This is a genomic window from Nocardioides sp. REDSEA-S30_B4, from assembly GCF_001627265.1.
In the GTDB taxonomy this organism is placed as follows: Bacteria; Actinomycetota; Actinomycetes; order Propionibacteriales; family Nocardioidaceae; genus Nocardioides.
On record NZ_LUPI01000098.1, the window covers coordinates 1 to 56,386 of the forward strand.

Annotated in this window: 56 protein-coding genes and 3 pseudogenes (1 of these 59 cut by a window edge); 25 read left to right on the forward strand and 34 right to left on the reverse strand. The window is 69.2% G+C overall.

Going from position 1 to position 56,386, the window contains the following annotated elements; translation table 11 throughout:
- The 4 genes from A6R01_RS16635 to A6R01_RS16650 all read left to right on the forward strand — a co-directional run.
- On the forward strand, nt 1-442 hold a 442-nt coding region (locus A6R01_RS16635), incomplete at its 5' end, for a DUF6153 family protein (RefSeq protein ID WP_292608286.1).
- 86 nt (nt 443-528) lie between these two features.
- The gene (locus A6R01_RS16640; RefSeq protein ID WP_292608288.1) at nt 529-1,095 is read left to right on the forward strand and encodes a DUF305 domain-containing protein; all 567 of its coding nucleotides are present in this window, start codon (nt 529-531) and stop codon (nt 1,093-1,095) included.
- Between the two features lie 75 nt (nt 1,096-1,170).
- Nucleotides 1,171-2,010, forward strand: coding sequence for a F510_1955 family glycosylhydrolase (locus A6R01_RS16645; protein ID WP_292608290.1), 840 nt, complete (start codon nt 1,171-1,173; stop codon nt 2,008-2,010).
- 132 nt (nt 2,011-2,142) lie between these two features.
- Nucleotides 2,143-2,865, forward strand: a complete 723-nt coding sequence (locus A6R01_RS16650; RefSeq protein ID WP_292608478.1) for a DUF3152 domain-containing protein — start codon at nt 2,143-2,145, stop codon at nt 2,863-2,865.
- A gap of 321 nt (nt 2,866-3,186) precedes the next feature.
- Here A6R01_RS16650 and A6R01_RS16655 read toward each other — a convergent pair whose 3' ends face one another.
- Both A6R01_RS16655 and A6R01_RS16660 read right to left on the reverse strand, forming a co-directional pair.
- Nucleotides 3,187-3,966: a DUF305 domain-containing protein gene (locus A6R01_RS16655; RefSeq protein ID WP_292608293.1), complete on the reverse strand. Its 780-nt coding sequence runs from the start codon at nt 3,964-3,966 to the stop codon at nt 3,187-3,189.
- A 36-nt stretch (nt 3,967-4,002) separates the two neighbouring features.
- Entirely contained in the window at nt 4,003-4,404 is a 402-nt protein-coding gene (locus A6R01_RS16660) for a DUF302 domain-containing protein (protein WP_292608296.1), read from the reverse strand.
- A 752-nt stretch (nt 4,405-5,156) separates the two neighbouring features.
- Here A6R01_RS16660 and A6R01_RS18370 point away from each other — a divergent pair.
- Nucleotides 5,157-5,411, forward strand: a pseudogene (locus A6R01_RS18370) (transposase); the annotation flags it as partial.
- A 65-nt stretch (nt 5,412-5,476) separates the two neighbouring features.
- Here the strand turns inward: A6R01_RS18370 and A6R01_RS16665 are convergent.
- The 7 genes from A6R01_RS16665 to A6R01_RS16695 are packed head-to-tail and all read right to left on the reverse strand — an operon-like array spanning nt 5,477 to nt 12,929.
- Nucleotides 5,477-6,895, reverse strand: coding sequence for an NADH-quinone oxidoreductase subunit N (locus A6R01_RS16665; RefSeq protein WP_292608299.1), 1,419 nt, complete (start codon nt 6,893-6,895; stop codon nt 5,477-5,479).
- A gap of 4 nt (nt 6,896-6,899) precedes the next feature.
- Nucleotides 6,900-8,390 carry a NuoM family protein gene (locus tag A6R01_RS16670; RefSeq protein WP_292608302.1) on the reverse strand — a complete coding sequence of 497 codons (1,491 nt, stop codon included), beginning with the start codon at nt 8,388-8,390 and terminating at the stop codon, nt 6,900-6,902.
- Between the two features lie 2 nt (nt 8,391-8,392).
- The gene (locus tag A6R01_RS16675; protein WP_292608305.1) at nt 8,393-10,318 is read right to left on the reverse strand and encodes a proton-conducting transporter membrane subunit; all 1,926 of its coding nucleotides are present in this window, start codon (nt 10,316-10,318) and stop codon (nt 8,393-8,395) included.
- Between the two features lie 8 nt (nt 10,319-10,326).
- Entirely contained in the window at nt 10,327-10,629 is a 303-nt protein-coding gene (locus A6R01_RS16680) for an NADH-quinone oxidoreductase subunit K (RefSeq protein ID WP_292608308.1), read from the reverse strand.
- A complete protein-coding gene (locus tag A6R01_RS16685; RefSeq protein ID WP_292608310.1) occupies nt 10,626-11,195 on the reverse strand; it encodes an NADH-quinone oxidoreductase subunit J in 570 nt (189 codons plus the stop codon). Before A6R01_RS16685 ends, A6R01_RS16680 begins: the two co-directional genes overlap by 4 nt.
- Nucleotides 11,192-12,157, reverse strand: a complete 966-nt coding sequence (locus tag A6R01_RS16690; RefSeq protein ID WP_292608315.1) for an NADH-quinone oxidoreductase subunit H — start codon at nt 12,155-12,157, stop codon at nt 11,192-11,194. The genes A6R01_RS16685 and A6R01_RS16690 overlap by 4 nt, the downstream gene beginning before the upstream one ends.
- On the reverse strand, nt 12,150-12,929 hold the full coding sequence (locus A6R01_RS16695) for a hypothetical protein (protein WP_292608318.1): 780 nt from the start codon (nt 12,927-12,929) through the stop codon (nt 12,150-12,152). Before A6R01_RS16695 ends, A6R01_RS16690 begins: the two co-directional genes overlap by 8 nt.
- 302 nt (nt 12,930-13,231) lie before the next feature.
- Between A6R01_RS16695 and A6R01_RS16700 the strand changes: the two genes are divergently transcribed.
- On the forward strand, nt 13,232-13,498 hold the full coding sequence (locus A6R01_RS16700) for a hypothetical protein (protein ID WP_292608321.1): 267 nt from the start codon (nt 13,232-13,234) through the stop codon (nt 13,496-13,498).
- A gap of 125 nt (nt 13,499-13,623) precedes the next feature.
- Here the strand turns inward: A6R01_RS16700 and A6R01_RS16705 are convergent, their stop codons facing one another.
- From A6R01_RS16705 to A6R01_RS16735, 7 genes are all read right to left on the reverse strand, one after another.
- Nucleotides 13,624-13,968, reverse strand: coding sequence for an NADH-quinone oxidoreductase subunit A (locus A6R01_RS16705; protein ID WP_292608324.1), 345 nt, complete (start codon nt 13,966-13,968; stop codon nt 13,624-13,626).
- A 58-nt stretch (nt 13,969-14,026) separates the two neighbouring features.
- Nucleotides 14,027-14,602: a DUF305 domain-containing protein gene (locus A6R01_RS16710; protein ID WP_292608326.1), complete on the reverse strand. Its 576-nt coding sequence runs from the start codon at nt 14,600-14,602 to the stop codon at nt 14,027-14,029.
- Between the two features lie 95 nt (nt 14,603-14,697).
- Nucleotides 14,698-14,961 carry an SHOCT domain-containing protein gene (locus tag A6R01_RS16715; protein ID WP_292608329.1) on the reverse strand — a complete coding sequence of 88 codons (264 nt, stop codon included), beginning with the start codon at nt 14,959-14,961 and terminating at the stop codon, nt 14,698-14,700.
- 87 nt (nt 14,962-15,048) lie between these two features.
- The gene (locus A6R01_RS16720; RefSeq protein WP_289089440.1) at nt 15,049-16,515 is read right to left on the reverse strand and encodes a multicopper oxidase family protein; all 1,467 of its coding nucleotides are present in this window, start codon (nt 16,513-16,515) and stop codon (nt 15,049-15,051) included.
- Nucleotides 16,512-16,739: an SHOCT domain-containing protein gene (locus A6R01_RS16725; protein WP_193667658.1), complete on the reverse strand. Its 228-nt coding sequence runs from the start codon at nt 16,737-16,739 to the stop codon at nt 16,512-16,514. Before A6R01_RS16725 ends, A6R01_RS16720 begins: the two co-directional genes overlap by 4 nt.
- Nucleotides 16,736-17,608: a F510_1955 family glycosylhydrolase gene (locus A6R01_RS16730; protein WP_292608332.1), complete on the reverse strand. Its 873-nt coding sequence runs from the start codon at nt 17,606-17,608 to the stop codon at nt 16,736-16,738. The genes A6R01_RS16725 and A6R01_RS16730 overlap by 4 nt, the downstream gene beginning before the upstream one ends.
- 79 nt (nt 17,609-17,687) lie before the next feature.
- Entirely contained in the window at nt 17,688-18,116 is a 429-nt protein-coding gene (locus A6R01_RS16735; RefSeq protein WP_292608334.1) for a hypothetical protein, read from the reverse strand.
- Nucleotides 18,117-19,174: 1,058 nt separating this feature from the next.
- Here A6R01_RS16735 and A6R01_RS16740 point away from each other — a divergent pair.
- The 6 genes from A6R01_RS16740 (at nt 19,175) to A6R01_RS16765 (ending at nt 23,633) form a co-directional block, all read left to right on the forward strand.
- Complete coding sequence (locus A6R01_RS16740; RefSeq protein WP_292608337.1) at nt 19,175-19,390, forward strand: hypothetical protein; 216 nt, start codon at nt 19,175-19,177, stop codon at nt 19,388-19,390.
- Between the two features lie 86 nt (nt 19,391-19,476).
- Nucleotides 19,477-20,043: a DUF305 domain-containing protein gene (locus tag A6R01_RS16745; RefSeq protein WP_292608340.1), complete on the forward strand. Its 567-nt coding sequence runs from the start codon at nt 19,477-19,479 to the stop codon at nt 20,041-20,043.
- Between the two features lie 73 nt (nt 20,044-20,116).
- Nucleotides 20,117-20,956 carry a F510_1955 family glycosylhydrolase gene (locus A6R01_RS16750; protein ID WP_292608343.1) on the forward strand — a complete coding sequence of 280 codons (840 nt, stop codon included), beginning with the start codon at nt 20,117-20,119 and terminating at the stop codon, nt 20,954-20,956.
- Nucleotides 20,957-21,077: 121 nt separating this feature from the next.
- Entirely contained in the window at nt 21,078-21,788 is a 711-nt protein-coding gene (locus A6R01_RS16755; protein WP_179530461.1) for a DUF3152 domain-containing protein, read from the forward strand.
- A gap of 630 nt (nt 21,789-22,418) precedes the next feature.
- Nucleotides 22,419-22,826: a four-helix bundle copper-binding protein gene (locus tag A6R01_RS16760; RefSeq protein WP_292608346.1), complete on the forward strand. Its 408-nt coding sequence runs from the start codon at nt 22,419-22,421 to the stop codon at nt 22,824-22,826.
- A gap of 72 nt (nt 22,827-22,898) precedes the next feature.
- The gene (locus A6R01_RS16765; RefSeq protein ID WP_292608349.1) at nt 22,899-23,633 is read left to right on the forward strand and encodes a DUF305 domain-containing protein; all 735 of its coding nucleotides are present in this window, start codon (nt 22,899-22,901) and stop codon (nt 23,631-23,633) included.
- 56 nt (nt 23,634-23,689) lie between these two features.
- Here the strand turns inward: A6R01_RS16765 and A6R01_RS16770 are convergent, their stop codons facing one another.
- The 5 genes from A6R01_RS16770 to A6R01_RS16790 all read right to left on the reverse strand — a co-directional run bounded on the left by A6R01_RS16770 (nt 23,690) and on the right by A6R01_RS16790 (nt 30,091).
- Nucleotides 23,690-26,173 carry a heavy metal translocating P-type ATPase gene (locus A6R01_RS16770; RefSeq protein ID WP_292608352.1) on the reverse strand — a complete coding sequence of 828 codons (2,484 nt, stop codon included), beginning with the start codon at nt 26,171-26,173 and terminating at the stop codon, nt 23,690-23,692.
- Nucleotides 26,170-28,515, reverse strand: a complete 2,346-nt coding sequence (locus A6R01_RS16775) for a cation-translocating P-type ATPase (protein ID WP_292608357.1) — start codon at nt 28,513-28,515, stop codon at nt 26,170-26,172. Before A6R01_RS16775 ends, A6R01_RS16770 begins: the two co-directional genes overlap by 4 nt.
- A gap of 53 nt (nt 28,516-28,568) precedes the next feature.
- Entirely contained in the window at nt 28,569-28,784 is a 216-nt protein-coding gene (locus tag A6R01_RS16780) for a heavy-metal-associated domain-containing protein (protein WP_030485937.1), read from the reverse strand.
- 191 nt (nt 28,785-28,975) lie between these two features.
- A complete protein-coding gene (locus tag A6R01_RS16785) occupies nt 28,976-29,260 on the reverse strand; it encodes a metal-sensitive transcriptional regulator (protein ID WP_292608360.1) in 285 nt (94 codons plus the stop codon).
- A 135-nt stretch (nt 29,261-29,395) separates the two neighbouring features.
- Entirely contained in the window at nt 29,396-30,091 is a 696-nt protein-coding gene (locus A6R01_RS16790; RefSeq protein ID WP_218842301.1) for a hypothetical protein, read from the reverse strand.
- Between the two features lie 74 nt (nt 30,092-30,165).
- Between A6R01_RS16790 and A6R01_RS16795 the strand changes: the two genes are divergently transcribed.
- The 4 genes from A6R01_RS16795 to A6R01_RS16810 all read left to right on the forward strand — a co-directional run bounded on the left by A6R01_RS16795 (nt 30,166) and on the right by A6R01_RS16810 (nt 33,836).
- Complete coding sequence (locus A6R01_RS16795) at nt 30,166-30,567, forward strand: metalloregulator ArsR/SmtB family transcription factor (RefSeq protein WP_218842299.1); 402 nt, start codon at nt 30,166-30,168, stop codon at nt 30,565-30,567.
- Nucleotides 30,564-32,537 carry a cation-translocating P-type ATPase gene (locus A6R01_RS16800; protein ID WP_292608363.1) on the forward strand — a complete coding sequence of 658 codons (1,974 nt, stop codon included), beginning with the start codon at nt 30,564-30,566 and terminating at the stop codon, nt 32,535-32,537. The genes A6R01_RS16795 and A6R01_RS16800 overlap by 4 nt, the downstream gene beginning before the upstream one ends.
- Before the next feature lie 44 nt (nt 32,538-32,581).
- Nucleotides 32,582-33,073 carry a signal peptidase II gene (lspA, locus tag A6R01_RS16805; RefSeq protein WP_292608365.1) on the forward strand — a complete coding sequence of 164 codons (492 nt, stop codon included), beginning with the start codon at nt 32,582-32,584 and terminating at the stop codon, nt 33,071-33,073.
- 169 nt (nt 33,074-33,242) lie between these two features.
- Nucleotides 33,243-33,836, forward strand: coding sequence for a cadmium resistance transporter (locus A6R01_RS16810; protein WP_218842297.1), 594 nt, complete (start codon nt 33,243-33,245; stop codon nt 33,834-33,836).
- A gap of 165 nt (nt 33,837-34,001) precedes the next feature.
- Here the strand turns inward: A6R01_RS16810 and lnt (A6R01_RS16815) are convergent.
- Both lnt (A6R01_RS16815) and A6R01_RS18375 read right to left on the reverse strand, forming a co-directional pair.
- Nucleotides 34,002-35,603 (reverse strand): annotated as a pseudogene (gene lnt, locus A6R01_RS16815) (apolipoprotein N-acyltransferase).
- Nucleotides 35,604-35,779: 176 nt separating this feature from the next.
- A complete protein-coding gene (locus A6R01_RS18375; protein ID WP_179530453.1) occupies nt 35,780-36,079 on the reverse strand; it encodes a transposase in 300 nt (99 codons plus the stop codon).
- Nucleotides 36,080-36,220: 141 nt separating this feature from the next.
- Between A6R01_RS18375 and A6R01_RS16820 the strand changes: the two genes are divergently transcribed.
- Nucleotides 36,221-36,460 carry a helix-turn-helix domain-containing protein gene (locus A6R01_RS16820; protein ID WP_179530452.1) on the forward strand — a complete coding sequence of 80 codons (240 nt, stop codon included), beginning with the start codon at nt 36,221-36,223 and terminating at the stop codon, nt 36,458-36,460.
- Between the two features lie 20 nt (nt 36,461-36,480).
- On the opposite strand, the gene A6R01_RS16825 is transcribed toward A6R01_RS16820, so the two are convergent.
- The 4 genes from A6R01_RS16825 to lnt (A6R01_RS16840) form a co-directional block, all read right to left on the reverse strand.
- Nucleotides 36,481-37,482: a cytochrome d ubiquinol oxidase subunit II gene (locus tag A6R01_RS16825; protein ID WP_179530451.1), complete on the reverse strand. Its 1,002-nt coding sequence runs from the start codon at nt 37,480-37,482 to the stop codon at nt 36,481-36,483.
- On the reverse strand, nt 37,479-38,879 hold the full coding sequence (locus tag A6R01_RS16830) for a cytochrome ubiquinol oxidase subunit I (protein WP_292608368.1): 1,401 nt from the start codon (nt 38,877-38,879) through the stop codon (nt 37,479-37,481). Before A6R01_RS16830 ends, A6R01_RS16825 begins: the two co-directional genes overlap by 4 nt.
- Nucleotides 38,880-39,128: 249 nt before the next feature.
- Nucleotides 39,129-40,484, reverse strand: coding sequence for a hypothetical protein (locus tag A6R01_RS16835; RefSeq protein ID WP_292608371.1), 1,356 nt, complete (start codon nt 40,482-40,484; stop codon nt 39,129-39,131).
- The gene (gene lnt / locus A6R01_RS16840; protein ID WP_292608374.1) at nt 40,481-42,064 is read right to left on the reverse strand and encodes an apolipoprotein N-acyltransferase; all 1,584 of its coding nucleotides are present in this window, start codon (nt 42,062-42,064) and stop codon (nt 40,481-40,483) included. The genes A6R01_RS16835 and lnt (A6R01_RS16840) overlap by 4 nt, the downstream gene beginning before the upstream one ends.
- Nucleotides 42,065-42,113: 49 nt before the next feature.
- Between lnt (A6R01_RS16840) and A6R01_RS16845 the strand changes: the two genes are divergently transcribed.
- From A6R01_RS16845 to A6R01_RS16870, 6 genes are all read left to right on the forward strand, one after another.
- Complete coding sequence (locus tag A6R01_RS16845) at nt 42,114-43,715, forward strand: cytochrome c biogenesis protein ResB (RefSeq protein ID WP_292608377.1); 1,602 nt, start codon at nt 42,114-42,116, stop codon at nt 43,713-43,715.
- 254 nt (nt 43,716-43,969) lie between these two features.
- Entirely contained in the window at nt 43,970-44,626 is a 657-nt protein-coding gene (gene ccsA, locus A6R01_RS16850) for a cytochrome c biogenesis protein CcsA (RefSeq protein ID WP_292608380.1), read from the forward strand.
- Nucleotides 44,627-44,805: 179 nt separating this feature from the next.
- Nucleotides 44,806-45,342 carry a copper resistance protein CopC gene (locus tag A6R01_RS16855; RefSeq protein WP_292608382.1) on the forward strand — a complete coding sequence of 179 codons (537 nt, stop codon included), beginning with the start codon at nt 44,806-44,808 and terminating at the stop codon, nt 45,340-45,342.
- A gap of 146 nt (nt 45,343-45,488) precedes the next feature.
- A complete protein-coding gene (locus tag A6R01_RS16860; RefSeq protein WP_292608385.1) occupies nt 45,489-47,378 on the forward strand; it encodes a cytochrome c oxidase assembly protein in 1,890 nt (629 codons plus the stop codon).
- Complete coding sequence (locus A6R01_RS16865) at nt 47,375-47,737, forward strand: BlaI/MecI/CopY family transcriptional regulator (RefSeq protein WP_292608388.1); 363 nt, start codon at nt 47,375-47,377, stop codon at nt 47,735-47,737. The genes A6R01_RS16860 and A6R01_RS16865 overlap by 4 nt, the downstream gene beginning before the upstream one ends.
- Nucleotides 47,734-48,696 (forward strand): M56 family metallopeptidase, encoded by a 963-nt coding sequence (locus tag A6R01_RS16870; RefSeq protein ID WP_179530446.1) that lies wholly within the window; start codon nt 47,734-47,736, stop codon nt 48,694-48,696. Before A6R01_RS16865 ends, A6R01_RS16870 begins: the two co-directional genes overlap by 4 nt.
- Nucleotides 48,697-48,708: 12 nt before the next feature.
- Here the strand turns inward: A6R01_RS16870 and A6R01_RS16875 are convergent, their stop codons facing one another.
- The 5 genes from A6R01_RS16875 to A6R01_RS16895 all read right to left on the reverse strand — a co-directional run bounded on the left by A6R01_RS16875 (nt 48,709) and on the right by A6R01_RS16895 (nt 52,151).
- Nucleotides 48,709-49,353 carry a DUF3152 domain-containing protein gene (locus tag A6R01_RS16875; protein ID WP_292608390.1) on the reverse strand — a complete coding sequence of 215 codons (645 nt, stop codon included), beginning with the start codon at nt 49,351-49,353 and terminating at the stop codon, nt 48,709-48,711.
- A 177-nt stretch (nt 49,354-49,530) separates the two neighbouring features.
- Complete coding sequence (locus A6R01_RS16880; RefSeq protein ID WP_292608392.1) at nt 49,531-50,091, reverse strand: TlpA disulfide reductase family protein; 561 nt, start codon at nt 50,089-50,091, stop codon at nt 49,531-49,533.
- A gap of 17 nt (nt 50,092-50,108) precedes the next feature.
- On the reverse strand, nt 50,109-50,885 hold the full coding sequence (locus A6R01_RS16885; RefSeq protein ID WP_292608395.1) for a cytochrome c biogenesis protein CcdA: 777 nt from the start codon (nt 50,883-50,885) through the stop codon (nt 50,109-50,111).
- 22 nt (nt 50,886-50,907) lie between these two features.
- Complete coding sequence (locus A6R01_RS16890; RefSeq protein ID WP_179530442.1) at nt 50,908-51,489, reverse strand: vitamin K epoxide reductase family protein; 582 nt, start codon at nt 51,487-51,489, stop codon at nt 50,908-50,910.
- Nucleotides 51,486-52,151 (reverse strand): thioredoxin domain-containing protein, encoded by a 666-nt coding sequence (locus A6R01_RS16895; RefSeq protein WP_292608398.1) that lies wholly within the window; start codon nt 52,149-52,151, stop codon nt 51,486-51,488. The genes A6R01_RS16890 and A6R01_RS16895 overlap by 4 nt, the downstream gene beginning before the upstream one ends.
- A gap of 68 nt (nt 52,152-52,219) precedes the next feature.
- On the opposite strand from A6R01_RS16895, the gene A6R01_RS16900 reads away from it, so the two are divergent.
- Together A6R01_RS16900 and A6R01_RS16905 are read left to right on the forward strand one after the other, a co-directional pair.
- Entirely contained in the window at nt 52,220-53,119 is a 900-nt protein-coding gene (locus A6R01_RS16900; RefSeq protein WP_179530440.1) for a cation diffusion facilitator family transporter, read from the forward strand.
- 159 nt (nt 53,120-53,278) lie between these two features.
- Nucleotides 53,279-53,719, forward strand: coding sequence for a flagellar basal body-associated protein FliL (locus tag A6R01_RS16905; RefSeq protein ID WP_292608401.1), 441 nt, complete (start codon nt 53,279-53,281; stop codon nt 53,717-53,719).
- Nucleotides 53,720-54,132: 413 nt separating this feature from the next.
- Here the strand turns inward: A6R01_RS16905 and A6R01_RS16910 are convergent.
- Both A6R01_RS16910 and A6R01_RS16915 read right to left on the reverse strand, forming a co-directional pair.
- Nucleotides 54,133-55,249, reverse strand: a pseudogene (locus tag A6R01_RS16910) (IS256 family transposase); the annotation flags it as partial.
- A 1,045-nt stretch (nt 55,250-56,294) separates the two neighbouring features.
- Nucleotides 56,295-56,386: the 3' portion of a hypothetical protein gene (locus A6R01_RS16915; protein ID WP_257424473.1), read on the reverse strand. 64 nt of this gene lie beyond the right edge of the window; only the last 92 of its 156 coding nucleotides appear in the window; its start codon lies beyond the right edge, outside the window; the stop codon is at nt 56,295-56,297.

Here is a 56,386-nt window from a genome sequence, read left to right on the forward strand (position 1 = left end):
ACGCGGCGCGCGCTACGCGCTGGCCGCCGTGGCCGTCGCGCTGTTCGGTCTTCTGTCGATGCATGGTTGGGGATCTCACACCGGCGCCCACACCATGGGAGCAACCCCCCCGAGCGCGAATATCGCGATCGCCGCGAGCGGCCCCATCAGTCATGACCACTCAGGGCCAGCGGCCAGTGATCCGGTCACCTCCGAACCGATCGTCGCGGGTCATCCAGCGAGAATGAGTTCCGAGGAGCCCGTCGGCGAGAACGGTGCAGGGCTTCTTGGCCTCTGCCTAGCCGTGCTGGCCGGCCTCCTGCTGCTGGGGATCGCTCTGCTGCTCGCACGTCGGGGCGTCCGCATCCCCCGCACTCTGCTGCCAGCGTGGCAGCTTCCGCAGTTCATCGCGCGAGACCGTGACCCGCCGAGCCTCCGCATGCTCTGTGTGATCCGCTGCTGACAGGCGTCCGCCACGAGCGTCCGACCCGGGCGACTCGGGGCTTTCGCCTCTCCCCAGACACTGATCACACAGATGGAGAAACACTCATGCGCAAATCGCTGATCACTGCCGTCGTGACAGCCTCGCTGTTCACCCTCGCCGCCTGCGGCAACGAGGACGACACTGGCACCGCTGGCGGGCACAACGAGGCCGACGTCACCTTCGCCCAGGAGATGATCCCCCACCACCAGCAGGCCATCGAGATGGCCGACCTCGCCGAATCACGCGCTGAAAGCCAGGAGGTCAAGGACCTCGCCACCGACATCGAGGCAGCCCAAGGCCCCGAGATCGAAACTCTGACCGGCTGGCTGGAGTCATGGGGCGAGGACGTCCCGGATGAGGGCATGTCGGGCATGGATCACGGCGACATGTCCTCCGACGACATGGGCGGAATGATGACCGCGGACGAGATGGCCGACCTCGACGCGGCCTCCGGCGCGGAGTTCGACCAGATTTTCCTCACAATGATGATCGAGCACCACGAGGGTGCGATCGAGATGGCCAAGACCGAGCAGTCCGAGGGCGAGTTCCCCGAGGCCCTCGACATGGCTAAGGAGATCGAGACGACCCAGGCGGAGGAGATCCAGACGATGCAGAACCTGCTGAAGTCCTGATCTCGTCCCTGGTGCCGGGCAGAACGGAGCTAGTGCGCCTGCTCGGCACCCATCCTCACCTCGGAGCCCGCCCTCATGTACCGACCCCACATCGCCCTCACAGGCATCCTCCTCGGCGCCGCTCTCCTCTCGGGCGGCTGCGCCAAGGACACCCCAGCGACACCACCGCCCGCTGATGAGGACGCGAGTGTCGGCCACATCCACGGTCTCGGTGTCGATCCGGCCACCGACAGCCTCTACGTCGCCACCCACTTCGGCCTGTTCCACGTCGACCAGAGCGGCCAGCCGAGCCGCGTAGCAGACCGGTATCAGGACACGATGGCGTTCACCGTCGTCGGCCCTGGCCACTTCCTGGGAAGCGGCCACCCGGACCTCCGCGAGGACCTGCCCGCTCACCTCGGCCTGATCGAGTCCACCGATGCCGGAGAGACCTGGACGGCCCTCGCCCTCCAGGGCGAGGCGGACTTCCACATCCTCGAACCCGCCGGCGACGCCCTCTACGCATACGACGCGACCTCTGGCCGTCTGCTGCGGAGCGAGGACCGGAAGAGCTTCGACGAGGTGTTCCGCGGTCCGCTGACCAGCGTCGCGGCGGCCGACGACAGCGTCCCGCTGATCGCGACCGACGGCAACGGCCAGCTCGTCAGTATCGACGCCATATCCGGGGAGACCCGTGAGCTCGGCGGTCCGACCATGATGTACCTCGACACCACTCCGGACGGGACCCTGGCCGGTGTCGACCCCGACGGCGTCGTTCGGGTCAGCACCGACACCGGTCGAGCCTGGCGCGAGGTCGGCTCGATCGATGGCCAACCGGCCGCATTCACCATCAGCGCCCAGGGTTGGTACGTCGCGACCGAGACGGCCGTCTACCGGTCCACCGATGACGGCGACACATGGTCCCGCGTACTGTGACGATGCAGGGACGATGAGTAAGCGCAGAGCCACGCATCGACACTTGGGCTCACATCGCGCTCACATCGCGGGCCGCGTCGGCGTGCCACGAGAGGGCTCACCGGCTTGGCGGTGCTGGCAACCACCGCCGCCGTGGCTGGACCCGTCGCGTTCCTCATCCCCGGAGCAACGGACACCGGGGAGGCGGGCCGCCGCACTGCAGTTGCTGCCTCCCCTTCCGCGCCCTTCCCTGACCCGACTCTCAAAGGCGAGCGACCAGACGGTGAGGTCGCGGTCGGTCGAGATCGTGACCCAGATCCCAAGCGGCCGCCCTCCCCCGCCACTCGCATCCCGGAGCGCGGCCCAGGCACGTTCGAAGTCGCCGCCGCATCATCGCTCGGGTCGCAGGCCGGGGTGACTTACCGGGTCGAGGTCGCGCAGGGCCTGCCCTTCAGCACCATGGATGTGGCGCGCTTGGTCGAAGTAACCCTGGCCGACCAGCGCGGCTGGGCGACGCGACACACGCTCGTCCGCGTCGAGGGTCACGCAGACCTCCGCATCATCCTGGCCACCCCCGAGACCGCCGACGACCTGTGTGCGCCGCTCGACACGGACGGCCGGCTGTCGTGCCGCAACGGGGGCAACGTCGTTCTCAATGCCTGGCGGTGGCAGTTCGGCACAGACGGCTACGCCGGGGAGCTTGCGGCATATCGCCGCTACGTCATCAACCACGAGACGGGCCACGCCTTGGGCTATCCCCACGTCGGCTGTCCCGGCCCGGGCGAGATCGCGCCGGTGATGCTGCAACAGACCAAGGGCCTGGAGGGCTGCAAGCCGAACCCGTGGCCGTCGCGGGTAGATCTCCTCACCCACTGACGCCACCGTGGATCGGTCGTGCACCCCGACGTGTGGTCCAGAGCGCCCACCGGCTTGCGTTGGACTCCCGTGCTCTCACGCATGGTGGCGGAGGCGAGGCAGATGGACGGGTTGAATCTGCGACCCCTTTGACGTTGAGCAGGCACTCAGCCCAGTCTTGCGTTTCGTCGCGGAAGTTCACGCTGACCTGCAGAAACACCGCCAGGGGAACGTGCGTGACCTTGCGCGGTGTAGCGCCTTTCGGCCAGGTTCTGCCGGGGTTTACGACTAGTAATGGACCACCACATTCGAGCTCGGTGCTCCTACCCCCGACTGTGGACCCTAGGACTCAAAATGCTGGCGCATCTGGGTGATCTCGGCCTGCTGATCGCTGATGATCTTCTCCGCCAGGGCCACGGCGTCCGGGTCCTCGCCGTCTTCGACCTCCACCTGGGCCATCTCGACGGCGCCCTGATGGTGCTCGATGATCATCTCGATGAACATCCGGTCCCAGCTGGCACCCGAGGCCGCCATCAGGTCGTTCATATCGTCCTCGTCCATCATGCCCGGCATCTCGCTGCTGGAACCGTGGCCCATGTCCCCATGGTCCATCCCGTCGGTCTCGTGGGAGGTCCCTTCCTCACCCCATACCTCGAGCCAGCCCTGGAGTGTGTTGATCTCGGGGTCGAGGGACGCATCGGGGAACGGCAGGCGAGCAGCATCGCCCGTACGCAGATCGGCCTCAACCCCCAGCTCGGAAGCGTGCTTCTTGGCGAGGGCGAGCATATCGGGGCTCAAGTCGACGCCCGTGACAGTTACCCCATTGTCGTCGTGCGCGAGGTTCCGTCCGGTACCGATGGCGACCTCGGGCACTCGCCTGGGGGCTCGCGCGCCGATCCACTCGCGGCCGCCGCCGAACCAGGTCCTCTCGAAGAACGCGATCTGCTTGTCGTAGCCGCGCGCGGCCTTGTCCCAGACGCGGTGTTGCTTCGCTGTCGGCGCCCCCGCGCCATGGCAGTGGTTCCACTCACTGCCTCGTCCTTCCTGCGTGGGCCACCCAGACAGCAGTGAGCGAGAACGAGCTGATTCAGGACGATAGGAGTCTTGTTCGAACTCGCTCATTCGAGTCGACGCAGTCCTTGGCAACCAGCAGAGAATTCACTGTGGTTCGTTGAGTGCCGCGAATGCCGCGCCTAAGCGCTGCTTTGCGTCGCTTGCGATCCTCCTGAGCGCTGGGTTGTCGGCGAGACCCATCATTGCGTCGGGGTCGAAAGCCTCGACCAGCGTCGTGTCGTGGTCCAGCGCGCGCACCACCACGTTGCAGGGAAGCACCGCTGCGATGGAGGGCTCGGCCTGAATGGCTTCGTAGGCCAGCGGCGGCCGGCAGGCACCGAGGATGACTTGCGGGGCGACGTCGACGTCGAGCTTCTCCTTTAGGGAGGCCTTGAGGTCAATCTCGGTCAGCACTCCGAAACCCTGGTCGCCCAAGGCTTCGCGGACCGCCGCGACAGCGTCGTCGTAGGGCTGGTTGATCGTGGTGGTGATCGTGTAGTTGCTCATGGGGCCTTCCTCGTCTGCTTTGCTCGGGTGCTGTCGGCACCGTCGTGCTCACGTGTGGGCTGCGTGATCTCGGGTCCGGACGTACCGTTGGTGCGCTGGGCTCGCGTCGCCCGCCGTGCCGGGCGCATCGTCCACCGGGCCAAGGCGACAAGGACCAGCAAGATCACGATCGCGATGATCCAGGACTTGTAACCGGCGATCCCGAGGCTGCCGCCAAGACCTCCGACGCCAAGTCGCACTAGTTGACTGCTCTGTTCCAACATATTGACTCGGTTCTCCTCACTGCTGGTGTGACTTTCCCCCTGACCATGATCAGGTCAGGGGACCTCGGTCTTGACGATCAAGGGTCAACGCGCGCCCGCACTGAGAGCGGACTTACGCCCGCCGTAGTCCTCGCGGCCGATCTCCCCAGAAGATCATCATCGCCGCGATCATGAAGACCCAGCCTGCCGCGCCCATGTCGTTGTCATACCAGCCCATCATCGTGAACGACTCCTCTGCTTGTCTCGAGCCTCCACCATGACTCGAGCGTGCCTCTGGTCTGTCGCGGTTGGGTGAAGGTTCGTTGAAGAAGCCCCGCAGGACTCGCTTCGTACGCATTCCCCAAGGTTCACGCCCGTCATTGTCTGGCTCGCCGTTGAACCCATGGCGTCGACGCGTACCGAGTCCGACGTGTTGGCCGCACTGTCGGAGCGGCCGAGGATTGTCTTCACCCCTGCCAGCTCATCGACCACGTCGGGGAACCCGCGTGGCTGGGCGATGATGCCTGCTCGAGGTTCGCATCGGGTGTCTACTACACGGACCGCAAGGGCTTCGCGAAAGCGCTCAGACCGACCTTCTACACCGCCGCGGACGCGGCCGCCGCGCATGCCGAGTTCGACACCTTTCGTGACTCGGTCTGGGGCATGAAGCATCCCCACGCGGTCGCGACCTGGCAAGCTGCGTGGGAACGGATCATCCCCCACCTGGCGTTCCCGCGCGGGCTCCGGCGGGGACTCGACAGCCGGCGGCTGGGATCGACCCTCCCACCACTGCGCGTCGGCCGCCGTCGCGCCCACGTGCCAGATGAAACTCAGACCGAGAGGACACTCCAGAGGGCGCCGGCTCCGATGCCGAGCGCGAGACTGAGAGCCGAGGTCACCATCGCCGTCGTCGCCGACCAAACACGAGGAACTAACGCTCCTGGCACGGTCCCCGCGTGGGGTTCCCCTCGGCCGTAGATGGGCGCGATCCACCGAAGGTAGTAGAAGAGACTGACCACGGTGTTGACGAACACCAGCACGGCCAGCCACGCAAGCCCGCCGTCCCAGGCGGCCGCAGTGGTGGTGAGCTTGCCGGCGAAGACGACCGTCGGCGGGGTGCCGACGAGGCCGAGCAGCGCCACCACGAGGGATGCGCCGAGCCACGGCCGGGCTCGGCCCATGCCGCGGTAGGAGTCGAGGTCGCGCCGGTCGGGGAAGGCGGTCGTCACTGCGAATGCCGCGAGGTTGGTGACGGTGTAGCCGGCGAGGTAGAGCAGCAGGGCGGGCAGGGCCAGGTCGCTGCGCCCGGCGACCGCGACCGGCACGAGCAGGTAGCCGACCTGGCTGACCGTGGACCAGCCGAGCAGGCGCCGGGGGTCGCTCTGCCAGTAGGCGGCGAAGTTGCCGAGCGTCATGCTGGCGACCGCGAGGACGGCGACCAGCAGCGGCCAGGCGAGGGTGTCGGGGAGCATGGCGATGAGTCGGTAAGCGGCGACCATCGCGCCGATCTTGGGCACGGTGGTGAGGAAGGCCGCGACCGCCCCGCCCGCACCCTCGGCGGCATCGGGGACCCAGAAGTGCCCCGGGACGCCGCCGGCCTTGAACATCAAGCCACCCAGCACCGCCACGACGCTCGCCGCGACCACGCCCTGTGGCGCCTCGGCAAGTCGGTCGGTGAGGTCTGCGTACGACGTGGTCGCGGAGACTCCGTAGAGCAGCGTGACCCCGAGCAGCAGGAGGATGCCGAACAGGGCACCTAACAGGTAGGTCTTCATGGCCGCCTCGGCTCCGCGGGGCGTGCGCGCGATGCCGATCAGGCCGTAGAGCGGGATGCTCGCGAGCAGGAACCCGACCACTACGACGAGCAGGTCGTCGGCGCCGGCGAGGACGAGCGTGCCGGTGGTCGAGAACAGGAAGAGTGCGTAGGTCTCGCTCTCCCGTGGCGAGCCGGCGATCTCGTCGGAGGCCAGCGCGAGGACGATCAGCGTCCCGAGGGCGGCGACGATCCGCGCCACTCCGGTGGCGGTGTCGACGGTGAAGGTGCCCTCCATCGCCGGCTGGGCCGGGCCGGCGAGGTCGACCGCGGCCAGGATGGCGGCGGCGACCAGCGCGGCCGCGGCGATGACGCGGGTGACCCCCTGGCGGGTCCGCGGGAGGAAGGACCCGCTGACCAGGACCGCGAGCCCGCCGAGGAACAGCACGATCTCCGGCAGCAGCAGGAGCGGCCGCATGGCCATGTCGGAGCCCACGGGCCTACCTTCCGACGAGCTCGACGGCGACCTCGGCCGCGGGCTCGATCACGGCGAGCAGTGGTCGGGGGAACACTCCGATGAGCAGGGAGAGCACCAGCAGCGGGCCGACCGACCAGACCTCGGCGGCGCGCAGGTCGGTGAAGCCGACCGAGCGGCCGCGGGTCTCGCCGGTGAAGATCCGCTGCAGCGCGCGGAGGAACAGCGCCGCGGTGAGGAGGATGCCCACGAGCGCGATCGCCGTGACGGGGGCGGCGGCGATGCTGCCGGTGAAGATCTGGAACTCCGCGATGAAGCCGGACAGCCCGGGAAGGCCCAGGGAGGCGAATGCGCCTACGGCGAAGAACGCGGCGAACCGGGGCGCGGGTCCGGCCAGGCCGCCGTAGGAGTCCATGTCGTAGGTCGCTGCCCGGTCCTGGAGGACGCTGGCGAGGAGGAACAGCGCACCGGTGATCAGGCCGTGGCTGACCATCTGCGTGACGGCACCGGTGACCGCGACGGATCGGGCCTGCGTCGTGTCGTCGGCGACGAGCCCCGCGGCGCCGACGGCGAGGACGATGTAGCCCATGTGGTTCACCGACGTGTAGGCGACCATCCGCTTGAAGTTCGTCTGGGCCAGGGCCACCAGGGCGCCGTACACGACGGAGACGATGCCGACGACGATGATCACCCACGCCCAGTCCCGCCACGCCTCGGGCAGCATCGGCATCGCGATCCGCACGAACCCGTAGGTGCCCATCTTCAGCAGCACGCCCGCCAGGACCGCCGAGCCGATCGCCGGCGCGTCCGTGTGGGCCGGCGGCAGCCAGGTGTGGAACGGCACGGTCGGGGTCTTCACCGCCAGTCCGATCAGGATCGCGGCCAGCACCAGCCCACCGGCCAGCGACGACCCGGCGAGCGGGGTCTGCTCGGCCAGCTCGACCATGTCGAAGGTGTGCGGGTCGGCGGCGATGTAGAGGCCGATGAACCCGACGAGCAGGGCCAGGGAGCCCAGGAACGTGTAGAGGAAGAACTTCATCGCCGACCGGGCGGCGTTGCCGTGCCCCCAGCCGGCGATCACGAAGTACATGCCGACGATCGAGAGGTCGAAGAAGACGAAGAAGAGGATCAGGTCGGCGGCGACGAACAGGCCCATGCTCATGCTCTGCAGGAAGAGGAACAGCGCCGCTTGGAGACGCGCGCGGTCGGTCTCGCGCAGCGCGAAGATCGCGCACGCGAGGAAGATGACCGCGGTCATTGCGATCAGCGGCAGGGAGAGCCCGTCGACGCCGAGGTGGTAGCTGCTGTTCACGCCGGGGATCCACTCGGCCTGCTCCTCGAAGGCGAGTCGTCCGGCCGTGGGCGTCTCGTAGCGCAGCCACGCCGCGATCACGAGGGCGAGGTCGGCGGCTGCGACCGCGACCCATGCCCACCGTGCGGCCGTGTCGCCGAGCCGCGGAAGCGCGAGCAGGGCCAGAGCGGCAGCCAGGGGCAGGAAGACGATCAGACTGAGCACGTTCACCTCACCGTGACAAGGAGCAGGACGCCGATCGCGAGCACCGCGACGGCCTGGATGTAGTACTGGTGCAGCTGGCCGGTCTGCGGACGACGTGCGAGCCGGCCGAGGCGGCGCAGCTGCGCAGCGAGCCCCTCGACCGCCCCATCGAACCACCGGTCGTCGTCCCGTGCCGCGCGAGCCGCGGTCCACAGCGACGCCCGGGACGTTGTCTCGACCGCCCCGTCGAGCACCCGGTCGTCGAAGGTCGCTGCCCGACGCGCCAGACCGAGCGCGGCCGCGGCGGACCCGGCCACGCCCCGGTCCAGGACGCGGTCGTCGAAGCGCGCCAGCGCCTCTGCCAGCGCGAGGGTCGGGCGTACGACGAGGGCCTGTGTTGCGCGCTCGAGGCCCAGCCAGGCCAGGGCCCAGCCCGGCTCCGGCACCGGACGCCACCACACCAGCGCCAGCACCCCCAGTGCGACCACGACCGACGCGGCCATCTCCAGCGGCGTCGGGTGGAGCGGCTCCTCGCCGAGAGCGCGGGCGACCGTGTCGCCGAACGGCGGCAGCGCGAGCACGCCGAGGACCACTGCGCCGAGAGCGAGGGCGACCAGCGGCGTCTGCTCCAGCATGCCGACGTGGCGGGTGCCCCGCTGCTCCTCGTCGAGGTGTGCCTCGACCTGGGCGTGTTCCCGCTCGGGCAGCTGTCGCCACAGGATCACCAGGATCTTGCCGGCGTAGGCCGCCGAGAGCGCGGCCGCGGCGAGGCCGACGGCGTAGAGCCACGGTGACTCTGCCAGGGCCGCGGCGAGGACCGCGTCCTTGGTCGCCCACAGCGCCAGCGGGGCGACGCCCGCGAGGGACAGCGCACCCGCGGTGGCGGCCCAGCCGACCAGCCGCCACCTCCGAGCCACGCCGCGCAGGCCGGCGAGCTGCTTGGTGCCGAGCGCGGTGAGCCAGGCCCCGGCGGCGAGGAAGAGCAGCGCCTTGGTCGAGGCGTGTGCGACGAGGTGTGCCGCTCCCCCGCTCACCGAGGCCAGCCCGGCGCCCATGACCACGAACCCGAGCTGGGCGGAGGTGGAGGCGGCGAGGAGCTGTTTGAGGTCCTGCTGTGCCACGGCGACGGCGCCGAGCAGCAGCGCGGTGAGTGCGCCCACCCAGGCAGCAGCCGGCGCGGCCCAGCTCGTCGAGGCCAACAGTGGCTCGGTGCGCAGCAGCAGGTAGCCACCCATGGCGACCATGGCGGCGGAGTGCAACAGTGCACTGACCGGGCTCGGTCCCTCCATCGCGCCCGACAGCCAGAACGAGAACGGGAGCTGGGCCGCCTTGCCGAGGGCTGCGACCAGGACACCCGCCGCGACCACGTGGCGCCACCCCTCGCTGGCTGCGGGCAGGTCGGCCAGTGACAGGCCGGCTCCACCGGCGAGCGCTGCCCCGGCCGCGACGTACAGCCCGACGTCCGCCGTGCGCGTGGTCACGAACGCCGTGATGCCGGCGGAGACCCGGTGGTCGTCGCGCCACCAGAACCCGATCAGCGCGAAGGACGTCGCGCCCATCACCTCCCAGGCGAACAGCAGCGCGGGCAGCGTCTCAGCAGTCGCCGTCAGGAGCGCGGCGGAGGCGAAGAGCAGCATGAGCCCGTGAAACCGGGCCTGTGACTCCCGGATCTCGCCGGCCGAGAACACGAGCACGAGCAGGCTCACGACCGCCACGGTCGGTGCGACCAAGGCCGACAGCGCATCGACCCCGAGGGCGAGATCGCTGCCGGCCATGAACGGGACCGACACCCTCGGCCGTTCGAGGGCAACCACCACCGACAGTGCGGCTGTGGTGAAGGCCGTGGCCAGCGACACGGCGGCCGCCGCCCGCTCGAGGCGGGAGAGGGCGAGGCCGCCTCCCACCACGGCGGGCAGCAGCACGAGCAGCCAGAGAGCAGTCTCGGACATGGACATGGTCACCCCGACAGGTCCGTGGCCATGTCGGTCATGTCGGCACCACGCTCACGATGCAGCAGCGTGGCGACCGCGAAGCCCATCGCCATCTCAACCGTCATCGCGGCGATGATCACCATGAGGAGGACCTGCCCGGTCGGGTCGGGAGCGAGGAACCACCAGACGCCGGCAGCGGCGAGGATGACAGCGTTGATCATGAGCTCCAGACCCATCATCACCATCACCACGACCTGCTGGGAGATCGCGCCGTACAGCCCGACGCTGAAGATCGCCGCGGCGAGGAGCAGGGTCGCCTCCAAGGTCATCTGCCGACACCTCCGGGCTGGGGGTCGTCTGCGGGGCGCTGCTTCAGGTCATCGCCGAACCGGTCGTAGCGGGTGCGGTGCGCCGCGAGCACCACCCCGGCCACGATGGTGGCCACCATGACCGGACTGATCACGGCCATCACCAGCATCTTCGGGCCCATCAACGACTCCCCCAGCGCCATGGTGACGTCCGGCGGTGGACTGCCCCGGCGGGTGGGCCAGTCGACCATCAGGACGCCCGTCGCGAGCGCCAGGAACGTGGTCAGGGCGACGGCGATGGCGGTCTTGTTGCTGTGCACCATGCTCATCGGCATCAGAGCGGGGTTCATCCCCATGAACATGACCATGTAGACGGCCATGATCGCCATCTCCATGACCATCATCAGGATCGTCACCACGCCGACGTAGTTCTGCTGCAGGAAGAGCACCTGCATGCCGACCGCGACGAAGGACAGGGCGAGGGCGTATGTCGCTCGAGCCATCGAATCGACGTAGAAGACCGCGGCGCCGCCGAGCACCGCGACGAGCCCGATCCCCCAGAAGGCGATGTCGGTGAGCACGTTCACGACCTCCAGACGGCGATGACGGCGACGACCAGGTCCTGCAGCAGCACGGCCGGGAGCAGCAGCATCCAGCCCACCTCCATGAACTTGTCGGGGCGGAAGGCCGGCAGCCGCCGCCGCAGCCAGACCAGGACCGCGAGCAGGGCAACGGTCTTCACCAACACCCAGGCCCAGCCCGGCAGCAGCGGACCGGCGCCGCCGCCGAGGAACATCGGAACCGCGAACGCGGCGCCGGCGGCCAGCAGCGCGTATCGCCCCGCCTCGAACACCAACCGGTCCACGCCCGACAGTTCCGCCCGTGCGCCACCGGAGACGTCCGTGCCGATCGCCGGGGCGAAAGGCCCCCACACGGAGAAGGCCGCGACCCCGAGCAGGTAGACCAGGAACGCCACCGGCATCCAGACAGCGAACCAGAGGCCCTCCTGGGCCGCCGCAACCGCGCCCACGTTCAGGGTCTCCGCGGCGATCGCCGGAGCGACCAGGGCGAACATCAACGGAAGCTCGTAGCCCAGTCCGTGCGCCAGGAACCGGTAGCCGCCGACCAGCGAGTGTGCCGAGTTCGCACCCCACCCGGTCAACCACACCAGCGCCCAGACCATCACGTCCATGGCGTTGAACCACATGACGCCCACGTCGAGGTCGAAGATGGTCCACTCCCCCAACGGCACGACCGTCACCATCAGCGCCGCCGTCACCAGCAGCCCGGCCCCCCCGATGCGCCACAGCAGGCGGTCGGCTTCGACGGTGGTACGACGTCGCTGCCGCATCAGCCGGGCCGCCTCACCGAACGGCCGGACCGGCCCGCCCATCTTCCCGCCCGGGCCGCCCCGCGCACGCGCGGCGAGGGCACCGTCCAGCACGGCAGCGGTCACGGCCAGCGCGCCCAGGATCCCCAACGCGACGATCGCCCAGCCGGGTGCAACGGTGGTGATCGGCGAGTCGGTCATCGAGGTCGGGTCATCCATGGGACACCTCGTGCTCCGCCTGTCCGGCGAGCAGCTCGTGGATGTCGAGGCTGGCGAGGACCAGTCGCGCCGTGGCGAGATCAAGACCCATGACCAGATGTGCCAGGTGGTCGGTCGAGAGTGTGCGGCCGGCGTCGTTCGTCCGAGTGCCGGTGTCACCGGCGGCGGTCGCGGCAACACCGGCGACCGCCCGGTCCAACATGCCCATCAGCCGGTCGTAGGTGTCACCGACCGCGTCGGCCGGCAACCTCCGGGCGTGGGCCTCCTTGTCGCTCAGCCGCCTGACGCCTCGCAGCGACCAGCGCAACGTCCACGAACGACGGACCCTCCGGCGCAGACGCTCGAGCTCCGACCCCGCCGCCCCCTCTCCGGACTCCAGGGCGGTGTCGCGGATCCTTCGGGCCTCTGCCGCGGCGTCGTCCCACCCCGCCAACGCCAGCAGCGAGGCGATGTTGTCGATGCCGCGGGCCGGCCCGACAACGTCGTCATCCTGGCGGGCACGCCCGTCGACGAGCTCGGCCTGTGCCTCGACAATGACATCGCCCTGAAGCGAGCAGTGCAACACCAAACCGGCCGGCCAGTCCCGCAGCACAGGCCCGAGACGCACCTGTAAGACGTCCATCTCGAGCCCATCTCGGTCCTCGCCGCCCTCCGCGAGAGGGATGCCTCCCGGTGACATCTCCATGTCGCCGTGGTCCATGCCCTCGTGGCCGCCGTGGTCCATGCCCTCATGGCTGCCGTGCTCCATGCCCTCATGGCTGCCGTGGTCCATGCCCTCGTGGCCCTCGTGGCCCTCGTGGCCCTCGTGGCCCTCGTGACCCTCGTGACCCTCGTGGCCCTCGTGGCCCTCGTGGCCCTCGTAACCCTCGTAACCCTCGTAACCCTCGTGGTCCATGCCCTCGTGGCCGCCGTGGTCCATGCCCTCGTGGCCTGGTCCATGCCCTCGTGGCCGCCGTGGTCCATGCCCTCGTGGCCCTCGTGGTCCATGCCCTCGTGGCCGCCGTGGTCCATGCCCTCGTGGCCCTCGTGGTCCATGCCTTCGTGGCCGCCGGCTGAACCGTGGTCCGTGTCTCCATGGCCACCATGACTCTCGGCTCGAGATCCGGCCTGCTCGGCGAGGAGTTCGGAGGCGGTGGGTCGCTGCTGCGCGTCACGGCGGTGGCGGTCGGTGTCGAGCAGGCCGGTGTGTGCTTCGTCCAGTCGAGCACCCACCTCGTCGCCCGCGTGCACGTGAACGCGCACCCGAGGTCCCGGCATCTGGGGCCAAATGCCTTCGATCGCCTCCGCGAGCCCCGGCCCGGGTTCGCCGCACACGACGAGTACGTCGGCGTCCGCGGGTGAGATGGCGAGGTGCCATCCACGGGCGGCCACGTTGCGCTCCGCCGCCACTCGCGTGCGCCACGAGCCCGGCACCTCGACGACCAGAGCGTGAGCGTGCCGGAAAGCGCTCCGTGCGATCGCGTCACTCAGACCCAACGCAGTGCCCCCTCCCGCCATGCCCAGAGCACGGCGACGAACAAAGCAGCCAAGAAGAGGAACATCTCGACGACCGCGGTCGCGCCGACCTGTGCGACGACGACCGCCCAGGGATACATGAACAGCATCTCGACGTCGAAGGCGAGGAAGAGCAGCGTCGCGAGGTACCAGCGCACGTGGTATCGCGACAGTGCGTGCTGCTCGGGGGCCCACCCCGACTCGAACGGAAGCACGATTAGCGAGTCCGGCGCTACGGCGGTGAGCCTGTGCAGCGCGTACAGCCCGAGCACGAGCACCCCGACCGCGCTCGCCATCACGACAACCCCTGCGTACATGACTCTCCTCTCGCGTTCAGATCCTCGCCACTGGCTGGCTATGGACGGGGATCCGTGCTCAGGGGCTCGCCTCGAAGTCCGGGACGGGGCGCTGCTTGGCCTCTTCCTCGGTGGTGGCGGCACCGTTCTTCTCGATGTCCCCGATCAGCCACTTCATCTCGGCGATCTCGATGCGCTGAGCCTTGATGATCTCGTCGGCCAGCTTGCGCACACGCACGTCGTCGATCTCGGACCGCTCGCTGGTGAGGATCGCGATCGAGTGGTGCGGGATCATGCCCTTCATGTAGGCCTCGTCCTGCACGAAGGTCTGCGACCGGGACAGCCACAACGCGGAGCCCCCGACGACGAGCGCGGCCACGATGATGGCGACGTTGACCTTGACGTTCTTGTACATCATCCCCCACATGAAGCCGAGCATGATGATCGCCATCGCCGACCCCATGAGGATGGCCATGTAGACCCGCTCCTCGCTGAACGTCATGTGCGACCAGGTGAACGCGTTGGTGTAGGTGAGTAGGAACATCGTCACCGTCGACGTGGTGATCATGGCCGCGAAGATGAGGTACATCTTGCGCTCGTGCTTCGTGTGCTGCTCGTGCTCGGAGGACTGGTTCTTCTCGGACTTCGTGGTCATGCTGGGACTCCTCTCATCCGGGGTACGCATCCACATCGCCGGTTGTGGCACCAGTGCTTGTCGTCGGTGATCCGGCGGAGTGGTTCCGTCTGTGCCTACTGGTCGGTGTCGCCTCGGAGCTGACTGAGACGGTCCTGGTACTCCTCGTCGGTGAGCTCGCCCCGGGCGTAGCGCTCGTCGAGGATCTCTTGCGCTCGAGTTCTCCCGGTCCCCGGTCCAGGCGGTGGCGCGCTGCCACTGCCGCGGTTCGTGCCTCCGCCGCTGCCGCGAATCAGCATCACGAGGACGAGGACGATGACCAGGATCATGATCGGCCAGGTGAACCACATCCAGCCCATGCCCCCTCCGTTGCCATACATGGGTCTCACCTCTCTTCCATTCCTGGAGCCCCGAGGGCTCCGCTGTGTTTGTCAGTCGGCCGGCTCGGGGCAGTGACCGCCTCGAGGTCAACTGGCCAGAACGGTGCCCATCATTCCCCGGTCCTCATGGTCGAGGATGTGGCAGTGGTAGACGGTCCGACCGCCGAAGTCCTCGAACGCGACCCGGACCTTGACCTGGCTGCGGGCGGGAACGTTCACGACGTCGAGCCAGACCGGCTCAGACAGCTGTTGCCCATCGACCTCCAGCAGCTGCATCGGCCACACGTGCAGATGGAAGGGATGATCCATCGGGCTGTCATTGCCGATGGTCCACTCCTCCACCGTGTCCATCCCCACCTGCTGGTCGATCCGGTCGGCGTCGAACTCCTCACCGTCGAAGGTGAAGCTCATCGGACCGTCGCCGCCGCCCATCATCCCGCCCATGCCCATCTGGAAGGTGATCGACCGACGACCATCGACGTCAGCGTCACGCAGGTCACGGACAGCCGTGCCCGCGGGGATCTCACCCACGGCTCGGTTGCCGCTCGCGGAAACGCTCAAGCGGGCGAGGGTCACCGGACCGCCACCCCCTGGCCTCGGACCCCCGCCCATCATCTGGCCCATCATGCCGCCGCGGTCGACCGGCATCGCGATGAGCTCGCTGCCTCCCTCGGAAAGATCGACCACCAGGTCGAGCCGGTTCCCGGGGGCGAGCACGACGTCCTCCAACGCCATGTCCCGGGGCAGCCGACCCACGTCGCGGCCAACAACCCGGGCGCGCTGTTCTGGCAGTCTCAGCGCGAGGTAGCGGGCGGTGCAGGCGTTGATGATCCGCCACCGTTCACGCTCTCCCGAGCGGCCCTTGAGGTCCGGCTTGGCGGCACCGTTGACCAGGACCAGCTCACCCTCGCGGCCCATCATCCGCTCCATGGTGGACGGGCTGACCAGCGACCCGCCGGAGTCCAGGGTGATGTCGGAGACGACCATGACCCGTTCCCGGTCGACGGGGATCTCCTCGTCGTCCTCCACGATGATGGCGCCGTAGAGTCCGCCGAACACCTGGTCCGCGACCGTGCCGTGGTGGTGCGGGTGGTACCAGTACACGCCTGGTGGATGGTTGTCGGGCAACCGATACTCGTAGCGATGCGCCCGGCCCGGATCGACAGCGACGAACACGTTGTCGCCGTTGCCCTCGGGGGACACGTGCAGCCCGTGCACGTGCAGGTTAGTGACCCGATCGAGCCGGTTCACCAGCTCCACCCGCAACGTGTCGCCCGGTCGCAGCCGCAACGTGGGACCCGGCACGCCGCCGTTGTAGCCCAGGGTCGTCGCTTCGCGTCCGGCGACCTCGTGCTTGCCCAGCGCAGCCTCCAGTCGCACCTCCAGTAGACCCCCGGTGCTCCGGAGAACCTCGGGCTCGGTGAACAGTTCCCCGGCGACGGGGTCCAGGACCGAGGTGGACAGCTCGCGCCACAGGCCCGTGCCACCGACGACGGTGCCCACCAGGCCGGCACCGCCCATCGTCAGAGCCGTGCGTCGGCTGATCGGATTCACGACTTCCCCTCCCTCAGGACGCGCGACCGGTGCTGGTACTCCTCCGTGCTCAGCTCGCCCGCCGCGTACCGCTCCTCGAGGATCTGTCGGGCACCACCCGTCCCGCTCGGCCGACCGGGCCGGCCCGAACCGGCTTCGAGGCCTCCGGCCAGCACCCGCACCGCCGTCACCACCAGCATCACGACGCCGAGGACCAGCAGCACTCCGTAGAACAACGCGATCATGGCTGATCGATCTCGGACCACGTCGCACCAGCATCGGTGGACACGAGGACGCCGCCCTCCGTGGCGGCATACCACCGCGACTCGGTGGCGGTCAGCGCGCGAGGCACGTCCGGGAGTGATCCCACCTCCCGCCAGGAGTCCCCACCGTCGTCGCTGCGGTAGACCGACCCCTCGGGGCCGGCCCCGACCAGCAGGTCCTCGCTGTCCCAGTCCAGGAGCAACAACCGCGGCGCGGACTCCACGAGCTCGGGAGACCCGGAGACCTGGAGCCGGACGAGCGAACCGCTGCCATCGGTCAGCAGCACAAGATCGGGGTTGCCTGGATGGGCGGCCACGTCGGCGGCGGGCAACTGGCCCAGGTCGCGCCACCGCCTGCCGTCCTCGGTCAACATGAGGCGCCCGCTCTGGGAGTCGACCCCGTACACGCGCTCACCCGACGCCTCGAGCGCATGGAAGTCCGCCTCCCCTTCCAACGAGAGCGACCTCCACGTCCGACCGGAGTCTGTCGACTCGGAGAGTCCCAAGTGCGCGGGTCCCCCGGCGCCCGGCTCTGGGTGACCACTCATCAGGAAGCGGTCCGCGTCGGCGATGGTGAACGACATCGCATCGAAACGCTCCTCCCCCACACGCTCGAAGCCGTCGGCACCGAGGGCGAACACCCCGTGATGACTCGCGACGTAGAGCGTGTCGTCCGCGGGGTTCACGTCGAGAGAGTGGATATGGCCGAACTCCTCCCCGGCCGCAGCGGCGTCCGAGGCGGTTTGGTTCCACGTAGAGCTACAGCTGGCGAGCAGGGCCACGGCCATGGAGAGGCCGACGACCAGAGGGAGACCAGAAGACAGACTCAGCGATTTGCGCGTCGCGCACATGCGCATACTCCAAATGAGATCGAATGACGGGCAGGACGGACGCACCGGACCCATGCGGGTGGTGCGCCGGTGTGCCTGATCAGATCCGGAGTACGGTCAGCTGTCGTTCGAACGGCGGTGGCAGCCCCGCCACGTCGAGCGCGGCGACGACCCACGGCACCAGACGCGGCAGACGCCATCCCCCGCCACGTGCCGCAATAGCGAGCAGCCACAAGCCCAGCGCCAAACCGGGCGTGAGCATCATCAGGCACAGCGCGAGCAACCCCCCGTCATCCGCCGGCGGGGCCTCGTCCCCGGCAACGACGCCGAGGGATGCGACCACGCCCACCGTGGTGTCGGTGGTCATGATGATCGTCGGGGCGGCGTGGTGCCCGATGTGCTCGCCGGAGTCCGGCCCGGACGCCAGCCCGTGCATGCCAACGATTCCGAGCGCGACTGCGCACAGGAGGACGACCAGCGGAAGCCGCGTCCTCACGGCTCCCGGGAAGGTGCGGTCGGCAAGAGTCATCGCATCCTGAGTTTAGGCACAGCCACACCCGGCCGCCAGCCAGGCACCTTGATCCTGCCGCTGTGAGGGCAGGCAGCGCCGCCGGACCCGAGGAGCGATCACGTGCCATCGGCACTCGTCAAGAAGGAAGACCGCCTTTGACGTCGGCTGCGAACGCTTCACAACGATCCCGAGTTCCAACGAGCCGTGTCCGCAGCGCGACAACGTCGCGCGTCATAGTCCAGGACGGCCCTTTTCACAGGTCGACGACATCGAGCTCATATGCCCGATTCGCTCTGGCCCGAGCTCATCAACCCCATCCTCGCCGCCGTCCTCCTCGGCGCCCGAAACCAGACACAGCCGAAGGCCACCGCAGCCGATCGGCGACGTCGGCCGCACCGCGATGATCACCAAGGTCGCCGACCACCCAGGCTGAATCCAGGTGGCGAACCCGGCACCGGACCCGCTGCAGAGGGGGTTTTCGGGTCACAAAGCGCGACACAAGCCAGAATGGCTCAAATGACAAATGGCCCGTGTCCTGCATTTCCGCAGGCCACGGGCCACTTTTCAGTAGCGGGGGCAGGATTTGAACCTGCGACCTCTGGACCTCCAGCGCGTGTGCGTTCCGCCGCTGGCGCTTTTGACCCCACTTGCCGATGTGTGCTCTGACCTGCACAGATGCGCACAACCCGCCGTGTCGGCTCCAGATCATCTTGACGTTTTCTGCTCGGATCAGCCGGCTTGTGCTGGCGTTTTCGGGACATAAGCGCGGCGTGACTCGAATCGCAGTCGGCTCGGAGGATGAGCCACGATTCGTGCCTGTTCGTGCCCAACTAGGATCGGCGGCATGCGGGACCTCCGAGCACCGGCCGGGACACGCGGCGCGCGCTACGCGCTGGCCGCCGTGGCCGTCGCGCTGTTCGGTCTTCTGTCGATCCGGCGCCCACACCATGGGGGCAACATCCCCGAGTGCGAATGTCCTGATCGCCGCAAGCGGCCCCCTCAGTCATGACCACTCCGGGCCAGCGGCCAGTGAGCCGGATACCTCCGAACCGATCGTCGCGGGTCATCCAGTGGGAATGAGCTCTGAGGAGCCCATCGGCGAGAACGGTGCGGGGCTTCTTGGCCTCTGCCTAGCCGTGCTGGCCGGCCTGGTGCTCGGGATCGCACTCCTGCTGGTGCGTCGGGGTGTCCGCATCCCCCGGACCCTGCTGCCGGCATGGCAGCCCCGACTGTTCATCGGGCGTGACCGGGACCCGCCCAGCCTCGGCATGCTCTGTGTGATCCGCTGCTGACAGGCATTCGTCACGAGGCGCCCACGTTTGGGCGGCTCGTGGTTTCGCCTGCCCAGACACCTGATCACACAGATGGAGAAACACTCATGCGCAAGTCGCTGATCACCGCCGTTGTGGCGGCCTCGCTGTTCACCCTTGCCGCCTGCAGCAACGACGACGACACTGACACCGCGGCCAGCCATAACGAGGCCGACGTCACCTTCGCCCAGGAGATGATCCCCCACCACCAGCAGGCCATCGAGATGGCCGACCTCGCCGAGTCACGAGCTGAAAGCCAGGAGGTCAAGGACCTCGCCACCGACATCGAGGCAGCCCAAGGCCCCGAGATCGAGACACTGACCGGCTGGTTGGAGTCATGGGGCGAGGACGTCCCGGATGAGGGCATGTCGGGCATGGATCACGGCGACATGTCCTCCGACGACATGGGCGGAATGATGACCGAGAACGAGATGGCCGACCTCGAGTCGGCGTCCGGCGCGGAGTTCGACCAGATGTTTCTCACCATGATGATCGAGCACCACGAGGGTGCGATCGAGATGGCGAAGACCGAGCAGTCCGAGGGCGAGTTCCCCGAGGCTGTCGACATGGCCAAGGAGATCGAGACGACACAGGCGGAGGAGATCCAGACGATGCAGGACCTGCTGAAGTCCTGATCTCGTCCCTGGTGCCGGGCAGGACGGAGCTACTCCGCCAGCCCGGCGCCATCCTCACCTCGGAGCCACTGTTATGTACCGACCCCATGTCGCCCTCACAGGCATCCTCCTCGGTGCCGTCCTCGTCTCGGGCGGTTGCGCCAAGGACACCCCAGCGACAGCGCCGCCCGCCGATGAGGACACGAGCGTCGGCCACATCCACGGTCTCGGCGTCGATCCGGCCGACGACAGCCTCTACGTCGCCACCCACTTCGGCCTCTTCCACGTCGACGAGAGCGGCCGGCCGAGCCGCGTCGCAGACCGGTATCAGGACACGATGGCGTTCACCGTTGTCGGCCCTGGCCACTTCCTGGGAAGCGGGCACCCGGACCTCCGCGAGGACCTGCCCGCCCACCTGGGCCTGATCGAATCCACCGACGCCGGAGAGACCTGGACCCCCCTCGCCCTCCAGGGTGAGGCGGACTTCCACATCCTCGAGCCCGCCGGCGACGCCCTCTACGCATACGACGCCACGTCCGGAAGCCTGCTGCGCACCGAGGACCGGAAGAGCTTCGACGAGACATACCGAGGTCCGCTGATCAGCGTTGCGGCGGTCGATGACAACGACTCGCTGATCGCTACCGACGCCAACGGCCAGCTCGTCAGCATCAACACCAGGTCCGGCGAGACCCGTGAGCTCGGCGGCCCGAACATGATGTACCTCGACACCACTCCCGACGGGACCCTGGCCGGTGTCGACCCCGACGGCGTCGTTCGGGTCAGCACCGACACCGGTCGAACCTGGCGCGAGGTCGGCTCGATCGATGGCCAACCGGCCGCATTCACCATCAGCGCCCAGCGCTGGTTCGCCGCGACCGAGACCACCGTCTACCAGTCCACCGATGGCGGCGACACCTGGTCCCGCGTGCTGTGACGGTGCCGGGACGATGAGTAGGCGCAAAGCCACGCATCGACGAGCGGGTTCCCATCGCGCGCCACGTCGGCGTGCCACGGCAGGGCTCACCGGCCTGGCGGCGCTGGCGACGACTGCCGCCGTGGCTGGACCCGTCGCGTTTCTCATCCCCCGCCCGACGGACACCGAAGACGCGGGCGGCCGCACTGCAATTGCCGCATCTCCTTCCGCTGAACAGGCTGTCAGGCGCGAGCGGACCGACGGCGAGGTGGAGGTCCGTCGAGATCGTGACCCAGATCCGAGTGGGCCCCCCTCCCCCGCCACTCGCATTCCGGAGCGCGGCGCAGGCACCTTTGAAGTCGCCGCCGCCGCGCCGCGCGGCTCGCAGAACGGGGTGACGTACCGGGTCGAGGTCGAGCAGGGCCTGCCCTTCAACACGGCGGATGTGGCGCGGCTGGTCGAAGAGACCCTGTCTGATCAGCGGGGCTGGGCGACGCGACACACGCTCGTCCGCGTCGATGGCCATGCCGACCTCCGGATCGTCCTGGCCACCCCAGAGACGGCCGATGAACTCTGCGCACCGCTCGACACGGGCGGTCGGCTGTCGTGCCGCAACGGCGACGACGTCGTTCTCAATGCCTGGCGCTGGCAGTTCGGCGCATACGGATACGCCGGTGACCTGCGGGCATACCGGCGCTACGTCGTCAACCACGAGACTGGCCACGCCCTGGGCTATCCCCACGTCGGGTGTCCCGGTCCGGGAAGGCTCGCGCCAGTGATGTTGCAGCAGACCAAGGGCTTGGCCGGTTGTCGGCCGAACCCGTGGCCGTCGCGAGTAGATCTCGTCCACTGACGGCACCATGGTTCGGACGGCCGACAGCAGCTTGCGTATGACCTCAGCGCCATAGGGGTACAGGTGGAGTGATGGACCGCCGCCAGCGACCGCCCTTCAGCCGAGCTCGAACGCTCGGTGGGTGTGTCCTGGCCGCTCTCTTCGTGCTCGCCGGTGCCTCAGGCGACAACCTGTTCGCCCGACACGTGGGCATGACCATGGTCGCGCCGGCGGGAGCCTCCGCCGCGACAGGAGAAGCCATGCAGGCGGCTTCCGTCGGGTCTGGCAGGGACGGCGAGGGTCTGCGCGGCGCCGGCTCTGACCACGGGCCTGGTAGCGAGAACGGAAGTGCACAGCTCCTGCACCTGCTGGGCGCCTGTCTCTCCATCCTTGCCGTCGGCATTCTGCTGTTACGCCGGGGCGGAATGTGGCGTGAACCGACCCGCCTGCTCAGGGCATTGCCCTCGCGGCGGCTCCTCGTCGCCCACTGGAGGGCAACCGCCCGCGGAAGTCCCCCGCCCCTCTCGCCGCCACGCGCGTCTCCGGTGATCCGGACCTGAGGGCTCTGTGCAGCCTGTGACACCACCACGGTGCCCGCTGCTGCGCACTCGATAGCCCACAGGACCACATCACGACGATACGGAGAAGCTCATGACCAGCACGATCAGCGACATGATGAAGACCTACCCGGCGGAGATCAACACCGACCGCGAGCTCTTGGCGCAATGCGTAGAAGCATGCGTGGAGTGCGCTCAGGCGTGCACGGCGTGCGCCGACGCGTGCCTGAGCGAGGAAATGGTCGCCGAACTGACCAAGTGCATCCGCACGAACTCAGACTGCGCCGACATCTGCGAGGCCACTGGCCGGGTGCTGTCACGCCACACGGGCTACGACGCCAACATCACCCGCGCAGTGCTGCAGGCGTGCGCTCAAGCCTGCAGGTCCTGCGCGGAGGAGTGCGAGAAGCACGCCGAGATGCATGAGCACTGCCGCATCTGTGCCGAGGCGTGCCGCCGGTGCGAGGACGCCTGCAACCGCGTCCTGAGCGCCATCGGTTAACGCGGCCGCTTGGGATGACCGGATCCGAGAGGTTCGGTCATCCCATGCCGCCTGCACGCACCGACTTCGACCTTGAAGGACAACGAGATGAACCAGCGTCAGCAGAACAAACAGCAGCATGCCACCCACCCCGAGCCGGACGAACATTCCGAGCACAACAGCGACAACGGAGCTCACGACGGCAACTCCAGCGGACACCACGAGGCGAAGATGTATCTGCGTTTCGGACTGATGATCGCGACGTCGACTGTCGTCATGTTCGGGCTCACCTACACCAACGCGTTCAGCGCCGATCATGTCCGCTTCAGCGAGGAGCGCGTGTACATGGCACTCCTCATGGGCGCGGCGATGGCCCTCATCATGCTGGCGTTCATGTGGGGGATGATGTACCGGAACCGTGTGGTGAACGTCGGCATCGTCCTGGGCGCGATCGTGCTTGGCGGTACAGCTTTGTACCTGTCGCGCTCGCAGGTCCTCGTCGATGACGAGAGCTACATGAAGGCGATGATCCCCCACCACTCGATCGCCATCTTGACCAGCGAGAGAGCCGGAATCGAGGACGTCCGGGTCCGCGAGCTAGCGGACGGCATCGCGGCGACGCAGCGCAAGGAGATCAAGGAGATGGACTGGCTGGTCCAGGACATCGAGGAGAACGGACCGGCTACGACGAAGGAAGAAGCCGACGCACGACCCGTCCCCGATTTCCAAGGCTCGGCCTCGAGCCTCCAGGATGCTCAATGGAGTGCCCGAGAGTTCCTGCGGGCGCTCTTGGCCCTGCCACTGCCAAAGGAGCTGGGTCAGCAGTGACTACATGCGAGGGCTTGCCGGCACACAGTTCGACAAGCCCTCGCAGGGGATGAGTGTCAGCCCACGGGCTGAAGGCGTTCGTCTCTTACCGGCTCAGCATCCGCGGGCTGTGCAGGCAACCGCAGGCGCTTGAGCAGGAGCGCGTTGACCGCGACCAGGAAGCTGGACCCGGACATCGACAAGGCGGCAACCTCCGGTCGGAGCACCAGCCCGAAGGCGGGCTCGAACACGCCCGCCGCGATCGGTAGGGCGATCGCGTTGTAGCCCACCGCCCAGCCGAGGTTCTGGCGCATCTTGCGCAGCGTGCCCCGGCCGATCGTCAGCGCCACTGGGACGTCCAGCGGGTCGGACCGCATGAGCACGACGTCGGCGGCCTCGATCGCGACGTCAGTGCCCGCGCCCACGGCGATGCCGACATCGGCCTGTACCAGCGAGGGAGAGTCATTGACGCCGTCGCCCACCATCGCGACGGTGCGTCCCTGAGCCTGCAGCTGCTGGACCTGGTGCGCCTTGTCCTCGGGCAGCACCTCGGCGATGACGTCGTCGATCCCCAGCTCCTCGGCGATCCGCTCGGCAGTCGCGCGGTTGTCACCGGTCAGCATCGCGACTCTGATGCCCGCCTCGTGGAGTGCCGCGACAGCGGCGGCGGAGGTCTCACGGACCGCGTCGGCAATGCCGATCACGGCGACGGCTCGGCCGTCGACGGCGACGAACACCGCTGTGCGGCCTCCGGAGGCGATCTCGTCGCGCCGCGCGCCCACGTCGCCGATCGTGACGCCTTCGGACTCCATCAGGCGTCGGTTGCCGATGGCCACCTGGTGGCCGTCGACCTCGGCGAGGGCGCCGATGCCGGTGACGTTGCGGAACCCGGTGGCCCGCAGCCGCGGGACGTCGGTGGCGTCGACGTGCCGGACGACGGCGTCTGCGAGCGGGTGCTCGGACTCGCGTTCGAGTGCGCCGGCGAGGGCCAGCACCCGGTCGTGATCGAAGTCGTCGACCACCACCTCGGTGACCTCGGGCTCTCCCTTGGTGAGGGTGCCGGTCTTGTCGAACACGACGGTGTCGATGCGGGCGGAGGACTCGATCGCAGTGGCGTTCTTGAACAGGATTCCGCGCTTCGCCCCGAGACCGGAGCCGACCATGATCGCTGTCGGCGTGGCCAACCCGAGGGCGTCGGGGCAGGTGATGACGACGACGGTGATGGCGAACAGCAGGGCGGTCTGCACGCTGGCGCCTGCCGCGAGCCAGACCAGGAAGGTGCCGACTCCTCCGACGAGGGCGACGAGGACCAGCCAGAACGCGGCCTTGTCGGCGAGCCGCTGTCCGGGGGCCTTGGAGTTCTGTGCCTGCTGCACCAGGGCGACGATCTGGGCCAGGGCGGTGTCGGAGCCCACCTTGGTGGCGCGCACTCGAAGCGTGCCGCTGGCGTTGACGGTGGCGCCGATGACCTGGTCGCCCGGCGCCTTGTGCACCGGGAGGCTCTCGCCGGTGACCATGGACTCGTCGACTTCGGACTCGCCTTCTTCCACGGTGCCGTCGGTGGCGATCTTCGCGCCGGGGCGAACCAGGAGCAGGTCGTCGACCTGGACCTCGGAGGTCGGGACCTCGACGGGTTCACCCGCGCGGAGCACGACCGCCATCGGCGGGGCCAGGTCCAACAAGGTGCGGATGGCGTCGTTGGCACCGCCTCGGGCCCGCATCTCGAACCAGTGGCCGAGCAGCACGAATGCGGTGAGCATCACCGCGGCCTCGTAGAAGACCTCGCCGCCGCCGGTGATAGTGACCCCGAGGGAATAGAGCCAACCGGCGCCGACGGCCACGGCCACCAGCACCATCATGTCCAGGGTCCGGGCCCGCAGGGCCCGCCAGGCGCCGTCGAAGAAGATCCACGCGGAGTAGAAGATGACAGGCAGCGACAGGATCAGGGTGAAGATGTCGTCGCGCATGCCGAACGGGGCGGCGGCGTCGAAGCCGAGCATGTCGCGCCCCATCGGCGAGTACAGCGAGACGGGTACGGCAAGCAGCACGGCGACCAGGAACCGGTTGCGCATGTCGCGGACCATGTCGGCCATCGACATCTCCCCGTGACCGCCGTGACCCATCGCGTCGTGCGGTGACGAGACGGGCGACTCCGGACCGGTAGCTCCGGCGTGACCGTGATGCCCGGCGTGCGCGTCGTGTGCGCCGTCCGTGCCCCGCCGAGCGTGGTCGACGGGGTGGTCATGACCTGGTTCGAGCATGGGGTCGCACACGTGGCTGGGAACGGACTGTCCCGCGCAGTGGAAGCCGCACTCGCGGACCCAGTCCCGCAGCTCACTGATGCTGGTGCGCTTCGGGTCGTAGGTGACGGTGGCGGTCTGCGCGACCGGGTTGGCGTCCACGGAGATCACGCCCGGCTGACGGGACAGCACGGCCTCGGCGACGTTCTTGCTGGTCGCCCATTGAACGCCGGAGACCTCGAGGACAGCGGTGGCGGCGCCGTCACGGTGCGCGTCCGCGTCGTGGTCGTGGCGGCCGCTGGGGTGCTGGTGCGTGGTCATCGTCCTGCCTCCACCTTGGAAGGGTTGGTCCTGGTCGAGTCGTGATCCAGGTGCGGTGTCTCGGTTGATTGCGTGGAGACCGCTTGGAACCGGCGAAGCCGCAGGCTGTTGGACACCACGAACACCGAGGAGAACGCCATCGCGGCGCCGGCGATCAGCGGGTTGAGCAAGCCGAGCGCGGCCAGGGGCAGTGCCGCGACGTTGTAGGCGAAGGCCCAGAACAGGTTGCCCTTGATCGTGCGCAAGGTGCGCCGGGACAGCCGGATCGCGTCGACGGCGGCGCGGAGATCGCCGCGGACCAGGGTGAGGTCGGAGGCCTCGATGGCGACGTCGGTGCCGGTGCCCATAGCGATCCCCAGATGCGAGGTGGCCAGGGCGGCGGCGTCGTTCACGCCGTCTCCCACCATGGCGACGGTGCGGCCCTCGCGTTGCAGGCGTTCGACGACGGCCACCTTGTCGGCTGGGAGGACCTCGGCGATGACTTCCGCGATGCCGACCTCTGCGGCGACGGCCCGGGCGGCGCGTTCGTTGTCGCCGGTGAGCAGCACCGGCTCCAGCCCCAGCTCCTTCAGCTCGGCCACGGCCTGGGCGCTGGTGGGCTTGATCGCATCCGAGACCACGACCACACCGCGCGCCGATCCGTCCCAGCCGGCGGCGATCACGGTCCGGCCTTGCTGCTCGGCGGTGTCGATCACCTGCGTCAGGTGCGCGTCCAGTGGCTGGCTCCACTCTCCGGCGAGCCAGGAGGGTCGACCCGCCACGACCGCGTGGCCGTCGACCACACCGGCGACCCCGAGGCCTTGCGTCGAGGTGAACCCCTCGACGTCGGGCAGCTGCCTGTCGAGTCGTTGGGTGGCACCGGTGGCGATGGCCTGACCGATCGGATGTTCCGAGGCGTTCTCGAGGGCCCCGACCAGTCGGAGCAGGTCAGCAGGGTCGACGCCGTCGGCGGGGACGACCTCGACCAGCTCCATCCGTCCGGTGGTCACGGTGCCGGTCTTGTCCAGGACGATGGTGTCGACCACCCGGGTGGATTCGAGCACCTCGGGGCCCTTGATGAGTACGCCGAGCTGGGCGCCGCGGCCGGTGCCGACGAGCAGGGCGGTGGGCGTGGCCAGCCCGAGGGCGCAGGGGCAGGCGATGATCAGGACCGCCACTGCGGCGGTGAACGCGGCGGTGACACTGTGGCCGCTCAGCAGCCACCCGGCGAGCGTGGCCAGGGAGAGGGCGATGACGATGGGGACGAAGACTGCCGAGACTCGGTCGGCGAGGCGTTGGACTTCGGCCTTGCCGTTCTGGGCGTCCTCGACCAGGCGGGCCATCTGGGCCAGCTGGGTGTCGGCTCCGACGCGGGTGGCCCGGACGACGAGGCGACCGCCGGCGTTGACGGTGGCACCGACGACGGAGTCGCCGGGCCCGACCTCGACGGGCACTGGCTCTCCGGTGAGCATGGAGGCGTCGACGGCCGACGTGCCGTCCTCGACGACACCGTCGGTGGCGACCTTCTCCCCCGGACGCACGATGAACCGGTCCCCGACCGCCAGCTGGCTCACGGGCACGCGCACCTCTGCGCCGTCACGGAGGACGGCGACGTCCTTGGCGCCCATGTCGAGCAGGGCGCGCAACGCCGCACCGGACTGGCGCTTGGCGCGGGCCTCGAAGTAGCGGCCCGCGATGATGAAGGTGGTGACCGCGGCCGCCACTTCGAGGTAGATGTGGACGTCCGCCTCGCCGTCGGGGAAGAGGTCGAACGGCATCCGCATCCCGGTCATCCCGGCGTGGGTGAACAGCAGTGCCCACAGCGACCACAGCCAGGCGGCGGTGACGCCGACCGAGATCAGGGTGTCCATGGTGGCGGCGCCGTGACGGGCGTTGGTCACCGCGGCTCGGTGGAACGGCCAGGCACCCCAGACCACGACGGGTGAGGCCAGGGTCAGCGAGATCCACTGCCAGTTGTCGAACTGCAGCGCCGGGATCATCGACATGGCCAGCACCGGCACCGTCAGCACGGCCGATACCACCAGGCGCTGCCACCACCCCGCGGCCTCGCGGTCCCGATCGTCCGGCTCGGTGGTGGCCACGCCCTCGTCACCGCTGGGCGCCCGGGCCGGCACAGTCGCGGTGTAGCCGGTGGCCTCCACCACCGTAACGAGGTCGTCGGGGCTGAGGTTTGTCGGGTAGCTGACCTTGGCCTTCTCGGTGGCGTAATTGACCGTGGCGGTGACGCCGTCGAGCTTGTTCAGCTTCTTCTCGATCCGCGCGGCGCAGGAGGCGCACGTCATCCCACCGATGGCGAGCTCGATGTCGTTGACGGTGTCGGACGCGGTGGTCTGCTGGGTCATGACTGTGCCTCCTGGGGGATGGATCGCGCTTCGGACGTGAGGGACCTGGCCCGTCAGGCGAGGTGGTAGTCGCCGGCCTCGTCGAGGGCTGCGGCGACCTGTGCCCGATCGAGGGGCTGGGCGCTGGTCACGGTGACCGAGGAGGTCCCGCCGGCGACGAGGTCGACGGAGACGTCGCTGACGCCGTCCAGGCTCTTGAGCTCGCTGGTGACGGCGCTGGCGCAGTGGCCGCAGGTCATCCCCGTCACGTCGTAGCTGGTCGTGGTCATTTCGTTTCCCTTCGTTGCGGCGGTGGCGGTCGATTCGATGGTGGTGCCGGTGGAACTACCGGTCTCGGTGTTGGAGCCGCAGCCGCATCCTCCGCAGCCGCAGCCACCGCCGTTCGGGGGGCTGTCGGCCAACTGGAGTTCGTGGCTGGTGTGTGGGGCGGGCATGGGTGCTCCTTCGTTGGTCGGGTCGGTCATGAGCGGACGAGTCGTCGGATCGCTGCGGAGGCCTCGTTGAGCTTCTGTTGGGCCTCGGCGGGGTCGGTGGCGTGGGTCAGGCAGTGCTCGAGGTGCTGGTCGAGGAGAACGAGCGCCACGCCTTCGAGGGCCTTCGTCGCCGCCGAGACCTGGGTGAGGATGTCGATGCAGTACTGCTCCTCGTCCACCAGGCGCTGCAGGCCGCGAATCTGGCCCTCGATGCGGCGCAGCCGGGTCAGCACTGCCTGCTTCTCGGTGATGTATCCCGGTTCGGCTGCCATCGCGACCCTCCTCTGCCTGTACCCGGACGGGGTGTCTGCCTTCGCACTTGACTATACCCCCATGGGGTACTCCCACAAGGTGGCTGGAGAGACCTTCATCGAACCTTCATCGAGGTCGGTACTCTGCCTCGGTGGTCAGGCGCTGAGGTTGCTGCGGATCTCGTCGAGCAGGTCCTGGGGTGCCAGCCACATGGAGGGGTATTCGCCGTACCAGCGCTGTCGACCCTGCCTGTCGATGAGCACGAAGCTGTGCCCGGGCAGTCCGGCATGCATGCCTTTGCCGAGGGTTCCGTAGGCCTCGGAGACCGTGCCGTCGTCGAGCAGGAACGGTGTGGTGACTCCGTTGGCGGTCATGTCGGCGGTGATCTGCTCGCGGGTGTTCATCACGATCGGCAGCACGGTGACGTCGGCTGACCGGTCGTCGGCGCCGCGCAGCGCCGGGTCCGGTGTCGTCCAGTAGGACTGCACACCGGCGACTCCGGGCGTCTCGGCCAGCTGCTCGGTGAGCGCGCGGCCTGACTGTGCGACTTCGGAAGAGTTCAGGGTGCCAGTGGTTGTCTCGACGATCAGGACCAGGTTCGGGGGGTCGCCGGGGAACTGGTGGGTCAGGAGTTCGGCTGCCTGTTGTGACTCTGCCGAGGGGTCCAGGTAGGCACCAGAAACGAGCTTGTCGCCAGCATCCCGCCCGGCCACGCCAGCCAGAGCCATCAGCAGTAACGCCACCAGCAGCACCACGCCGCGGCGACGGAGCAGCAGACCGACGAACCACCCGGGCTCCGGACCCGACTCGCTCATCCCGCTCCGCTCGCGGCGCACCGCTGTCGTCGCCATCGTAGAACGCTCCTCAACCTGCTTCGCTGTCAGCGGGATTAGACGATCAATGTGGCGGACGCTATCATTGGCGCATGCCAATGACAACGCCCAAGGCTGACCCGGCGCTGCAGCGCGGCGCGGCACTGTTCCACGGGCTCGCGGACCGCAACAGGCTGGCGATCGTCCGACAGCTGTCCGCGGGCGAACGCCGGGTGGTGGACCTGACCAACACGCTCGGCCTGGCCCAGGGCACCGTCTCCGGGCATCTGGCCTGCCTGCGCGACTGCGGCTTAGTCGTCGGCCGACCCGAGGGTCGGCAGATGTTCTACTCCATCGCCCACCCCGAGTTGATGGACCTCCTCGCGGCGGCCGAGCAGCTCTTGGGCTTGACCGGCGAGGCCGTGGAGATCTGCCCCCGCTACGGCCCAGTGGACACCCACCCGCATCCTCAGACCGAGACCATTCCCACCACGACGGAGGAAGTAGCACCGTGACGGACGCCTGCGGCTGCGGCCACGACGAGCCCCGCAACGACGACGGCGAGCTGGAGGAACACGAGCCCGAACGGCTCTGGGAGGTCACTGAACTCCGCTTCGCCGCTCTCGCCGGTCTCTTCCTGATCACCGGGTACATCGCCGACCTCAACGACGCCAGCCAGGGCGTGGTCACCGGACTGAACGCCGTCGCGCTGGCGCTCGGCGCCTGGACGTTCGTCCCCAGCACCCTCAAGCGACTAGCCAAGGGCAAGATCGGCGTCGGCACCCTGATGACGATCGCCGCGATCGGCGCGGTCATCCTCGGCGAGGTCGCCGAAGCAGCGATGCTGGCCTTCCTCTACTCCATCAGCGAGGGCCTGGAGGAGTACGCCGTCGCCCGCACCCGCCGCGGGCTGCGCGCCCTGCTGTCCCTGGTCCCGGCCGAGGCCACCATCCTCCGCGCCGGCGCCCAGGTCACCGTCTCCCCCGCCGACCTGGTGATCGGCGACCTGCTCCTAGTCCGCCCAGGTGAGCGCGTCGCCACCGACGGCGTCATCCGCACCGGCCGCACCGCCCTGGACGTCTCCGCGCTCACCGGCGAATCCGTCCCCGTCGAGGCCGGCGCCGGCGACACCGTCTACGCCGGCTCCATCAACGGCACCGGAGTCCTCGAAGTCGAGGTCACCACCACCGCCGAGGACAACTCCCTGGCCCGGATCGTCACCATCGTCGAGGCCGAGCAGTCCCGCAAGGGCAACGCTCAGCGCCTCGCCGACCGGATCGCCAAGCCGCTGGTGCCCGGGATCATGATCCTCGCCGCGATCATCGCGATCATCGGTAGCCTGCTGGGTGACCCGGCGACGTGGATCGAGCGCGCCCTGGTCGTCCTGGTCGCCGCCTCCCCGTGTGCGCTGGCGATCTCCGTGCCGGTCACCGTGGTCGCCGCCATCGGCGCCGCGAGCCGCATCGGCGCCCTGGTCAAGGGCGGTGCCGCCCTGGAGGCCCTCGGCCGGATCCGAACCGTCGCCCTGGACAAGACCGGCACGCTCACCCGCAACCAGCCGGCCGTGGTCGACGTCGCCACCGCTGCGGGCCACACCCGTGACCACGTTCTGGACGTCGCGGCAGCCCTGGAGTCCCGCAGCGAGCATCCGCTGGCCCGGGCCATCCTCGCCGCGGTCCCCGAGCACCGCGACGCCGAGGGGGTCGAGGCCGTCACCGGCGCCGGCCTGACCGGAACGGTCGCCGGGCGGCCCGCCCGGCTCGGACGGCCCGGCTGGATCCCCGCCGGCGAGCTCGCCGAGCCGGTCGCCGCCATGCAGGAGGCCGGCGCGACGGCGGTGCTGGTCGAGTACGACGGGGCCGTGATCGGCGCCGTCGCCGTCCGCGACGATCTCCGTGCCGAGGCCGCCGAGGTGGTTGCCCGGCTCCGCGACGGCGGCTACGAGGTCGCCATGCTCACCGGCGACAACGACCGCACCGCCGCCGCCCTGGCCGCCCAGGCTGGCATCGCCGACGTGCACGCCGAGCTCCGTCCCGAGGACAAGTCCACCATCATCGCCCGCCTCCGCGAGAGCCGGCCGACCGCGATGGTCGGGGACGGGGTCAACGACGCCCCGGCCCTGGCCACCGCCGACGTCGGGATCGCGATGGGGGCGATGGGCAGCGACGTGGCCATCGAGACCGCCGACGTCGCTCTGATGGGCGAGGACCTGCGCCACCTACCGCACAACCTGACCCACGCCCGCCGCGCCCGGTCGATCATGCTGCAGAACGTCGGCCTCTCCCTCGGCCTGATCGCCATCCTGATCCCGCTCGCTGCCCTCGGCGTGCTCGGGCTCGCCGCGGTGGTGCTGGTCCACGAGATCGCCGAGATCCTGGTGATCGGCAACGGCGTCCGCGCCGGCCGCGCCCGACCGCTACCGCCCGCACCAGCGGGCACACAGCCGACGCCGGCGCACATGCCGGCGGAAGCCGCCGCGAGGTGACCGCCGGTTCGAGCCAGGCCCCGACGCGAGCGGGAGCCGGTCGCGTGGCGGTCCTGCTGGCGGCCGCCACGGTGGCCGCGATCGACCTCAGCGCGAAGGCCGTCTCCGAGGCCCGGCTGGCCGACTCCTCGGTTGACCTCGGCCTGATCCAGCTGCGGCTGGCCTACAACCCCGGCGTGGCGTTCAGCATGGGCGACAAGCTGCCCGCCGGGGTGATCGTGGCCATCACCGCAGCGATCTCGATCTTATTCGCCGTCTACGCATGGCACCGGGCCCCCCAAGCGGGGTGGGTCGAGCGGATCGCCGGCGGCGCCGTGATCGGCGGCGCGGTCGCCAACGTGGTCGACCGCGCCCGCGACGGCGTGGTCACCGACTACCTGCACACCGGCTGGTGGCCCACCTTCAACCTCGCCGACACCTTCATCGTCACCGGATGCATCGCAATCGCTCTGCTGTACGCCCGCCCAGAACGCGCATCGAGCACGCCAGCGTCGGTGAAGGACGATTCCGGCGCACCTTCCATCTCCGAGCCTTGACCGGCGCTCGAGGGGGACCGGCCGGCTGCGCTGAGTGCCCGCAGCACCCGAGGCTCAGCCAGCTCAGCCTGCTAGCCACGACGGTTGCTGATGGCGAACTCAGGGGCCGTGCTCTCGCGACACAAGACGACCAGTGCGTCGACACTGCAGAACCCAAGGAGACATAGACATGATCGGCCCCGCGTTGCAGGCGATTGGCCTGTTTCTAGTCACCAACATCGACGACATCATCGTCTTGTCCCTGTTCTTCGCACGCGGAGCCGGGCAACGAGGTACCACCACCAGAATCATCGCCGGGCAGTACCTCGGATTCGGTGGCATTCTGCTGGCCTCCGTCGCGGTGACCTTCGGCGCGGGACTGTTCCTTCCCGACGAAGCCATCCCGTACTTCGGCCTCATCCCACTCCTTCTGGGTGTCTACGCGGGCTGGCGGGTCTGGCGAAACGGGGACGATGATGACGACGACAGCCTCGCCGACAGGCCGATCAGCGCCCTGGCGGTGGCTGCGGTCACCTTCGCCAACGGCGGAGACAACATCGGGGTCTACGTGCCGGTGTTCCTCGCGGTCGGCACCGGGGCGCTCGTGGCCTACTGCGTGGTGTTCCTGGCTCTCGTCCTCGTCCTCGTCCTGGCCGCGAAGTTCGTGGCCACCCGCAAGCCGATCGCGGAGGTGCTCGAGCGGTGGGAGCACATCTTGTTCCCTCTCGTGCTCATCGTGCTCGGCCTCGTCATCTTGATCGAGGGCGGTGCGTTCGGCTTGTGACCGCGTGGCCAACCCGCTCGCGAGGAGTTTGGACAGGGTCATGCAGAACGTCATGCCTGTCTAGGCGCAGAGCCGCCGAACAGCCAACGCCGACTCACTCGGTCGCCCACACTCCGGTCCGACAGCTTCGCGGCATGTCACCGTCCTCTCACCGGCGCATCGCGGCTATCGGCGCCGCCAGCTGCGAAGGCCACGCAGCCTCGGGAGTCCGCGACCGATCACCGCCGCGATGACAGCCGTGAGACCTGCCAGGACCAAGAGTTGTCGGATGAGCGAGCCGTAGCGCACTGCAGGCGTGTGTTCGTTGACCAGCGCGACCTGAGCGACCGCGATATCGGTCGTCCTCGGTTCCAGCTGGGCCCGGACCGTGCCGTCCGGGCCGATGACGCCGCTGATTCCGTTGGTGGAGGCGACCACCACGGTGCGGCCGGTCTCCATGGCACGAGCCCGGCTGATGGTGAACTGCTGCATTTGCTGCGAGGTTCCGGTGAAGGTGGCGTTGCTGGTCTGCACCGTCACCATCTGGCCGCCGTTCTCGATCTGCGCGGCGACGGAGTCGTCGAACGCGACGTCGAAGCAGATCAGGTCCGCGACGCGTGTGCCGGCGATGTCGAGTGGCCGTGTGCGAGTGCCGGCGATCATGTCGCGCGGGATCATGTCCAGGCGCCCGATCTGGAGTCCGGAGAGCAGGCTGCGGAAGGGCACGTACTCGCCGAACGGCACCGGGTGGCGTTTGGTGTAGCGCTCCTTGGTCGAGCCGTCCGGCAGCCACGCCAGTCCCTGGTTGAGCACGGCGTCCGGGCGAGGACCGTCGACGATGGCACCCACCAACACCGGCACCCCGACCGCTGCCACGGCGCGGGAGATCCCTGCGTTGGTCTGCTCATCCGCGAAGGGGTCGACGGCGGTGGAGTTCTCCGGCCACAGCACGAAGTCGGGCCGGGGGACGGCGCCGGATTCGACCCGCTCGGCGAGGTCAACGGTGGCCTGGACGTGGTTCTCGGTCACCTGCTCATGGACGGCGACCAGGTCGTTCCCGGCGCCGGGAACGTCGCCCTGCACCGCGGCGACCGTCACGGTCGGCAGCCCGGCCTCCCATGACGACGTCAACGACTCGGGCCGGACCAGGACCGGCGCGGAGCCGACCAGCAGTGCGGCGCCAATGACCACGACCGCCCCTATCGGGCGTGCCTTGCCCTCCCGGACCACCCAGGCAAGCATGGCGCTGGCCAGGGCTACCAGGAAGCTGACGCCGCTGGCGCCGACCCACGGCAGCCACAGCGCGAACGGGGTGTCCACGGTGGCCCAAGCCAGCCGGGTCCACGGGAAGCCACCGAGCGGCCAGGTCGACATCGCGGTCTCGAGCGCCACTCACACGCTCGCGGTCCACATCGGCCAGCCGCGCAGCCGACCCGCCAGCGCGATCCCGAGGCCGGCGAGGGCGTAGTAGCCGGCGACAACGGGGCTCATCAGCAGCCAGGCGTCGGTGCCGACGGCCCGCATCCATCCCGTCAGGACGAGCGTGTATCCGAACCCGAACAGCAGCCCCATCGCAAACGCGTGGCGCAGCGGCTCCCGCTGCAGCAGGAGCACCAGCGCGGCGACCGCCAACGGTAGGAGCCAGCGCTGCTCCCACGGAGCGCTGGCTCCCGCGGCGGCAACCCCGGCCAGCGATGCCGCCGCGAGTCGTGCGAGCCGACGGCGGCGTCGAGGCCGGTCGACGGATGCCGGGGCCTTCTCACCCGTCTGGGCTGCGCGGGCCGCCATGGGCGTGGGCGTGCGAGGCGTAGGAGGCGTGGGCGTGCGAGGCGTAGGAGGCGTGGGCGTGGGAGGCGTGGGAGGCGTGGGCGCAGGTGTCACCGCTCACTCCGGCCCGGTGAGAGAGTCCAGGAGCCTGGCGAGCTCCTCGCTGGAAGCTTCCCCGACCTTCCTGGTCACCGGATTCATCGTGATCGCTCTCCTGCACGCCCGCCCCGAACGCACGACCAGTACCCCCGAGGCGGTGGAGGACCACATCGGCAACCCGGCCGTCGCTGACCGCCCCCCGCAGACATAGCCATCGTCTTCCGCGCTCGGCATCGCACCGCATCGGCGCCCTTGTCGATCCTGTCCTGTCGACGCCAGACGTAGATCGAGGCCTCGCTGATACCCAAGTCGTACGCGACCTGGCCGACCAAGCACCCTTCCTTAAGCAAGCCGATCACCTTGCGCCGAAACTCCGGCGGATAAGCCCGTCTGCCCACTGCTGCCTCCTGATGACAGGCATCAGAATCCAGTCAGCCGACTCCACCGAACCCGGGACACGCCACCGGGTGGAGTCCAGCAGAGTGGTGTACGAGCAGCCCCGGTGAGTGAGTCCCTACCGACGTAGGGACTGCCACCGGGTGACCGGCGCTAACCCTGCAAGCCGGCCCCAGGCCAGCCGCGACGAAGACTTGCGGGCGATTCACTTGCGTGACCAGGGCTTCGTCACAGCTTCGCGTCAAGGTCGCCACGTCGAGAACCACCTTGACGACGACCACATCGGCGAGCTGATCGAACAGGCCCTCAGCCGCGCCGACCACGCGCGGCTCGGCCTCGTCGATCGCGACGACACGAACTCAGGACTCGACGCAAATCCCTGACACGTCAAGTCATCGCCCCATCAGTGTCGCGTCCACTCCTCGGTCTGGGTGAGTCGCAGCAGGTAGATCAACGGCGGTAACACCAAGACCACGGCGAACCCCACGGCAACCAGGAGGCCCTGCAAGGTGGCTGACGCGCCGGCGGCGGCACGGATCGTCACATGATCGACGAGCAGCCAGGGGTATTGGGCCACACCCCATCCTGACACCACAGACGCGACGGCGACGACCGCGGGCCATCGCGCCATCGAGTAGCGACGGCGCCACACCAGCACGAGCGTCGCCACGCCTGCCAGCCCGGCCATCACGACGAGTGGAGCCGCGCGCCCGGCGAGGCCGTCGGCCAGCACCGGCGCGTCCATCGAGATCGGCACCAGTGCGGCGAACACGAGCGCACCGGTCACGAGCCCCACTCCGAGCGAGCGCGCCCGAAGGTCCTCCGCCAGCCGTGATCGGCGACTGCGATGTGCATCGGCGGCGAGGAACACGCCGGCCAGGAACGCGCAGGTGCCGACCGCGATGGCCCCACCGAACAGAGACGTCGGGTTGAGCCAGGACGACCAACGGTCGCCATCCTCCTCCATCGGCACCCGACCTGACGCGATTGCCCCGGCGACCGTGCCGAGGAAGAACGGTGTGATGACCGAGGACACGGCGAAGATCACGCCGAACAGCCGCGCCTGGCGCAGGGTGGCGGAGTACTTGCGGAACGCGAAACTGGCGCCGCGCAGCACGATGCCCAGCAGCGCCAGAAGCAACGGCACGACCAGCGTCGACATTGTCGCGGCGAACGACTCCGGGAATCCTGTCCACCAGATCACCAGCACGTAGATCAGCCACACGTGGTTGGCCTCCCACACGGGTCCGATGCTGTGGTCGACCAGGGTTCGCAGCTCGGCGCCACGCCGGCTGCTACCCGCCGTGAGGTCGAAGAATCCCGAGCCGAAGTCCGCGCCGCCCAGCACGGCGTACGCGATGACGCCCGCGAACATCGCCGCTGCGACAGCCACCTCGAGACTCATGACGACGAATCCACGGTCTCGGGCGCGTACGGGCTCGGGAGATCGGTCTCACCGCTGCGCCAGCGCCGGGCCATGGACCTGAGCACGATGACCGCGGCTGCGGTCATCCCGGCATAGATCAACGCACTTATCCCCAGCAACCACCACAATGCCGAGGTGTAGTCGCCGACCGCGTCCGGGGTGCGCATCACTCCGTACACGACCCAGGGCTGCCGTCCGACCTCGGTCGCCACCCATCCGGCCTCAAGCGCAATCACGGCCAGCGGACCAGCGGCCGCCGCAGCCCTGAGAAACCACCTCTTCGTGAGCAGGTCACGCCCTCTCCAGCGCTGGACCCAGAACCAGGTGACACCTGCGGCGAGCAACGTGCCGACGCCGACCATCGTCTGGAAGGCCAGATGCGTGATGTTGACCGGCGGTCGGTCCTCCTCGGGGATGGTGTCCAGGCCAGGCACAGGGTCGTCGAGCGAGTTCATCGCGATCAGCGAGCCGAGAACAGGAATGTCGATCGCACCCACGACCTCCCCGTCGACCACAACGCCGCCGAGCCGAAGCGGCGACGGGCTCTCGGTTGTCTCCGCCAGCTCGAACGCGGCCAGCTTCGCCGGCTGTCGCTCGTCCAACCCGAACCCGAGCACATGCCCCACGAACGGCTGGGTGACCGCGGCGATGGACGCGAAGACGAAGGGCACCATGAAGCCCAACCGGTGATGTGCGTCGCGGCGCCCGCGCAGCATCCCGGCCGCATAGACCCCCGCAACGCTGAAGCCCGCCACCATATAGGCGCCGACCCACATGTGGGCGAACTGAAGGAAGGCGTGCTGATTGAACAGCACCGCCCAAGGCTGGACGTCCGTGACCTCCCCGCCGACGAGGCGGAAACCGGTCGGCACGTTCATCCAGGCGTTCACCGCGACCACGCAGTAGGCGCCGACGATGCCGGTGATCGCCATCGGCAGGACCATCAGGACGTGCCGCTTCGCCGGCATCCGTCCCCAGCCGTACAGGTAGATGCCAAGGAAGATGGCCTCAAGGAAGAACGCCAGACCCTCGAACGCGAACGGCAGTCCGAGCACGTCCCCGTAAGTCCCCATCAGGCCGGGCCACAACAGACCCATCTCGAAGCTGAGCACCGTGCCGGAGACCGCGCCGATCGCGAAAAGCACTGCCGAGACCTTCGCCCACCTGCGGGCCAACCCCAGGGCGACCGGGTCCTCACGGCGGATCCCGCGCAGGTGCATCACGAAAATCATCGCCGGGAAGGCAACCCCGAAGCACGCCAGCACGATGTGCCATCCCAAGGACAGAGCCATCTGCTGACGGGCCGGGAGAAGCCCCGCGGGCTCCGCGGTCCCGGCGAGCTGCATTGCGTCGACGACGAGATCGGGAGTCAGCACGGCACTAACGCTACGCAATAGGTACGAGCCACCCACGGGCTTGTGAAAAGTTTCACTAACGGGTGCGAGGAGTTACCTTCGATGAGGCTCGTAGCGCCGGTGTCGCCGGTGTCGCCCGGAATCGTGCTGCATCCGGTAATGGAGATTCCGGAGCCCGTTGCGACGGCAGCGGCCCGGAACTGAGCGAGCGTGGGTCCGTTCACGGATGGTCCGTATCGGCGATGCGGGACTGCGGATTCGCCGCCTACCTCAGGCGGCAAAGAGCAGGTAAAGGCCACCTGAGGTGAAGGCGACCATGGCCATGAGTAGAGGCAGTTGCCCGAGGATCTGGTGACGAGGGGGCAGCAGTGCGACGGATCGGTCGTGAGACGCGATGGCTGCTACCACGTGGCCGACCACGACCGCTCCCACCTTGATGTTGGCGAGCAGGGTCGGGTGGTAGCTCAGCCAGTAGTTCACTTGCCAATCGCCGGTGCCGAGGTAGTCGGCACCGGTGGTGAGCGGGTCGCTCGCCTTGATCAGGGTGTCCTGGCCGACCTCGAACCAGTAGGACGCGTAGTGGGCCACGATGTACCCGAGGATGATCGGCACGATCGAGTGAGCGAGCATGGCCGGCAGGTCCCGACGACGCAGGTCGGGACCGGTCATGGTCGCCGCGGCGGCACCGGCGAACACGAGGGCTGGTGCGGCGCTGAAGACGAGCAGAGCGAGGGAGTCAGCGATGGTCGAGCCGTTCTCGAGGCCCGCGACGAGCTCGTTGGTCTGAGAAAAGCGCACCCAGAACGGGGAGTCCTTGAAGGAGTCGAACGCGGTGCTGCCGAACAGCACCGAGACGACCGCAAGCAGACCGGCCGTCGGGACCACGGTGCTGAGGTTCGCCAGCGGGGACCGCACCACGATCCTGCCCTCGTGGGTCCCCCAGACTGAGAGCTTGCCGATCAGGGTGGAGTAGACCTCGAACGGGTCGGCCTTCTCGTAGAACCCGTTGCCAAAGATCGCGCCGCCGAGCAGCATCACAGCGACGTACACCGCGCACCACAGCCGCACGGGGCCGAGCTCGGTGGAGTAGGGATAGACCAGCTCGAGCCACACGAAGGCGAACAGCCCCAGGGAAGCTGGCCAGTGGCCGAGTCGCGCCGGGTAGGCCAGCAGTCCCACGTCGGGGTCGGACCCAGAGATCTTCGAGAAGGCGAGGTTGATTGTGCGAACCGGGCTGATCGCCTTCCACACCGGGCCGAGCAGGGCGGAGGCGAAGACCAGGCCGATCCACCACCAGACGTAGAAGATGCCGAAGAACGGGTTGGTCAGCAGGTCCTCACCGAGCACCGCGGCAGCCGCGGAGTACAGAAAGACCACCATCCCTAGGACACGCGCCGCGACGGCGAAGCCGCGTGAGGTCAGGACACCATCCATCCAGTGAGGCACCCGACGGCCGGCCACCGGTCCGTCCGGATTCCCGTCGTACCGCGGTGTCCGCCACGCCAGCGCGAGCACCGAGAACGAGATGATCAGCGCCGCGACGGCACCGGTGATGGCGAGCTGGGGCGAGATGGGAAGGTCCTTGGCGCCGCCGATGCCGTGCATCGGCAGGGGAAGGGGGATCACGTGGCGTCCGATCGGTCGAGGGGCATAGCAGGAGGGGAACCGGCATGTGTGGGTGGGAGGCGGCGGCGGCGGCGGCGGCGGCGGCATGCTCGCCGGTCCTGGGCGAAGGTGACCAGCAGTGCCATCGAGATAATGATCCACGTCAACCGCAACGGTGCGGCGCCGAGTCGGACTGCCCACGTCTGCGACGTGTTGAGAGGCACGTCGAGGACGACCGATCCCGCTACACGCACCGGAAGCCGCTCGAGGACCGACCCGTCAGGTGCGATCGCCCCTGAGATGCCGTTGACCGAGGACACCACGACACTGCGGCCGAGCTCGAGGGCCCGCGCCCTGGACACCTGCCACTGCTGCTCGAGCTGGGCGGTGCCGAGGAACATCGCGTTGCTGGTCTGGACGCTGACCAGGTCCCCGCCCCGGGCCACCTGTCGACGCAGCACGTCGTCGTAGGCGACGTCGAAGCACAGGGCGGTCGCGACACTGAAGGAGCCGACCCCGATCTGCTCGGGATCCCCGCCGGGCAGCATGTCCCGGGGGATGGCGGCCACCCTCGAGGACAACCGCTCGGCCAGCGGCCTCAGGGGGACGTACTCCCCGAAGGGCACCAGCCGCTGCTTCGTGTAGCGCGCCCGCACTCCCCCGTCGTCCCAGAGCAGCGACTGGTTGAGGGCGTAGCGCGCGTCGGGTGCATCTACGACGGCTCCCAGGAGCAGCGGCACCCCGGCTGCCTCCACAGCCGCTCGCGCCGCCTGGCCGGCGACCACGTCGGTCGTCGGGTCGACAGCCATGGCATTCTCGGGCCACACCACCAGGTCGGGCGCAGGACGCCCGGTGTCCGAGGCCGCGAGCTGCCTCGTCTGCCCGACCAGCACCTCGGTGAGGGCCCGGTGATTCGCCACGACTTCCCGGCCGGAACCCGGCAGCTCCCCCTGCACGATGGCGATCCTGGCCACCGGCCCGGTCGCCTGGTTCGGCGTCACCAGGACCCCACCTGCCATGGCCGGGACCGCCACCAGCGCCACCACTGCTGCTGCGGGGACCAGCCCGCGCAGGCTGCGCCGCGTCGCGTGCTCCACCACCGAAGCGATGAGGCACCCGAGCAGCGCGACCACAGTTCCTGTGGCGGCGACCCCGATGACCGCCACCCAGGCGGACCAGGGCGCATCGACGGCGGAGTACCCGAGCCTTCCCCACGGGACCCCGCCCCAGGGAACTGCCGCCCGTGCCGACTCGGCCGCCGTGAAGACGCCGGCGGCCCACAGCTGCCACCCGTGGAGTCGACGCACGCGCACCATCGCCACACCGGCCAAGGCGCCCCACACGCTCTGCGCAGCGACCATCGCGGCCCAGGCAAAGGGGGAGATGGCCTCGGCCAACCACCACAGCGTCATCCCGAGGAAGACCGCGGCGTGGGCGGCACCGAGGAGTGCCGCTCTGGCGGCTGAGGCCTCACGCAGCGCCAGGACCAGCATCGCCAGGCCCACCGGTGCCAGCCACGGCAGATCGAAGGGCGGAAAGCCGAGCGCCGTCGTGGCTCCGCCGGCAGCGGCGGTCAGGATGATGGGGCGTTCCCCAGCCACTCGGGCACCACTTTCGTCATGGCCTACTATCGCCGATAGTATGAACCACGTGAGGTCGTCCCCCGTCACCGCCGAGTCGGACCAGGGCCCCCGTGCGGCGACGCCACCGGATCGCGGGACCCCGGAGCCCGCTCGGGTCTCGATGGGCTGGGGCCGCTGGGCCTGGCGGCGACTGACTTCCATGCGCACCGCCGTCGTCCTGCTGATCCTCCTGGCGGTCGCGGCGGTGCCGGGTTCGCTGCTCCCGCAGCGTGGCGTGGCGAGCGACCCCGCGGCTGTCGCGCTGTTCTACCGCGACAACCCCAACCTCGCTCCGTGGTTGGACCGGCTGTACCTCTTCGACGTGTACGCGGCCCCGTGGTTCGCCGCCGTGTACCTGCTGCTGCTGGTCTCCATGACCGGGTGCGTCCTTCCTCGATGTGCCTGCCTGTGGCGCGAGGTCACGGCGCAGCCGCCCGCGGCCCCCCGCAGGCTGGAGCGCGAGGACGCTCACGCTCGCCTCACGGTCGAGGAGGCCTCGGCCTCCCTGACGGCTGCCGCCGCGCACCTGCGGTCTCGGCGCTTCCGGGTGGTGGAGACCGACGGCGAGGTCCGCGCCGAGAAGGGCCACGTCCGGGAGCTCGGGAACCTCGCCTTCCACCTGTCGCTCCTGGTCCTCCTCGTCGGGGTGGCCGGCGGTCGATTGTTCGGCTACGAAGGGCGCGTGGCTGTCGTCGAGGGCTCGACGTTCACCAACATCGCGTCCTCCTACGACGCCCTGACCCGCGCCCCCCTGGCCGATCCCGCGGACCTGGAACCTCTCGAGTTCACCCTGCGCAGCTTCGATGCACAGTTCGAGACCAGCGGACCACGGCTGGGAGAGCCCCGTTCGTTCACGGCGATCCTGGACTGGGTGACGTCCGACGGCGCGGGAACCACCGAGGTGCGACCGAACCAGCCCTTCGACGCCAACGGGACCAAGTTCTTCCTCACCGGTCACGGGTACGCCCCGCAGATCACGGTCCGCGACGGCCGCGGTGACGTGGCCGCATCCGGTCCTGTCATCTTCCTTCCGCAGGATCAGGCGTTCACCTCCGACGGGGTCGTGAAGGTACCCGACGCTCGACCGACCCCCGTGGCACTGGAGGGTCTCTTCCTGCCGACCGCGGCCCGAGGGGCGGACGGGATCGACGTGTCGGCATACCCCGGCCTGGTGAATCCGGCGCTCCTGCTCACCGCCTACTCCGGTGACCTCGGACTGGATGACGGCGGGGCTCAGTCGGTCTACACGCTCGACCTGGACGGGCTGGTCGAGGTCACGGGGGACGACGGGGACCGATGGCGGGCCACGATCGCCCCTGGCGAGACCGTCCGACTGCCCGACGGCCTGGGGACGGTCACCTTCGACGGCGTGACCCGCTTCGCCAACTTCCAGGTGGCCCGAGACCCGGGCAAGGAGATCTCGCTCGTGGCGGCGCTGCTCCTGCTCATGGGCCTGAGCGTCTCGCTCGGCGTGCCGCGGCGGCGCGTCTGGGTCCGCCGCGTCGACGACGCCACGGTCGAGGGCGGGTGGCGCCACCTCGGGCGTCGTCGCTGCGCCGACAGCGACTCGGCGGCCCTGACCGCCGCGCTCGAGCACGATCCCGACAACCACCCGGAGAGCGCGACGTGATGCAAGCAGACGAGATGGCACTCTGGTCGGACCGACTGGTCCTCGCCTCGCTGGCTGCCCTGTCCGCCTGTCTGGTGACCTATGCCGTGGCCGCGGCCCTCGCCGCACGGTCCGCTGGCCGTGCACCGGCGCCCATACTCGTGGGCGGTCCCGAGGCCCTCACCGCGAGCCCCGCGCCCGTCACGTCGGGCGACAGGGCAAATGCCCTGCGCCCCGCGGGCACGTGGCTCATGGCTTCGGGTGCTGTGCTCCTCGTGGCAGCCGTGGTCGCACGGGGTCTCGCGGCCAGCAGGGTCCCCTGGGGCAACATGTACGAGTTCGGCCTCACCGCCTCCGCGGCGGTCGCCGTCACCTTCCTCGTGGTCCGTCGCGGTCGCCGGGTCGATGTCGTGGCCCCCTGGGTCGCGGCATTGGTGCTCGTCCTGCTCGGCGTCTCGGTCACCTCCCTCTACACCCCGGTCGACGACCTGGTGCCTGTGCTCGACTCCACCTGGCTCGTGGTCCACGTCGCCGCAGCAATCGTGGCGGGTGCGCTCTTCACCGTGGGGGCGTTGGCGACGCTGGCCCAGATGGTGCTCTCACGCGGTGGTCGCGAGGGGCGCGGGAGCTCCGAGCTCGGCGACCTCGCGCACACCGTCCACCTGGTCGCCTTCCCCATCTGGACCTTTGCCGTGATCGCCGGGGCCGTGTGGGCCGAGAACGCCTGGGGTCGCTACTGGGGGTGGGACCCGAAGGAGACCTGGGCTTTCATCACGTGGGTGCTGTACGCCGCTCATCTGCACGCCCTGGCCACCGGCGGGTGGCGACGTCGGGCCGGGTGGCTCGCCGTGGCCGGGTTCGCGGCCTTCCTCTTCAACTTCTTCGGAGTGAACATCTGGATCCCAGGCCTGCACTCCTACGCGGGGGTGTGACGTCGCATGGGCCAAGACCTCGTCTCGACCCTCGTCATCGGTGCCTTCACGCTGGGGTCGACGCTCGCCATCCTCTACCTCATCGCACGGGGCCGGTTATGACGCGGCGACTCCTCCTCATAGCCACCCTGATCCTCCTGTCCTGGCCGACTCCGCCCGCATCGGCGCACACCGACCTGGTGTCGATCACCCCTGCTGAGGGCAGCCGGGTCCTAGGCGGCTGGCCACCGGAGGTCGTGCTGGCCTTCACCGAGGCCATCGACCCGACGCTCAGCGCCGTCTCGGTCTCGGTCGACGGCCAGGACGGCACCCGGGTCCCTCTCGGGCTTGGCCTCCGCAGCACCGAGGTCGTAGGGGACCTGCGTGCCCTCAAGCCTGTCGATCCCACGACGGACCACCGAGTCCGGATCAGCTACCGCGTGACGTCGGCTGACGGACACCCCGTCGCCGGGACCTCGACCTTCACCATCGCGCCCGACGCAGGCTCGCCTCCGACACCGGGTGCCGCTGAGACAACCACCCCCGAAGCCGCTCCGGTGACTCCGACGCCCCCCTCCCGGACAGCCCCCGCCTCCGATGGGGCGTCCGCAACCGGCCTGGGCACCGGCGCCTGGGTCGCCGCCGGCCTGGTCGCACTGGTCCTGCTCTCCGCCGTCGTCTCCTCGCGCACCGGGCGATCCGAGAGCCGAGCCACCGACGGGAAGGCCGAGCAGTGACCCGGGCCGGGACGCGGTTGCTCGCGTTCGCGGGATGGTGGGTCGCGGTCACCCTGCTGGTGGCGTGGGCGACCGGCGCGCTCGCCCCACTCGGCATCGCAGGGCTGCCCGAGCCAGGGCCGGTCACGAGGATCGGACTACCTGTCGTGCAGGCCCTTCGTGACATGGCTGCGCTGCTCACCGTCGGCCTCCTGGTCGTCGCGGCCACGTGCCTGGCACCCGAGCCAGGCTCGTCGGAGCGCAGCGTGACCGGCGTGCGTCGCCGGGCGGTGCAGCTGGCTCAAGGATCGGCCGCCGCCTGGCTGTCGGGCAACCTCGTGCTGATCGGCCTTGTCTACTCCGACGCCTCAGGGAGCCGGCTCGACGCACCCGGGTTCTGGGAGCAAGCGGCGTTCTTCGCCACCAGCTACGAGCTCGGTCAATACCTCTTGTGGGGGGCCGTGCTTGCCGCCGCCGTGGCCGCCACCTGTGCGCTGGCCTCGAGTGTCGCCTTCCTCGGCGTGGCCGCACTGCTGTCGCTCGCCGGGCTCTGGCCGATGGCGCTCACCGGGCATGCGGCGGGAACGCTGCAGCACATCGACGCAGTCAACCTGCAGATGTTCCACCTCGTCGGCATCGGCGTCTGGGCCGGCGGACTGCTGGCGCTGGTCCTGCTTCGCCCCTACCTGGGCACCGGCGCCGGGGCGCCGATCCGTCACTTCTCCACCCTCGCCACGTGGGGGCTGCTTCTCGTCACGGTCTCCGGTGTCCTCGGCGCAGCGCTACGGCTGCCCTCGCCCGGCGCGATCGTGTCGACGTACGGCGCGCTGCTCGGGCTCAAGCTCGCGGCTGTGGTCGTGCTCGCCGGTCTCGGGCACCGCCAACGACACCGGCTGGCCAGCGAGGCCGATCTGGGCGGGCGCACCCGGTTCTGGAGGGTCCTCGCGCTGGAGGCCGCGATCCTCGTGGGTGCTGCCGGCACGGGCGTGGCGCTGACGCGGACCGCTCCTCCGGCCCCCTCCGGGTCGCCCCGTCCGTTGACCGCCGCCGAGGCGATGCTCGGCTCGTCGCTGCCACCGCCCCTCGACGCCGGGGCGTGGTGGTCCGGCTGGAGCATCGACAGCCTCTTCCTGCCGTTCGGACTCGCGGCCGCCGTCTGGTACGTCCTGGCTGTCCGGAGGCTCGCGACCCGCGGAGTGCGTTGGCCCTGGTGGCGCACGGCGCTGTGGCTGACTGGCTGCGTGCTCTTCCTGTGGGCGACCAACGGGCCTCCCGGGACCTACGGACGGGTCTTGTTCAGCATGCACATGATCCAGCACATGACGATCGCGACCGCTGTGCCTGTCTTCCTAGTGCTCGGGGCACCGGTCACCCTCGCGCTGAGGACCCTGCGCCGGCGCGACGACGGCTCGCGCGGACTTCGGGAGTGGCTGTTGCAGACGGTGCACTCGCTCCCGGCGCAGCTGCTGGGGCACCCGATCGTGGCCTCGGCACTCTTCGTGGTCAGCATGGTCGCGTTCTACTACTCCTCCCTCTTCGAGCTCTCCTTGGAGACCCACACCGGCCACGTGTTGATGACGCTCCACTTCCTGCTCTCGGGGTACCTCTTCGCCGAGTGCCTGGTCGGGATCGATCCCGGGCTCCGCCGCCCGACCTACCCCATCAGGACCCTGTTGGTGATGGTCACCTTCGGCTTCCACGCACTCTTCTCGGTCAGCCTCATGGCCAGCACCCGGGTTCTGGCCGAGGAGTGGTACGCCGCCCTAGGGCGCACCTGGGGCGACTCCCTGGCCGATGACCAGTACCTCGGAGCATCGCTGGGATGGCTGCTCGGGGAATATCCCCTCGCCGTCATCGCCGTCGCCCTTCTGGTCTCCTGGGTCTCCGCGGACCGGCGCGAGAGACGACGCTTCGACCGCAGCGAGGCGCGTGAGGGCGACCGTCAGCTACACGCTTACAACGCCTACCTGGCAGGTCTGTCCGCCAGGACGGATACGATGCAGCCATCCCAGAGCACGGCGGTCCTTGGAACTGCCGAGGAGGCCGATCGATCATGAGACAGCTGGGTCAGCTCGAGGCCGCGGTCATGGACCGGTTGTGGACGTGGGGCCGGCCAGTCTCGGTGCGGGAGGTGCTCGAGGACCTCGTGAGGGAGCGGCCACTCGCCTACACGACCGTCATGACGGTGATGGACAAGCTGCACTCAAAGAAACTCGTCCGACGCGAGAAGCACGGCAAGGCCTACTTGTACGCCGCCATCTCCAGTCGCGAGGAGCACACGGCGATGCTGCTCGACGAGGTCCTCGCTGCGAGTGAGGACCGGTCCGCGGCCCTGCTCCAGCTGCTGGACCGGATGGACCGCTCGGAGGTGGACGAGCTTCGTGCCGCCCTGCTGGACGACGGTACCGACCGGTGACCGCGGCCGTGCTGCTGCTCACCTGGGCGGTCATCGCCGCCACCTGGGGCGGTCGTCTGATCGATCGCGGGTCCTGGCAGTACCTCTCCCCGCGCAACGGCGTCCTTGCCTGGCAGGCCGTCTCCTTCTCGGTCGTGCTCGCCGCCGCCCTGGCGGGAGTCGTCCTCGCTCTGCCCTGGCTACCGCTCGAGGCCTATCTCGCGGACAAGCTCGGTTCCCACTCACCCGTGGTCATCGCGCACTACGAGACCCCGCTCGGGGCATGGCCCGGGATCGTGGGACTGACCGCGGTCGGGATGTTCCTGGGGGCGCTCGGCTTCTCAGTGGTACGCCTGAGCCTGCGTGACAGCGCCCGTCGCCGCCGCCAGCGAGCGCACCTCCAGCTCGTCGGCCATACCCACCCGGACGGGTTCACGATCATCGACACCGACGTACCCCTTGCCTACTGCCTTCCCGGCCGGGCTGGTGCCGTGGTGCTCTCGAGCGCCGCTGTCGACCTCCTGACCGATGCCGAGCGCAGACTGGTGGTCGGACACGAGCATCGACACCTCTCGGCACGCCACCACCTGCCGATCGTCCTGGCCGAGGCGCTGCTGCGCACCTTCCCGGCGGTGCCCCTGTTCCGGCTCGCGGCCGTGCGCGTGCGGGTCCTCGTGGAGATGTCGGCGGACGACAGCGCCAGCACGGCTGCCGAGCGGCGGGACCTGGCCCGCGCCCTGGTCACCATGGGCGCTGGCGCGCGTCCGGAGGTAGCCCTCGGTGCGAGCGACACCGCATCGGTGCAGCGGGTCAGGCGGCTCGCAGCCACCCCGGCACGCAGGTCGTGGACCGGCGTCCTCGTCGCTCCGGCCATCGGCGTGGTGCTCGCCATGCCCATCGCGCTCGCGGCTGCCCCCGGCATCGAGGCCGCGACCCGCGACTGCTGCCGGCTGGACGCCGCAGCGGTCGCCCGTCCCTGACCTGCCCGGACCTCAGCTTCCTCCCACCTCGGCCGGGGACGGCCAGACCGACCGTCGGCACCCCTGCAGCCCGTAGGTCTGTTGCTGCATCACCGGTGCCGGCGATCCCGGCCCCGGACACCGCTGGTGTGGCCGCCCCAGCGCGTGCCCCACCTCGTGATTGACCACGTAGGTGCGATAGCTCGACACTGCGTCGGCGTACCAGGGAACCGCCGAGGCCCAGCGCACCGCATTCAGCACGACCAGCGGGCCGTTGCGACAGGACACGCGCCCCGCTGTGTCGAGCGGAGCGCACAGGGCATCGGTCGTGGCAGGTGTGGCCAGCAGGATGCGTAGACCGGGCCTTGCTTCGACCCGGCGCAGGGTGACTCCCAACCTGCCTCCCCAGCTCCGGGGATCCCTCAACGTGGCCTCGACCTCGCGCGCGACCTCGGCCGGGGTGAAGGGCAGTGGCCGCTCGACCTCGACCGTGTAGGCCACGTCGGCAGAGCCCGGCAGGAGGTCCGGGGCTGCGGCGACCTCGAACTCACCGGAGCCGGCTTCAGGCACCGCTCGCGGCTCCTTCCGCTTCACCACGGCGCCGGGGTGCACGGGCTGGGCCCCCACCAGCCCAGGACCGACCTGCGCGTCGGGTCGACGAGGCTGGTCGACGTCCACGGGTAGCGCACCGCGATCGCTCACGCCGGAGAACAGCGGAGCACCAGCCAGGACACCCCCCGTCGCGAGGACCATGAGCAACAGGCCGGCGCGGGCACTCCGGTACGAACGCGCCGCCCGTCCCGCTCTGTGCCGCGGTCCGTCGGGGTGGGCCCTCAACGATCTCGACCTCACGACCTACCTCGAGGCACCGAGGGCGTCGAGGACCAGGCCGCGCAACGTCGCGGCGTCCACCGGGCCGACGACCCGCGCGGCGACCCGGCCCTGCTCATCGAGCACCACGGTGCTGGGGACCGCCGCCGCGGTCAACGCCCCGTCGAAAGCCAAGATCGCAGTACCGGCGTCGTCCGGATGCACGCTGGGATAGGGGATCTCGAAGGCTCGCTCGAATGCTTGCGCCGACGCCGGGTTGTCACGGACGTTGATCCCCAGGAAGTTCACCCGATCTCCTAGCCGGCGCGCCACCCGGACGAGGTCAGGGGCCTCGGTACGACAGGGTCCGCACCACGATCCCCACACGTTGACGACGCTCACCGTCCCGATCAGGTCGGACTGGTCGAACCGGCGACCGTCGAGCAGCTCCACAGAAAAGTCCCCGAGAACGCGACGTTCCTCCGGTAGGAACTGCTGCACCAGGTCAGTGGACTGACCGCGCCCCCCACCGTCCTCTGCTTGCCGCAACGCCAGGGCCAGCGCCACGGCGCTGACGAGCACGCCAAGGACGGCGAGGAGCACCACGGCTCGACCCCAGCGGTTCACAGCGGCGCCTGCCAGTCGACGATGAGGCCCTGCAGGGAGGCGACCAGCACCGCCCACACCCCTGCGACCTGGAGCACCCCCAGGACCACCATCATGGAGCCGCCTGCCGCGGCGATGCTGCGTGCGTGCCGTCGTACGCCGGTGAAGACCTTCATAGCCGAGCCGACCGTGAAGGCGGCGACCAGGAACGGCAGGCCGAGGCCCAGCGCGTAGGCGAGCGACAGCACCGCGCCTCGCTCGGCTGAAGCAGCCGAGGTCGAGAGCGTGAGGACTGCGGCCAGGGCGGGTCCCATGCACGGGGTCCAGCCCACCGCGAAGACGGCCCCCAGCACGGGAGCGCCTGCCAGGCCCGCGCGGGGCGCGAAGCGCGGGCGGAGGGTGCGGCGCACCCCCGGCACCCTCGCAGCAGCGCCAGCAAAGAGCAGGCCGAGCACGATGGTCACCACGCCCGAGACCCGCCACACCGTCTCCTGGTGCTCCAGGAGCAGGGACCCGAGGGAGCCCAGCGCCACGCCGTAGCTTGTGAACACCAGCGCGAAGCCCGCCACGAAGAATGCCGTGCCCAGCACCAGACGCGCCCTCGGCGGACGCAGGGTCCCGGCCTCGCCGCTCTCCGGACCGAAGCCGGCCATCCCGGCGACGTAGGAGAGGTAGCCCGGCACCAGGGGGAGCGAGCACGGCGTGAAGAAGGAGAGCAGACCGGCCAGCGCGGCCACCGGCAGCGCGAGCACCATGGATCCGTCGAGGATCGCTCCCTGTGCCCCCCCGTTCATTGGGCTTCTCCCTGCATGTCGATCACCCGGTCCAGAAGGACCAGAAGCGGACCAGGACGGCAACCATGACCGCGGCGTACGGCAGGAGGGTCACTAGGCCGTGCCACTCCTGGGCGCGGGCCACCACGGGCGACTCCGCGCCCCAGCGCCCCAGCGCCCCGGAGCGCAGATTGCGCAACGTGACGTACCACGCAATCGGCCACACCACGGCCCAGACGACCATGCAGTACGGGCAGAGCGCGCCGATGCGGTAGAGGCTCTGGAACACCAGCCACCCAACCAGCGCCAGCCCTGTGAGCACCCCGACCTGCAGGCCCTGCCAGAACCAGCGCGCGAGCACGGCACCGCTGAGCAGCGCCATCCCTGTCGTGATCACCACAGGGAAGGCTGCCACGCCGATCACCGGGTTGGGGAAGCCCAGGAGTGCGGCCTGCCACGACTCCATGATCGACCCGCAGCTCAGCACCGGGTTCACGCTGCACGAGGGGATGTACGCCGGGTCGTCGGCCAACCGGAATCGCTCGACGAGCAGCACCGCAGCCGCCACCAGGCCCACCCCGCCACCCGCGGCCAGGCCGAGGCCCAGGCGCTGGTCCCCCGTCACGACGACGCCAGCGCCGCGTCGATCGCGGAGGTGAAGTCCTCGTAGGTCCGCGGCTGCAGCGGCTCGCCGTCGACGTAGAACGTCGGTGTCCCCTGCACCCCGAGCTCCAGGCCGTCGTCGACGTCGCGCTGCACCCGGGCGGCCACCTCATCCGAGGCGTAGTCGGCGTCGTACTGCTGCATGTCGAGGCCGATCTCCTCGGCGAAGCCTCGGAAGAGGTCGTCGTGCGGCACCTGCGCCTCGCCCCACTCGGCCTGGGTCTCGTACATCCACTGGTACATCGCCTCGAGCTCGCCCTGTCGCGCAGCCGACTCCACGGCGCGCGCGGCTCGCTCGGCGTTGAAATGACCCGGCAGCGGGAAATATCGCGCGACGAAGGTGACCTCGCCGGCGTACTCCTGCCGCAGTTGCTCCACGGCCGGGTAGGCGGCGGCGCACGCCTCGCACTCGAAGTCCAAGAACTCCACGACGGCGACTCCGCTGCTGCCCTCCTCCCCGAGGATCCGGCTGTCCTCGCGGACCAGCATCGACTCTTCCGGCGAGCCGGTCGCGACCGGTGCGGGTTGGTCACCTCCGCGGGACTGAACGACCAGCAGCATCGCTACCACCGCGATCGTCACGAGGACGCCGAGCGCGACCGCGGCCTTGTTCTGGTTGGTCATGGGAGTTCCCTTCATGTCTACTATGGACGATAGTAGCCAGTGATCGAACACGGACGAGGGGACGCGTCATGGGAGCCGGGCACGCACACGGACACGCAGGTGCGCGGCACCGCTGGAGGCTCGCGGTCACCTTCGCCATGGTCGCCGCCTTCTTCGTGGTCGAGCTGACCGTCGGAATCCTCACCGGCTCCTTGGCCCTGCTGTCCGACGCCGGTCACATGGCGGCCGACGTGGTCGCCCTAGGCGCGGCCCTGCTGGCCACCGCCATCGCCACCCGTCCAGACCTTTCGGGGCGGCGCACCTACGGCTCGTACCGCGCCGAGGTCCTCGCCTCCGGCTTCACCGTCCTGGTCATGCTCGGGGTCGCCGCCTACATCCTGGTGGAGGCGTGGTCCCGCCGCGGGGAGCCGGTCGAGGTGCAGGCCGGACCCATGCTGGTCGTCGGTGGCCTCGGACTGCTGGTCAACGTTGTCTCCCTCGCGCTTCTCCGGGCCGGCGCTCAGGAGTCGCTCAACGTCAAGGGCGCCTACCTGGAGGTGATGGCCGACGCGCTAGGCAGCGTCGGGGTGCTGGTCGCCGGCGTGCTGGTGCTGACGACCGGGAGCTCCGGCTGGGACGCACTCCTGGCCGTCGCCATTGCCGCCTTCGTCGCTGTGCGCGCGCTCCTGCTCGGGCGCGAGGTCCTGGCCGTGCTAGGACAGCACGCCCCCGCGCAGCTCGACATCGACTCCCTGATCCGCGACCTCGAGTCGCTTCCGGGCGTCCGCGACCTGCACGACCTGCACGTGTGGACACTCACGTCCGGCATGGAGGTCGCCACCGCCCACCTCGTGGTCGAGGCAGGGCCCACGGCCGATGACATCCTCGCGACCGCCCAACGAGTGCTCCAGGAGGACCACGGCATCAGCCACGCCACGCTCCAGGTGGAGGTCGACCCCGACACCGAGTGCCACCGGGCGACGTGGTGACGCGCGTCCACTGACCGGCAGGGCACGCGGCACCCATCTACTAGTACGTGTAGTAGATCGCCTCAGGCGGCCAGACGATCGACCGAATATGGAGTGCGTGGGCCGGACTGGTCCCACGGGTCGTCACCGGCCCCGATCGCGGACGAAGGGACCCCAGTCATGGCCACGAAAGACTCGGCCTCGAGCCCGCCAGACGATGGTGTGGCGAAGACTCCCGGTCGACAGAAGATCACTGCCCTCGTCGTCCTGCTGCTAGCGTCAGCAGGTGGTGGCTACTGGTTCCTGGTTCGTCCCGCACCTGAGCCTGCGGAGCCGGAGCCGGGCGAGGTACTTGCCCTCGAGGCCATCCAGGTCAACCTGGGGGCCGGTCACTACCTCCGCGTCGGCATCGCCCTGCAGATGTCAGCGGAAGTGGTCGAGGAACTAGACGGGAGCAAGGCACTCGATGCCCTGATCAACGTCTACACCGGCGAGAAGGTCGAGGGGCTAGCCGAGCCTTCGCGACGTGAAGAACTCCGCGAGGTCCTGGTCGATCGGGTCGTCGAGCTGTACGAGGACGAGGTGCTTGACGTCTACATCACGGAGTTCGTGACTCAATGACGGACCGCGCCCGGTCGGCTCACAACTCGACCCGACACCGGGTCCCGCGAAGTCGCCCGGGTCGTCGCGCCGGGCAGCCCACGCCGGGTCGCCACGCCCAGCGGGCGCCTAGGCACCCCCAAGACGGCCGCTCCGTCGGCGATGGCCAGGCTGGCCAGCAATCGTCCTTCAGCCGCCGGGGCGGCGATGCGCGCAGCGATCTTTACCGTGGTGCCGCGCCAGACGTCTCTTCGCGGAACGGCGGGGCTGTGGTGAAGCCCTTGCCCGCAGCGCGGGAAAGGCGTCAATCGCCTGGCTCCCACTTCTTGCTCCGATGCGACCTGGCGAGGCGGCCCTCGTCGTGGTTTTCGGGGCCTCAACGCGACACGGTTGGGACTTCTGCACGATCAGGTGACATCTGACGCGAAGACATGCTCGGCCAGGACAGCGCCGACGAGGCGGACGATGGCCTCGCGGGTGGGGAAGATCCCGACGGCGTCGGTGCGGCGACGATCTCGCGGTTGAGTCGCTCGGCGGGGTTGTTGGACCAGATCTGGGTCCACACGTCCTTAGGGAAGTCGGTGAAGGCCAGGATGTCAGCCCGGGCGCCGTCGAGGTGGTCGTGGACCGCTGGGAGCTTTTCGGCGACGTAGTCCAGCAACCGGTCGAACTGGGCGTGCACGGCAGTGGCGTCAGGCTGGTCGTAGACGCTGTGCAGCATCGCCTTGACCGCTGGCCACATCGACTTCGGCGTCACCGACAGCAGGTCGCTGCGTAGTGGGTGCGGCACCGTTGCCAGGCCGCGCCGGGCAGGTTGGCTCCGACCGCGTCGACCAGGCCGGGGTGGGCGTCACTGGTCACGAGCCGGACCCCGGTCAGGCCGCGTACTGTGAGGTCGGCGAAGAATTCGTTCCACGCCGCACCCGTTTCGGATGTGGCTACGCGCATGCCGACGACCTCGCGGTGGCCGTCGCCGTTGACACCGGTCGCCAGCAGCACCACGGCGTTGATGAGCCGTCCGCCCTCGCGGACCTTCATCGTCAGAGCGTCGGCTGCGACGAAGGTGAACGGGCCAGCGGCATCCAGGGGGCGGTGACGGAACTGCTCGACGTGCTCGTCGAGCTCAGCGGCCATCCGCGAGACCTGCGACTTCGACAGCGAGTCGATGCCGAGGGTCTTGACCAGCTTGTCCATCCGCCGGGTGGAAACGCCGGCGAGATAGCAGTCCGCGACCGCGGTGATCAACGCGGTCTCTGCCCTCTTGCGGCGCTCGAGCAGCCACTCGGGGAAGTAGGTGCCCTTGCGGAGCTTGGGGATCGCCACATCGATGGTGCCGACCCGGGTGTCGAGGTCGCGATGGCGGTAGCCGTTGCGCTGCGCCATCCGGCCCGGGGAGGGGCGGCCGTACTCGGCGCCGAGGACCGCGTCGGCATCAGCGGACAGCAGGGCGTTGATCATCGTCTGCAGCAGCGATCGCATCAGATCCGGGGACGCTTCGGCGAGGGCTTCGCCGAGCAGGCGCGCAGGGTCGACAATGTGGGCAGCGGTCATCGTGATGACTCCGTTCGAGTGAGCTGTAGGAGGTGAACTCGAAAGGATCACGCGGTGGCCGCGCCCACGTCTGCCGTACACGCCGGCGACGATCTCGGCGACCGCGTTACACCACTATCGGCGACTCAACTGAGCCTGCGCCGGCTAGGCGGTCGGGGGCCGCCTGCTTCACCGCCTATAAGCCGTGAAAGCTCAGGCGATCCGTGCACCAGACCCGCCCGACCCGTTACCGACTCCCGGTCTTCGCGGCAGTCAGGAGGCGGTCCGGCGCGGAAACGCACCGTAATCATTCCGGCGGTCGGTGCCACCGCCTCGGCCGGGCATCGTCTCTGTCGACGGTTCGGACCCGCCGACTGCGCAGGAGCATCCTGATGAGGCGTGACTCCGTCCGCGAGCCGCGGATCCAGGAAGGATGCCGCTCAGTCGTACGAGGCCCGGCTTGGCGAGGGACAGGGCTCCCAATGAACCCCGCTGACCTGCGGAGCAGCCGCGTCCCAGGCCAAACGGTGAAGGCTCCTCGAAGACGGCTCAACAACAAAGGCCGCATGGCAGCCCGGCGGGGCGGTCCACGGAAGCGCGAGGCGCCAAGTGAGATCACGCGAGAACTCGAAGGCCACGTCGGCGCTGAGCCTGTTCAGTAGCCGCGCCGCTTCAACTTGTTTCTGGTTGCAGCTGGGAGTGGGGCCGGTGAGCCGCGCAACCAATGGTGCGCTGAGCAGATGCACCCGCGCAGTTGCGGTGTCCCAGGGAACCGCGAGCTCGACTCGCTAGGTCTGGGGGTTCTCGGGGTAGTAGGGCTGGCCTGCGTAGTGAACGGCAGCGCAGGCGACAGAGTCTGCGAACCCGGTCTCTTCTGCCACCGGGGAATCTCCTGCTGGGCAACGGAGTGAACATGCCGTCGTCGTCGAGGACGAAAACCAGCCCGGACACCAGTTCGACGGTGCGTCGCAGCCGTTCCGCTGCCTCCGAGCACGTGATCGGTACGCCGTGGCGTGCAACATTCCGGGCGGCCTCCGCCGTTCGTCGACGTCGGTGCGAGGGGTGCTCATTCCTGGCCTCCCCACAGTAGGTCGAGGTCGGGTTCGTGGATGACGTCAAGGCGCTTGTCGGCGGCGTAGGCCGCGGGCTCGGGCACGA

Coding starts and splice junctions, on each gene's coding strand:
- A6R01_RS16640 (WP_292608288.1), top strand. CDS start 529: ATGCGCAAATCGCTGATCACTGCCGTCGTGACAGCCTCGCTGTTCACC.
- A6R01_RS16645 (WP_292608290.1), top strand. CDS start 1,171: ATGTACCGACCCCACATCGCCCTCACAGGCATCCTCCTCGGCGCCGCT.
- A6R01_RS16655 (WP_292608293.1), bottom strand. CDS start 3,966: ATGAGCGAGTTCGAACAAGACTCCTATCGTCCTGAATCAGCTCGTTCT.
- A6R01_RS16660 (WP_292608296.1), bottom strand. CDS start 4,404: ATGAGCAACTACACGATCACCACCACGATCAACCAGCCCTACGACGAC.
- A6R01_RS16675 (WP_292608305.1), bottom strand. CDS start 10,318: ATGTCCGAGACTGCTCTCTGGCTGCTCGTGCTGCTGCCCGCCGTGGTG.
- A6R01_RS16680 (WP_292608308.1), bottom strand. CDS start 10,629: ATGACCTTGGAGGCGACCCTGCTCCTCGCCGCGGCGATCTTCAGCGTC.
- A6R01_RS16690 (WP_292608315.1), bottom strand. CDS start 12,157: ATGGATGACCCGACCTCGATGACCGACTCGCCGATCACCACCGTTGCA.
- A6R01_RS16695 (WP_292608318.1), bottom strand. CDS start 12,929: ATGGACCACGGCAGCCATGAGGGCATGGAGCACGGCAGCCATGAGGGC.
- A6R01_RS16700 (WP_292608321.1), top strand. CDS start 13,232: ATGGCCACCATGACTCTCGGCTCGAGATCCGGCCTGCTCGGCGAGGAG.
- A6R01_RS16705 (WP_292608324.1), bottom strand. CDS start 13,968: ATGTACGCAGGGGTTGTCGTGATGGCGAGCGCGGTCGGGGTGCTCGTG.
- A6R01_RS16710 (WP_292608326.1), bottom strand. CDS start 14,602: ATGACCACGAAGTCCGAGAAGAACCAGTCCTCCGAGCACGAGCAGCAC.
- A6R01_RS16715 (WP_292608329.1), bottom strand. CDS start 14,961: ATGTATGGCAACGGAGGGGGCATGGGCTGGATGTGGTTCACCTGGCCG.
- A6R01_RS16725 (WP_193667658.1), bottom strand. CDS start 16,739: ATGATCGCGTTGTTCTACGGAGTGCTGCTGGTCCTCGGCGTCGTGATG.
- A6R01_RS16730 (WP_292608332.1), bottom strand. CDS start 17,608: ATGTGCGCGACGCGCAAATCGCTGAGTCTGTCTTCTGGTCTCCCTCTG.
- A6R01_RS16735 (WP_292608334.1), bottom strand. CDS start 18,116: ATGACTCTTGCCGACCGCACCTTCCCGGGAGCCGTGAGGACGCGGCTT.
- A6R01_RS16740 (WP_292608337.1), top strand. CDS start 19,175: ATGAGCTCTGAGGAGCCCATCGGCGAGAACGGTGCGGGGCTTCTTGGC.
- A6R01_RS16745 (WP_292608340.1), top strand. CDS start 19,477: ATGCGCAAGTCGCTGATCACCGCCGTTGTGGCGGCCTCGCTGTTCACC.
- A6R01_RS16750 (WP_292608343.1), top strand. CDS start 20,117: ATGTACCGACCCCATGTCGCCCTCACAGGCATCCTCCTCGGTGCCGTC.
- A6R01_RS16760 (WP_292608346.1), top strand. CDS start 22,419: ATGACCAGCACGATCAGCGACATGATGAAGACCTACCCGGCGGAGATC.
- A6R01_RS16770 (WP_292608352.1), bottom strand. CDS start 26,173: ATGACCACGCACCAGCACCCCAGCGGCCGCCACGACCACGACGCGGAC.
- A6R01_RS16775 (WP_292608357.1), bottom strand. CDS start 28,515: ATGACCCAGCAGACCACCGCGTCCGACACCGTCAACGACATCGAGCTC.
- A6R01_RS16780 (WP_030485937.1), bottom strand. CDS start 28,784: ATGACCACGACCAGCTACGACGTGACGGGGATGACCTGCGGCCACTGC.
- A6R01_RS16785 (WP_292608360.1), bottom strand. CDS start 29,260: ATGGCAGCCGAACCGGGATACATCACCGAGAAGCAGGCAGTGCTGACC.
- A6R01_RS16790 (WP_218842301.1), bottom strand. CDS start 30,091: ATGGCGACGACAGCGGTGCGCCGCGAGCGGAGCGGGATGAGCGAGTCG.
- A6R01_RS16795 (WP_218842299.1), top strand. CDS start 30,166: ATGCCAATGACAACGCCCAAGGCTGACCCGGCGCTGCAGCGCGGCGCG.
- A6R01_RS16810 (WP_218842297.1), top strand. CDS start 33,243: ATGATCGGCCCCGCGTTGCAGGCGATTGGCCTGTTTCTAGTCACCAAC.
- A6R01_RS16825 (WP_179530451.1), bottom strand. CDS start 37,482: ATGAGTCTCGAGGTGGCTGTCGCAGCGGCGATGTTCGCGGGCGTCATC.
- A6R01_RS16865 (WP_292608388.1), top strand. CDS start 47,375: ATGAGACAGCTGGGTCAGCTCGAGGCCGCGGTCATGGACCGGTTGTGG.
- A6R01_RS16885 (WP_292608395.1), bottom strand. CDS start 50,885: ATGAACGGGGGGGCACAGGGAGCGATCCTCGACGGATCCATGGTGCTC.
- A6R01_RS16895 (WP_292608398.1), bottom strand. CDS start 52,151: ATGACCAACCAGAACAAGGCCGCGGTCGCGCTCGGCGTCCTCGTGACG.
- A6R01_RS16900 (WP_179530440.1), top strand. CDS start 52,220: ATGGGAGCCGGGCACGCACACGGACACGCAGGTGCGCGGCACCGCTGG.
- A6R01_RS16905 (WP_292608401.1), top strand. CDS start 53,279: ATGGCCACGAAAGACTCGGCCTCGAGCCCGCCAGACGATGGTGTGGCG.